The 57671-nt window shown below is 71.8% G+C and carries 50 protein-coding genes (1 of these 50 running past the window's edge); 23 read left to right on the top strand and 27 right to left on the bottom strand.

Translation table 11 applies throughout. The features are described from left to right. From IEQ44_RS12410 to IEQ44_RS12395, 4 genes are all read left to right on the top strand, one after another. On the top strand, window positions 1–596 hold the 3' portion of the coding sequence (locus IEQ44_RS12410) for an urease accessory protein UreF (RefSeq protein WP_193638780.1). 61 nt of this gene lie to the left of the window's left edge; the window shows 596 of its 657 coding nt (coding positions 62–657); its start codon lies off the left edge, out of view; its stop codon occupies window positions 594–596. Continuing rightward, window positions 589–1389: an urease accessory protein UreG gene (ureG, locus tag IEQ44_RS12405; RefSeq protein ID WP_319804655.1), complete on the top strand. Its 801-nt coding sequence runs from the start codon at window positions 589–591 to the stop codon at window positions 1387–1389. Before IEQ44_RS12410 ends, ureG begins: the two co-directional genes overlap by 8 nt. Window positions 1390–1397: 8 nt before the next feature. Next, a complete protein-coding gene (locus IEQ44_RS12400) occupies window positions 1398–2186 on the top strand; it encodes an urease accessory protein UreD (protein ID WP_319804654.1) in 789 nt (262 codons plus the stop codon). A gap of 62 nt (window positions 2187–2248) precedes the next feature. Continuing rightward, on the top strand, window positions 2249–3268 hold the full coding sequence (locus tag IEQ44_RS12395; protein ID WP_227487390.1) for a class II glutamine amidotransferase: 1020 nt from the start codon (window positions 2249–2251) through the stop codon (window positions 3266–3268). 19 nt (window positions 3269–3287) lie between these two features. On the opposite strand, the gene IEQ44_RS12390 is transcribed toward IEQ44_RS12395, so the two are convergent. Further along, window positions 3288–3605, bottom strand: a complete 318-nt coding sequence (locus IEQ44_RS12390) for a hypothetical protein (protein WP_193638778.1) — start codon at window positions 3603–3605, stop codon at window positions 3288–3290. Between the two features lie 39 nt (window positions 3606–3644). Further along, window positions 3645–5054: an HNH endonuclease signature motif containing protein gene (locus IEQ44_RS12385; RefSeq protein WP_193638777.1), complete on the bottom strand. Its 1410-nt coding sequence runs from the start codon at window positions 5052–5054 to the stop codon at window positions 3645–3647. A gap of 287 nt (window positions 5055–5341) precedes the next feature. On the opposite strand from IEQ44_RS12385, the gene IEQ44_RS12375 reads away from it, so the two are divergent. Continuing rightward, complete coding sequence (locus IEQ44_RS12375; RefSeq protein WP_193638776.1) at window positions 5342–5965, top strand: hypothetical protein; 624 nt, start codon at window positions 5342–5344, stop codon at window positions 5963–5965. Then, window positions 5962–6882 carry a hypothetical protein gene (locus IEQ44_RS12370; RefSeq protein ID WP_193638775.1) on the top strand — a complete coding sequence of 307 codons (921 nt, stop codon included), beginning with the start codon at window positions 5962–5964 and terminating at the stop codon, window positions 6880–6882. Before IEQ44_RS12375 ends, IEQ44_RS12370 begins: the two co-directional genes overlap by 4 nt. On the opposite strand, the gene IEQ44_RS12365 is transcribed toward IEQ44_RS12370, so the two are convergent. From IEQ44_RS12365 to IEQ44_RS12345, 5 genes are all read right to left on the bottom strand, one after another. After that, on the bottom strand, window positions 6840–7292 hold the full coding sequence (locus IEQ44_RS12365; protein ID WP_193638774.1) for a DUF2871 family protein: 453 nt from the start codon (window positions 7290–7292) through the stop codon (window positions 6840–6842). The genes IEQ44_RS12370 and IEQ44_RS12365 overlap by 43 nt on opposite strands. A gap of 46 nt (window positions 7293–7338) precedes the next feature. Then, the gene (locus IEQ44_RS12360; RefSeq protein ID WP_319804653.1) at window positions 7339–9444 is read right to left on the bottom strand and encodes an MMPL family transporter; all 2106 of its coding nucleotides are present in this window, start codon (window positions 9442–9444) and stop codon (window positions 7339–7341) included. Window positions 9445–9571: 127 nt separating this feature from the next. Then, window positions 9572–10207, bottom strand: a complete 636-nt coding sequence (locus IEQ44_RS12355; RefSeq protein ID WP_193638772.1) for a response regulator — start codon at window positions 10205–10207, stop codon at window positions 9572–9574. Then, window positions 10204–11361 carry a sensor histidine kinase gene (locus IEQ44_RS12350; protein ID WP_193638771.1) on the bottom strand — a complete coding sequence of 386 codons (1158 nt, stop codon included), beginning with the start codon at window positions 11359–11361 and terminating at the stop codon, window positions 10204–10206. Before IEQ44_RS12350 ends, IEQ44_RS12355 begins: the two co-directional genes overlap by 4 nt. 70 nt (window positions 11362–11431) lie before the next feature. Continuing rightward, window positions 11432–13261 (bottom strand): class I SAM-dependent methyltransferase, encoded by a 1830-nt coding sequence (locus tag IEQ44_RS12345; protein ID WP_193638770.1) that lies wholly within the window; start codon window positions 13259–13261, stop codon window positions 11432–11434. A gap of 212 nt (window positions 13262–13473) precedes the next feature. Between IEQ44_RS12345 and IEQ44_RS12340 the strand changes: the two genes are divergently transcribed. Next, the gene (locus IEQ44_RS12340; protein WP_193638769.1) at window positions 13474–15792 is read left to right on the top strand and encodes a nidogen-like domain-containing protein; all 2319 of its coding nucleotides are present in this window, start codon (window positions 13474–13476) and stop codon (window positions 15790–15792) included. 85 nt (window positions 15793–15877) lie between these two features. Here IEQ44_RS12340 and IEQ44_RS12335 read toward each other — a convergent pair whose 3' ends face one another. The 4 genes from IEQ44_RS12335 to IEQ44_RS12320 form a co-directional block, all read right to left on the bottom strand. Next, entirely contained in the window at window positions 15878–17377 is a 1500-nt protein-coding gene (locus IEQ44_RS12335) for a DUF7059 domain-containing protein (RefSeq protein WP_193638768.1), read from the bottom strand. A 20-nt stretch (window positions 17378–17397) separates the two neighbouring features. After that, window positions 17398–17931, bottom strand: coding sequence for a hypothetical protein (locus IEQ44_RS12330; protein ID WP_193638767.1), 534 nt, complete (start codon window positions 17929–17931; stop codon window positions 17398–17400). A gap of 56 nt (window positions 17932–17987) precedes the next feature. Beyond that, window positions 17988–20306, bottom strand: coding sequence for a sodium-translocating pyrophosphatase (locus tag IEQ44_RS12325; protein ID WP_193638766.1), 2319 nt, complete (start codon window positions 20304–20306; stop codon window positions 17988–17990). Window positions 20307–20458: 152 nt separating this feature from the next. Next, complete coding sequence (locus tag IEQ44_RS12320) at window positions 20459–20794, bottom strand: STAS domain-containing protein (RefSeq protein WP_193638765.1); 336 nt, start codon at window positions 20792–20794, stop codon at window positions 20459–20461. A 244-nt stretch (window positions 20795–21038) separates the two neighbouring features. On the opposite strand from IEQ44_RS12320, the gene IEQ44_RS12315 reads away from it, so the two are divergent. Together IEQ44_RS12315 and IEQ44_RS12310 are read left to right on the top strand one after the other, a co-directional pair. Then, a complete protein-coding gene (locus tag IEQ44_RS12315; RefSeq protein WP_193638834.1) occupies window positions 21039–23333 on the top strand; it encodes a DEAD/DEAH box helicase in 2295 nt (764 codons plus the stop codon). Window positions 23334–23343: 10 nt separating this feature from the next. Further along, window positions 23344–23925: a hypothetical protein gene (locus tag IEQ44_RS12310; protein ID WP_193638764.1), complete on the top strand. Its 582-nt coding sequence runs from the start codon at window positions 23344–23346 to the stop codon at window positions 23923–23925. Here the strand turns inward: IEQ44_RS12310 and IEQ44_RS12305 are convergent. Genes IEQ44_RS12305 through ssd form a run of 7 tightly spaced genes read right to left on the bottom strand, consistent with a single transcriptional unit; the run spans window position 23871 to window position 28942 of the window. Next, window positions 23871–24344 carry an Rv3654c family TadE-like protein gene (locus IEQ44_RS12305; protein WP_193638763.1) on the bottom strand — a complete coding sequence of 158 codons (474 nt, stop codon included), beginning with the start codon at window positions 24342–24344 and terminating at the stop codon, window positions 23871–23873. The two genes, IEQ44_RS12310 and IEQ44_RS12305, sit on opposite strands and share 55 nt — an antisense overlap. After that, window positions 24341–24694, bottom strand: coding sequence for a TadE family type IV pilus minor pilin (locus IEQ44_RS12300; RefSeq protein WP_193638762.1), 354 nt, complete (start codon window positions 24692–24694; stop codon window positions 24341–24343). Before IEQ44_RS12300 ends, IEQ44_RS12305 begins: the two co-directional genes overlap by 4 nt. Beyond that, window positions 24691–25083: a DUF4244 domain-containing protein gene (locus IEQ44_RS17955; RefSeq protein ID WP_319804651.1), complete on the bottom strand. Its 393-nt coding sequence runs from the start codon at window positions 25081–25083 to the stop codon at window positions 24691–24693. Before IEQ44_RS17955 ends, IEQ44_RS12300 begins: the two co-directional genes overlap by 4 nt. Beyond that, window positions 25080–25838: a type II secretion system F family protein gene (locus IEQ44_RS17950; protein WP_193638761.1), complete on the bottom strand. Its 759-nt coding sequence runs from the start codon at window positions 25836–25838 to the stop codon at window positions 25080–25082. The genes IEQ44_RS17955 and IEQ44_RS17950 overlap by 4 nt, the downstream gene beginning before the upstream one ends. 10 nt (window positions 25839–25848) lie before the next feature. Beyond that, complete coding sequence (locus IEQ44_RS17945) at window positions 25849–26604, bottom strand: type II secretion system F family protein (protein WP_193638760.1); 756 nt, start codon at window positions 26602–26604, stop codon at window positions 25849–25851. Continuing rightward, complete coding sequence (locus IEQ44_RS12280; protein WP_319804650.1) at window positions 26601–27800, bottom strand: TadA family conjugal transfer-associated ATPase; 1200 nt, start codon at window positions 27798–27800, stop codon at window positions 26601–26603. The genes IEQ44_RS17945 and IEQ44_RS12280 overlap by 4 nt, the downstream gene beginning before the upstream one ends. After that, the gene (gene ssd / locus IEQ44_RS12275) at window positions 27797–28942 is read right to left on the bottom strand and encodes a septum site-determining protein Ssd (protein ID WP_193638759.1); all 1146 of its coding nucleotides are present in this window, start codon (window positions 28940–28942) and stop codon (window positions 27797–27799) included. The genes IEQ44_RS12280 and ssd overlap by 4 nt, the downstream gene beginning before the upstream one ends. 188 nt (window positions 28943–29130) lie before the next feature. Between ssd and IEQ44_RS12270 the strand changes: the two genes are divergently transcribed. After that, window positions 29131–29925, top strand: a complete 795-nt coding sequence (locus tag IEQ44_RS12270; protein WP_193638758.1) for an HAD family hydrolase — start codon at window positions 29131–29133, stop codon at window positions 29923–29925. Window positions 29926–30184: 259 nt separating this feature from the next. On the opposite strand, the gene IEQ44_RS12265 is transcribed toward IEQ44_RS12270, so the two are convergent. After that, window positions 30185–30931, bottom strand: coding sequence for a Fic family protein (locus tag IEQ44_RS12265; protein WP_193638757.1), 747 nt, complete (start codon window positions 30929–30931; stop codon window positions 30185–30187). Window positions 30932–30959: 28 nt separating this feature from the next. Between IEQ44_RS12265 and IEQ44_RS12260 the strand changes: the two genes are divergently transcribed. The 11 genes from IEQ44_RS12260 to IEQ44_RS17940 all read left to right on the top strand — a co-directional run bounded on the left by IEQ44_RS12260 (window position 30960) and on the right by IEQ44_RS17940 (window position 43666). After that, window positions 30960–31979 carry a class I SAM-dependent methyltransferase gene (locus IEQ44_RS12260; RefSeq protein WP_193638756.1) on the top strand — a complete coding sequence of 340 codons (1020 nt, stop codon included), beginning with the start codon at window positions 30960–30962 and terminating at the stop codon, window positions 31977–31979. A 45-nt stretch (window positions 31980–32024) separates the two neighbouring features. Next, complete coding sequence (locus IEQ44_RS12255) at window positions 32025–33146, top strand: sensor histidine kinase (RefSeq protein WP_193638755.1); 1122 nt, start codon at window positions 32025–32027, stop codon at window positions 33144–33146. Then, entirely contained in the window at window positions 33143–33886 is a 744-nt protein-coding gene (locus tag IEQ44_RS12250; protein WP_193638754.1) for a LytR/AlgR family response regulator transcription factor, read from the top strand. The genes IEQ44_RS12255 and IEQ44_RS12250 overlap by 4 nt, the downstream gene beginning before the upstream one ends. Further along, on the top strand, window positions 33883–34281 hold the full coding sequence (locus IEQ44_RS12245) for a hypothetical protein (protein ID WP_193638753.1): 399 nt from the start codon (window positions 33883–33885) through the stop codon (window positions 34279–34281). The genes IEQ44_RS12250 and IEQ44_RS12245 overlap by 4 nt, the downstream gene beginning before the upstream one ends. Then, entirely contained in the window at window positions 34278–35807 is a 1530-nt protein-coding gene (locus IEQ44_RS12240; protein WP_319804649.1) for a sodium/solute symporter, read from the top strand. The genes IEQ44_RS12245 and IEQ44_RS12240 overlap by 4 nt, the downstream gene beginning before the upstream one ends. A gap of 142 nt (window positions 35808–35949) precedes the next feature. Further along, complete coding sequence (locus IEQ44_RS12235) at window positions 35950–36327, top strand: DUF485 domain-containing protein (RefSeq protein WP_319804648.1); 378 nt, start codon at window positions 35950–35952, stop codon at window positions 36325–36327. 1 nt (window position 36328) lies between these two features. After that, window positions 36329–37924, top strand: coding sequence for a monocarboxylic acid transporter (locus tag IEQ44_RS12230; protein WP_193638752.1), 1596 nt, complete (start codon window positions 36329–36331; stop codon window positions 37922–37924). A gap of 290 nt (window positions 37925–38214) precedes the next feature. Further along, entirely contained in the window at window positions 38215–39861 is a 1647-nt protein-coding gene (locus IEQ44_RS12225; RefSeq protein ID WP_193638751.1) for a peptide ABC transporter substrate-binding protein, read from the top strand. A 184-nt stretch (window positions 39862–40045) separates the two neighbouring features. Beyond that, entirely contained in the window at window positions 40046–40972 is a 927-nt protein-coding gene (locus tag IEQ44_RS12220) for an ABC transporter permease (RefSeq protein ID WP_193638750.1), read from the top strand. Continuing rightward, window positions 40965–41936 carry an ABC transporter permease gene (locus IEQ44_RS12215; RefSeq protein ID WP_193638749.1) on the top strand — a complete coding sequence of 324 codons (972 nt, stop codon included), beginning with the start codon at window positions 40965–40967 and terminating at the stop codon, window positions 41934–41936. The genes IEQ44_RS12220 and IEQ44_RS12215 overlap by 8 nt, the downstream gene beginning before the upstream one ends. Further along, complete coding sequence (locus tag IEQ44_RS17940) at window positions 41933–43666, top strand: dipeptide ABC transporter ATP-binding protein (RefSeq protein ID WP_193638748.1); 1734 nt, start codon at window positions 41933–41935, stop codon at window positions 43664–43666. Before IEQ44_RS12215 ends, IEQ44_RS17940 begins: the two co-directional genes overlap by 4 nt. A gap of 110 nt (window positions 43667–43776) precedes the next feature. Here the strand turns inward: IEQ44_RS17940 and IEQ44_RS12205 are convergent, their stop codons facing one another. Next, window positions 43777–43986 (bottom strand): hypothetical protein, encoded by a 210-nt coding sequence (locus IEQ44_RS12205; RefSeq protein WP_193638747.1) that lies wholly within the window; start codon window positions 43984–43986, stop codon window positions 43777–43779. A 120-nt stretch (window positions 43987–44106) separates the two neighbouring features. Between IEQ44_RS12205 and IEQ44_RS12200 the strand changes: the two genes are divergently transcribed. Continuing rightward, the gene (locus IEQ44_RS12200) at window positions 44107–45102 is read left to right on the top strand and encodes a TIGR03557 family F420-dependent LLM class oxidoreductase (protein ID WP_227487389.1); all 996 of its coding nucleotides are present in this window, start codon (window positions 44107–44109) and stop codon (window positions 45100–45102) included. Between the two features lie 33 nt (window positions 45103–45135). Here IEQ44_RS12200 and IEQ44_RS12195 read toward each other — a convergent pair whose 3' ends face one another. From IEQ44_RS12195 to IEQ44_RS12165, 7 genes are all read right to left on the bottom strand, one after another. Beyond that, a complete protein-coding gene (locus IEQ44_RS12195; protein WP_193638746.1) occupies window positions 45136–45864 on the bottom strand; it encodes a sirohydrochlorin chelatase in 729 nt (242 codons plus the stop codon). After that, window positions 45864–47015 carry a uroporphyrinogen-III synthase gene (locus tag IEQ44_RS12190; protein ID WP_319804647.1) on the bottom strand — a complete coding sequence of 384 codons (1152 nt, stop codon included), beginning with the start codon at window positions 47013–47015 and terminating at the stop codon, window positions 45864–45866. The genes IEQ44_RS12195 and IEQ44_RS12190 overlap by 1 nt, the downstream gene beginning before the upstream one ends. A 51-nt stretch (window positions 47016–47066) precedes the next feature. After that, window positions 47067–47486, bottom strand: coding sequence for a nitrite reductase small subunit NirD (gene nirD / locus IEQ44_RS12185; protein WP_193638744.1), 420 nt, complete (start codon window positions 47484–47486; stop codon window positions 47067–47069). Next, on the bottom strand, window positions 47483–50056 hold the full coding sequence (nirB, locus tag IEQ44_RS12180; protein ID WP_193638743.1) for a nitrite reductase large subunit NirB: 2574 nt from the start codon (window positions 50054–50056) through the stop codon (window positions 47483–47485). The genes nirD and nirB overlap by 4 nt, the downstream gene beginning before the upstream one ends. Window positions 50057–50233: 177 nt before the next feature. Then, window positions 50234–51694 (bottom strand): FAD-dependent oxidoreductase, encoded by a 1461-nt coding sequence (locus IEQ44_RS12175; protein WP_193638742.1) that lies wholly within the window; start codon window positions 51692–51694, stop codon window positions 50234–50236. Continuing rightward, complete coding sequence (locus tag IEQ44_RS12170) at window positions 51691–53814, bottom strand: molybdopterin oxidoreductase family protein (protein WP_319804646.1); 2124 nt, start codon at window positions 53812–53814, stop codon at window positions 51691–51693. The genes IEQ44_RS12175 and IEQ44_RS12170 overlap by 4 nt, the downstream gene beginning before the upstream one ends. A 2-nt stretch (window positions 53815–53816) precedes the next feature. Beyond that, window positions 53817–55331: an MFS transporter gene (locus IEQ44_RS12165; RefSeq protein WP_193638741.1), complete on the bottom strand. Its 1515-nt coding sequence runs from the start codon at window positions 55329–55331 to the stop codon at window positions 53817–53819. A gap of 229 nt (window positions 55332–55560) precedes the next feature. Between IEQ44_RS12165 and acs the strand changes: the two genes are divergently transcribed. After that, on the top strand, window positions 55561–57528 hold the full coding sequence (gene acs / locus IEQ44_RS12160; RefSeq protein ID WP_193638740.1) for an acetate--CoA ligase: 1968 nt from the start codon (window positions 55561–55563) through the stop codon (window positions 57526–57528). Window positions 57529–57671: the final 143 nt, after the last annotated feature.

Below are 57671 nucleotides of genomic sequence, written 5' to 3'. Positions count from 1 at the left end.
CCGGCCACACCCAGTCGGCCGGCCTGGAGCCGGCGCTGGCCTCGGGCCCGGTGGACGTGCCCGACTACGTCGCCCTCCGGCTGCGGACCGTGACCCGCACCGAGGCCGCGACGGCAGTGGTCGCACGGGCGGCGGCGCTCGAGGGCCGACCGCTCGACGAGGTGCAGGCCGCGTGGGCGGCGCGTACGCCCTCAGCGGCCATGCGCCGCACCTCGCGGTTGATGGGACGCGCGCTGGTGCGCCTGGCTCCCTGCCTGGTCGGGGCACGAGACCTGCCGACCCTACCGCCGGAGACCGCCCGGCCCGTGGTGGTCGGAGCGATCGCCGCCACGGTCGGCATGGACGCGGCCACCACCGCGCGAGTCGTCGCCTACGACGACGTGCAGACGGTGGTCTCGGCCGCGCTGAAGCTGATGCCGCTCGACCCGGCCCGGGCCACCGGGTGGGTCGTCGACTCCTTCGAGGCGGTGGGGGCGCTGGTCGCCGCCGTCGCCGACCTGACCTGCGCCGGGCAGATCCCGGCGCGCAACGCCCCCGTGATCGAGGACCACGCGGAGCGCCACACCCACTCGACCCGGAGGTTGTTCAGTGCCTGACCCGACCATGCAGCAGTCCGTGACGCCCGCACCCAGCCGCCCCCTGCGCCTGGGGGTCTGCGGCCCCGTCGGCACCGGCAAGAGCTCGCTCATCATGCTGCTGTGCCAGCGGCTGGCCGGCGAGTGGGAGATCGGCGTGGTCACCAACGACATCTACACCGACGAGGACGCCCGGATGATCCGCGCCGCGGGTGTGCTCGACCCCGCGCGCATCGTGGCCGTGGAGACGGGGGCATGCCCACACACGGCGATCCGCGACGACATCACCGCCAACCTGATCGCCGTCGAGGACCTGGAGGCGGCCGCCGTCGACGCGGGCACCCCGCTCGACCTGGTGCTGGTGGAGTCGGGCGGCGACAACCTGACGGCGACCTTCTCGCCGGCGCTGGTCGACACCCAGATCTTCCTCATCGACGTGGCCGGCGGCGGCGACGTGGCCCGCAAGGGTGGGCCCGGCATCGAGCGCGCCGACCTGCTGGTGGTCAACAAGACCGACCTCGCGCCGCACGTGGGGGTCGACGCAGTCCGGATGAAGGCCGACGCCGTCGCGGCGCGCGGCGGCGGCCCGGTGGTGGCGTTGTCGCGGACCGACGAGGAGTCGGTGGCGGAGCTGCTGACGTGGGTGCGTGGCCAGCTGGCGGCGCACCGCGGTGGGGTGCTGGTGCCGAGCGACCCGGGACCGATGGCGCCGCACAGCCACGCCGGTGGAGATGGGCACAGCCACGCGGAGGACGAGGCGCACGACCACGACCACGCCCACGCACACGACCAGCCCGCTGACCATGTCCACTGACCATTCCCGTGACCAGTCCCGTGACCAGTCCCGTGGCCCGTCCCTTGACCGTGTCCACTGAGATCACCCGGCTGGCGCTGGTCGCGACGTCGGACGGAGGGTGCCGCCTGACCGGAGGCGGCGGCGTCTTCCGCGCCGTGCTGCAGCGCCGGCTGGAGCGGGGGGCTCGGGTCGCCCTGGTGCCGGAGCGGGCCCTGCTCCTGAGCGGCGACCAGGTGGCGCTGACGGTGGTCGTCGACCCGGGACTGCGTCTGGAGCTGGTGGAGACGGGCGGCACGGTGGCCTACGACATGCGCGGCGGTCGGGCCGGGTGGCGCACGTCGTTCCAGGTGGGTCCGGGGGCGACGGTGGTGCACGAGACCCTGCCGTGGGTCTCGGCCGCGGGGTCGGACGTCGAGCGCAGCCTCGAGGTGGAGCTCGAGGTCGGTGCCCGCGCCCTGGTGCGGGAGACCCTCGTGCTGGGGCGCCACGGCGAGGAGCCGGGCCGGTTGCGGTCGCGTACGCACGTGCGCCGCGACGGCGCCGACGTCCTCGTGGAGGAGCTGGACGCCGCCGACCTGGCGCCCCACCGGGTGCTCGACCAGGTGGCCTCCTACGGAGACTTCCGCCCCGCCAGCGTGTCACCCGCGGTGCCGGCGCACACCCGGGCGGACGCGATCGCCACCCACCTGCCGCCCGCCGCACCCGGGGTGACCTGCCTCGAGCTGGCCAGCGGCGACACCATCTGGCGGCGGTTGGACGACCACGCCCACGCGGCGGCGGCGGGGTTGGACCGGATCTTCGCGTCGCTGCGCTGAGGGGTGGTGGGCGGCGGTGGCTCGCGGTGGGGGTTTGCGGCGCCGCTCGACGAGGGACGCTGATGCGCAGCACCCCCGGGCCCGTCGACGCGACGAAGCGACCGGCCCCCCATCGTCAGCGAAGGAAGTCCATGTGCCGAGTCCTTGCCTACATCGGGCCTGAGATCCCGTTGGAGGACCTCCTGCTGAAGCCGGAGAACAGCCTCATCAACCAGACCCTCGACCCCGAGCGTCACCCGCAGCTGCAGCTGGCGGGGTGGGGGTTCGGTCTGTGGAGCGAACACCTGCTGAAGCCGGAGGAGCCTTTCCTCTACCACCGTCCGATGGCTGCCTTCTACGACGACAACGTCGACAAGGTCGTGCCCCACCTGCGGGCCAGCACGATGCTCGCCCACGTGCGGGCCGCCGACTACAACTCGAAGGTCGTGCTGTCGGACGAGAACTGTCACCCCTTCTCCTTCAAGGGCACGCAGTGGATCATCGCGCAGAACGGCGACCTGCCCAACTGGGTGTTGCTGCAGCGCGAGCTCCTGCAGCACTGCAAGGACGAGTACCTGGAGCAGCTGGGCGGCACCACCGACACCGAGTTCCTCTACGTGCTCCTGCTCTCGCTGCTGGAGAGCGACAGCGACGAGGACGTGCAGCGCGCCTTCGAGGAGATGATGCGACTCATCGCGAAGGCGATGGAGGACCTCGACCTGCAGACGCTGACGAAGCTGAAGGTCGCACTGGTCTCGCCGAACCGGATCATCGGGGTCAACACCGGCACCGGGCATCACGGCGAGACCGACCCCGAGGGTGACTGGCGCGAGCTGCGCAAGGCGGAGCACGGCACCGATGACTTCGCGCTCGGGATGCTGCTCGAGCCGATGTACATGATGGCCGGGAAGCACTTCGAGCAGAACGAGGCGACCTACGGCTTCGAGGAGTGCTCCGTCGAGCACGCGACGTCCGTCATCTTCGCCTCGGAGCCGTTGACCAAGGAGGTCGACGACTGGTCGGAGCTGCAGTTCGGGGAGATCGTCTTCCTCGAGAAGGACGGTGACGAGATCAGTCGGACGGTCAACCAGCTGAAGATCTGACCCGGGTCCTGGCTGTACGTCAGTGCTGGGCGTCGCGGCGCTCCTGCAGCCGGGCCTCGGCCTCGGGCAGGTAGCGCAGGCACGGCGCCTCGGTGCCGGCGTGCTTGGCGGTGAGGTGGAAGATCCAGCGGTCCATCGCGGCCATGTAGCCGTTGTCCTCGCCGGGCCGACGGGTGCTCCAGGCGCGGGTGCCGGTGCCGGGGCGCGGGACCTCGCACTCGACGCACGCGATCGTGTAGGCGAACGAGTCATCGGTGGCCAAGTCGATGCGCACCTCGGCGAGGTCGCCGGCCTCCGCGCTGGCCTTCCTCTGACGGGCAGAACGACTGGCAGGCACCGGAGAACCTCGGATCGTGTCGGGGACGGGCCCCTCAGCCTAGGTGGGGCAGAGCTGCCCCACCGCATGCACGGACTCGTCGCCGTCGGTCAGGTCGCTGGTCCCGTGACGGTCGCGCCGGAAGCGTTGACCGTGGGGGCTGGTCCACTCGAAGACACCACTGGCGGGCGAGGTGAGTCGCCAGCCGGTGTGCGTCTTGAGCCGGTGATGACTGCGGCACAGGGCGGCCAGGTTGTCTGTTGCGGTCGGTCCTGGTTGTGGCCGACCTTCAGCTGCGGCGTCGTGGTCGAACGGTTCGACGTGGTCGAGGTCGCAGGACCGCGCGGGTCTGGTGCACCACGGGAACACGCACGTGCGATCCCGGAGCATCACCTGACGCCTGATCCGGTCGGTCGGTTCGTACCGGCTCGTGGAGAGCTGGGTGTTGAGGTCGATCACCGGAAGGATCCGCACGTCGGTGTGCGAGTCGTTGATCCAGGATTGGACCTGCGACAGCAGGGCCAGCTTCTGGCCGTTCTCCAGGAACCCGATCGGGTTGATCCCGGTGGTGCCGTCGGGCTGGACCTCGGCAGAGAAGTGCAGGTGCAGGTCCACGCGGCGGGCCTTGCGCTGCATCGATCCGTCCGCGGTGCCAGCCACTGTGCCAGCGCTGCCTTCGCCACCGTCGTCGCCTTCGGCCTCAGCGCCGGCGAGGTCGAGCGAGGTCTGCTGCCGCGCCAGCTCACCCAACGCCACCGACCGCCGCACGTCCAGCGACGCCGTGGAGCCACCGGCCTTGAGCGCCGCCGCACCCGCAGCAAGCGCCTGGGTCAGGTCGTGCCCGTCAGCGTTCGAGACCTCGGCCTCGATGCGCATCGATCCCGCGAACGGCCCGATCGGGGTGTGGATGTGGACGTACCGGCCGTCGTTGTCCTCATCCCGGGGTGGTTCCTGGGCCGCCAACCCGTAGAGCTCGATCGCCTGCGCGAGGATGCGCTCCATCTGGGCGCGGCCGATCTTCTCCAGGAACGGCGCCACCTGCGCGTCGATCCACGCCATCGCCTCGGGCGACAGGGCCGGGTCGCGGTGGATCGTCGCCTCGGCGACCAGCCGGGCTCGCCAGACCGGCACCTCACCAGCCTGCACGCGACGCCACACCCGCGGCAGCCGGTGGACCATCTCGATCGCGTGGCCGATCAGCTTCTTCGCCGCGTCCGTCGACACGCCCAGCGCGGCCCCCAGCTCAGCGACACACGAGGCGGCGACCTCGGGCGTACCGTCACCCGAGATCGGCTCGTCACCCAAGGGGTGGTGGAACGCCGCAGCGTTCCAGCCGTCCTCACCAGCCGGGTGCGCGATTGCCCACTCATAGGCGATCGCCAGCACGTCGGCCTCCGCACGCCACGACGCCGCTCGGCGCTGGCGAGCCAGGCCGATCAGGTCGCGGGGAGTGGTGACTTCTTCGAACACAGGTTCGAATCTAGCGAGGTCGGAGTGGGCCCGGAAGCCCCGTCTCACCCAACGGTCGGGGCTGCTCAGGCGATGAGCTCGTCGATCCGGGAGATGCGGCCACGCCAGAGGGACTCCAGCTCGGTGAGCATCACGCCCACCGACCGCACCGCTTCCACGTCGCCGCTGGCGAGGGCCTCGCGGCCGTGCCGACGCTTGGTTTGTCAAGGGGTCTCCCCACGTCATCCGGATCTGCTCCCGCTTCGGTGAGCGAGACGTGTCGGTCGCGTGCGGCAGACTCGTCTGCCATGGACGACGAAACGCCGCAGCCCGCCCCGCCGTCGCGCCTCGAGGTCGCACTCGGGATCCCTCTGCTGCCGTTCGTGCTGCTGCGCGACGTGCTCCGGGCCGGGTGGCGCGCCGTCCGCCGTGCGGTGGACGCGGTGGGACGCGCGCTCGTGCGCGTCCTGCGTACGCCCCTGCGCTGGGCGTCGGCGGCACTGCGTGCGGCGGGGCGGTTCTTCCGGCGCCCCTTCGAGTGGATCGCAGCCGGCCTGCAGGCACTCGGACGCGGGTTCGACGCGCTCCTGCGGGCGTTCGGACGCCTGCTGGCGACCCCGTGGCGGTGGCTCTCCGCGGCGGCGCGGGCCGTCGGGCGGGGGATCGACGCAGTCCTTCGGGCGACCGGCCGTGCCCTGGCCGCTCCTCTGCGCCTGGCCGAGGCGGCGTGGCGGACCGTCAGCCGCTGGCTGCACCGGCTTCTCGACGCCCCCGTGCGCTGGGCCGTCGCCACTGCCCGCGCCTTCTGGCGGATCGTCAGCGCACCCTTCCGGTGGGTCGCTGCCCGGGTGCGGACGGCGAGGCAGGCCCTGGCTGAGAGCCTGCGGCGGGTCCGGGCGGCCTTGCCGCGGCCGCGGATCGGCGCCCGATGAGCACCTCCCCCGACCCCGACAGCTCGCCGGCACCCGAGGAACCGTCGCTGCGCAGCCGGTTGGAGCTCGGTCGTCTGGTAACTGGCTCACTGCTCGAGCTCGGCATCAAGGCCTACGGCGCGGGCGCTGTGGCCGCCGTCGCCCTCAGCGACTCCGAGACCGTCGGCGGCAAGGCCCGGGACGCCGTCGCGGCGGTGCCCTCCCTCGTGGAGGAGTTCCGCACCGCCCGCTACGTCGTCGACCACCGGGAGGAGATCCAGGAGGCGGTCGACCACATCAGCGCGAACACGGTGCCGGAGTCGGAGCTCCGCGAGGCGGCCGACGAGGCCACCGGCACCCTGCGCGCGGTCGAGGAGACCTACGTCGACGTCGACGACACGTGGACCGCCCTCGGCGACGGCCGCCTCCCCTCGGCCTTCGACCACGCCCGCGACGCGTGGGAGGGCAGGCCGGACCTCGACTCGATCCGCCAGCTCGCCGAGATGGCGGAGACGGTGACCCCACTGGTGGAGCGCATCGAGGTGTTGACCCCGATCTACTACGGCGGCATCTTCGCGGTGATGGACAACTTCGCCCGTGACGAGATCGTGGGCACGGTCTTCGTGATGGCCACGGCCTTCCTCCTCGCGCTCGTCGTCGGGCGCGCGGTCGGGCTGTGGGTGCGTCGGGGTCGTCCGGGGCTGATCGCCTTCGTCGTCCAGCAGCTCGGCGTGCGGTGGTTCCGCGAGTGGTACGTCCGCAACCTGCCGCTGGCGCTGGGCCCTTCGCTCCACGCGGTCGCCCGCGAACGCATCCACCGCGACGTGTTGGCCGAGGTGGCAGCCGTGGTCGACGAGGAGACCTACCGCGCGCTCTCGCGACAGCTGGGCGCGTCCTACGAGGACGACGAGGGAGTGGCGTCGGGCCGGCGCTCCTGAGCCAGGTTGCCGAGCGAGGCGCCGAGGCCCAGGAAGAGCAGGACGAAAGCTGCAGTGAGGGTCATGTGGCCCAGGCCGGCCACACCGGCGAGCGCCGGGGAGTCAGCGGCGCTCCTGCCGAGCACCTGCAGGCTTCCCTTGACGAGCATGGCTCCGAAGGTCACGCCCAGGCCGGCCTGCCAGACGATGACGCCCCACCGGAACCGGCGGTCGGAGATGCCGAGGGCCGCGGTCAGCGCCATGAGCACCAGCAGGGTCAAGGTCCCCAGCGTCAGGGCGTGGGTGTGGGTCACGGCGAGCTGGGTGCCGCCGCTGACGCCGTTGGCCTTGGTGAACTCGCGGTAGAACAGGCCACTGGCCAGACCGAGCACGGTCCAGGTCGCGGCAGATCGGTGGAGCAGGGTGAGCACGGCTCTCCTCAGGGTCGGGAAGGGTGGCGTTCGGGAACGGGGGTCGTCAGGGGTGGGCGGGTCGCGTCGGCCACAGCGCACGCTGGCCCAGCAGGCGGATGCACGCGGGCACGAGAAGGGGGCGGACCACGAACGTGTCGAGCAGGATGCCGATCGCCATCGCCAACCCGAACTGGTAGAGCTCGCGGATCGGCTGCGTCATCAACACGGCGAAGGTTCCGGCGAGGATCACGCCTGCCGACGAGATCACGCCGCCGGTCCGGACGATCGACGTGCGCAACGCGGGCACAGGAGCACTCGTGGCCAGCTCCTGGCGGTAGCGCGTCATCATGAAGATCGTGTAGTCCACCCCCAGGGCGACGAGGAAGACCAGCACGTAGACCGCCACGCGGTTGCCGATGCCGAGGTCCCCGCCCACGGTGAGGGTGACGAAGGACGTGAGCCCCATCGTGGCGGCGTACGACAGCACCAGGGTGAGGGCGAGGTAGAGCGGCGCGAGCAGTGAGCGCAGCACCCACCCGAGGATCAGCGAGACGGCGAGCAGCATCAGCAACCCGACGACGACGAGGTCACGGTTCAGCGCCGTCCGCGTGTCGGCCGCCACCGCCGTCTCACCGCCCACGAGCACGTCGACGCGGCCTGCCCCACCGTCGCGGGCAGCGGACCCGGCGACGTCGGTGAGACGCGGCAGGAGGCCCATGGCCTCCGGGCCGTAGGGGTTCGCCTCGAGCACCACGTCGACGGCCAGAGTCCGGTGGTCCGCCGAGGTCTGCACCTGCCCGACCTGTCGTACGCCCGGGGCCGACCCGAGCGCGCCCGCGACGCGTTCGACCTGCTCGTCGCTGAGCGGGCCCTCTGCCCGCACGAGCACTTGGCTGGGAGCGATGATCCCCGGGCCGAAGGACTCCGCGAGCATCTCCTGACCGATTGCCGACTCGGTCTCGAGGCGGAAACCACTGACCATGTCGAAGGACTGCTGGGCGCCGATGAGTCCCGTCGACATCAGGGCGAGCACCGCCAGCCCGCCCGCCAGCACGCGGCGCGGGGCCGTGATCACGACGTCGGCCACCCTGCTCCAAACCCGTGAGCTGACCAGGTCATGCTGACCATCAGAAGATCGGCGGGGCCAGAACGCCAGGCGGCCGCTGATCACCAGCAACGCCGGCGTCAGGGTGAAGGCGACGGCGGCCATCGACACGACCCCCACGGCCAGGTAGGGACCGAAGGCCTGCAAGGTGGGGGTGACCGCGGCCAGGAGCGCCAGCACCGCCGCGACGATCGTCGAGACACTCGCGGCCAGCGCCCCGGCGACCGATCGCATCGCCCGGAGCACCGCGACCCGGGGGTCGGGATGCTCGGCGAGCGCTTCGCGGGAGCGGGCGAAGATGATCAACGCGTAGTCGGTGCCGACCCCGAAGAGCAGGACCGTCATGATCGAGGACGTCTGCCCGCTGATCTCGATGACCCCGGCCTCCGCGAGGAGTGCACCGGCACCCTCGGCCAGGCGCAGCGCGAAGCCCACCCCGACCAGGGCGACCACGACCAGCACGGGAGACCGGTAGATCGCGAAGAGCAGCACCACGACCAGGGCGATCGTGCCGAGGAGCAGCACGATGTCGCTGCCCCCGAAGACCTCGACGGCGTCGACGACGATGCCTGCGGGCCCGGTCAGCGCCGCCTCGACGTCGCCGTCGTCGACACCGGAGGTGATGGTGCGGAGGTCCGTGACCGTGGTGCGGTAGTCGTCGTCACCGGCACTTCCCGACAAGGACACCATCACGGTCTGGGCCGTGCCATCCTCGTTGACCAGGGTTCCACCGCCGGGCACCGCCGTGGCGTCCACCACCCGGAGCACCGCCGGCAGGTCGGCCTGCTCGATCGCGCTCACGAGGCCGGACACGGCCTCGCCTGTGGCGTCCGGGGAACCGGAACGCACCACGATGATCGCGGGAGGCGCCGCGTCCGCGCCGAACTCCGCCTCGGCGAGGGCCGCTGCCCGCATCGACATCGAGTCCGCGGGAGGGTTGTCGTCGTCGCTGGTCTCGACGTCGTCCAAGGTCGGGGCCACCGACGTCAGCACGCCGATCACGAACACCCAGGCGATCACCACCCACCACGCGGTGCGGCGGCTGACATGGGACTGACCGGGCACAGATGTCTTCACATCCTCGAGTCAAGCGCCGGCGAAGGCCCCGCACATCGAACCTTCAGTTGGACCGGACTCCACCTTTCGATGGATCCGACGCCACCTCCGACATCCCCTCGGCCGGCGACCTCACCTACCGGTCGGCGGCGAGCAGCCCCTGCTCCCGGGCACGCGCCACGGCGGCCGTCCTGGACTTGACGTCCAGCTTGGCGAAGATCTGCACCAGGTGGGACTTCACCGTTGCCTCACTCAGGAAGAGCGACCTGGCGACCTCACGGTTGGACAGTCCCGTCGCCACCGCCGAGAGGACCTCGCGCTCGCGAGGGGTCAGGGTGGCGGACGGGGCGACGGCGCGGGTGCGGAGCCGTGAGGCGATGGCGGGCGAGAGGGCGATCGAGCCGGTGGCGGCCGACTTCACGGCGGCCCACAACTGCGCGGGCGGGGTGTCCTTGAGCAGGTAGCCACTGGCGCCCGCCTCGACGGCGAGCAGGATCTCGCTGTCGGTGTCGTAGTTGGTCACCACGAGCACGTACGACGGCGGCTCCAGGCCACGGATGACGCGGGTGGCGTCCACGCCGGTGCGGGTGTCGCCGGAGAAGCGCAGGTCCATGAGGACGACATCGGGGTGCCAGGCGCGACAGAGCTGAACGGCCTCGTCGATCGAGGACGCCTCCCCCACCACCTCGACCTCGCCGGGATGCTGCTCGAGCAGGGCACGCAGGCCTGCCCGCACGATCGCGTGGTCGTCGGCGATCACGAGCCGGATCACGTCGACCCTCCGTCGCCCAGGGCGAAGGAGACGGCGAGTGCGGTGTGGCCGGGCTCGGACTCCACCGCGAACTCCCCGCCCAGGTCGGTCACCCTGGTTTGGATCGTGTCCAACCCGAAGGTTGCCACCGCGGGCGATTCGAGGATGCTGACGTCCAGACCCGGTCCGTCGTCCACGACGTCGAGACGGACCCGGTCGCCGCTCCAGCTCAGCGTGACGACGGCGTGGGCCCCTCCGCCTGCGTGCTGCACGACGTTCGCCACGGCGGACTGGGCGATCCGCACCAGCGCTGCCTCCACGGGCATCGGGACCTCCGCCGGCGTCCCGTCCACCGCGAAGGTGATCTGGGCAGGGGCCCGCTCGCACACCCGCGCCAGCGCCACGGCCAGGCTCGAGTCCACAAGGTCGGCTGGCGAGAGCTCAGCCACGATGCGCCGGGCCTCGACCAGGCTGGAGGCGGCCGTGTCCCGCGCGAGGATGACGCGCTCCAGCGCCTGCTCCGGACGGGTCGCCACCTCTGCCTCGGCAGCGTGCAGGAGCAGCTGGATGCTGCTCAGCCCCTGGGCGACGGTGTCGTGGATCTCGCGGGCCACCCGTTCGCGCTCCTCGGCCTGCCCGGCTGCTCGTTCCGACTCGACGAGCTCGGCCCGGGTGACCTGCAGCTGCTCGATCAGGTCGCGCTGGGCCGTGGTCGCGTCGAAGAGCACCCTGAAGCCGAGGCCGACCAGCACCGACACCGCTGCCCCCAGGAGCGGTGCGAGCAGCTGCTCCGACGATCCGCCGCCTGCCACCCGCACCCCCACGTCGACGGCGGTGACCGCGCCGATGGCGAGCATCGCCGGCACGAACGCCAGCTCGGTCAGGAAGACGAGGAAGAGCGCCAGCGACACGTAGGCAGCATCCGCCCCGGCGAAGACCAGTCCGGCCCACAGCGCCACCAGCACCACCATGAGGGTCAGTCGCACCGCTCCACTCGCCGCCCGCGCGCGAGCGGCGTACGCGACGAGGAATAGCACCACCAGCAGGAGCGTGGCCACCGGCTCGCCATCCCCGGTGAGCGCGCGCAACCCCACCACGACGGCCAACGCCCCCACGAGCCCGTGCAGGCCGAGCCTCAACTGTGCAGCGCTCGGCTGCGGGTAGCCACACCTCACCCTCGTGAGTCTAGGAGCGGAAGGTGCCTGTCGCCGGGCGGCGGCCCTGGGACTCGTCTGGAGTCGCTGATCAGGCCTCCAGCCGCGCCAGCACCCGGTAGGCCGCCCCCGGCTCGTCGTCGCCCTTCTGCTCGACGGCCTGGGCGACCACCCCGGCCACAGCAGCGAGGGGCAGCAGGGTCGTGAGCGCGGCGATGCGGCCGGCCCGCTCGGTGACCGCCGGGCGGGGGCGCCACGGCATCCCTTGACGCGGCACGAGGTGACCGGCCAGCAGGAAGCCCGCGCTGATCACGTTGAGGGCGGGGTTCTTCTGCACGTGCTGGCGGTCCAGGACGGTGAAGCCCCGCTCGGTCAGCGCCTGCTCGAGGCGGCCCATCGAGATGAACTGCTGGTGCTGGGGCTGCAGCCACGGCATCCAGTAGCGACCCAGCTTGCGACCCAACGGATACTCCGGGTCCGGCACCTCGATGAGCAGCAGACCGCCGGGGCGCAGGGCGGTCGCGGCGGCGTCCAGCTCCTCCACGGGCTCGCGGGTGTGCTCGAGGTAGTGGTGCATGCTCACCACGTCGAACTGGTCGGCCAGCTCAGGCGCGACGTCGGGGAACATGCCGCGGTAGGAGCGGTCGATCCACCCCCGACGGGCCGCGTCATCGATCGCGGAGCCGAGGTCGAGGCCTTCGAAGGAGGTCTCGGGGAACTGCTCGCGCGCCACCAGGCAGAAGTGGGCGTGCCCGCTGCCGACGTCCAACCACCGCCGCGGGGCCGGTTCGACCGCACGCACCATCGCGGCACGACTCTCGTAGTCGTCGGACTGCGTGGCGAACATGCCCTCCATCTCCTCCTCGCCGAAACCGTCGTAGCAGTCGCGGTAGTAGAAGTCGAGGCCAGCGGGCGTCAGGCGCGGGTTCTGGAAGACGTGGCCGCAGGAGACGCACTCGTCGAGGCGGAAGGTGCCCGGCTTGTTCTGGATCAGGTCGGGCGTGGTGTGCAGCAGCCGCAGCTCGGTCGAGCCGCACCAGCGGCACTTCTCGACCGGCTCCTCGAAGAAGCGGTCGGTGCCCAGCGGCAGCTCGGCGTCGTAATAGGGCCGCGCCTCCTCGGCCAGCCGCAACGACCTCGCCTCCGGGGCGTCGGCGCGCAGCAGCGCGGAGAGGCGTACGACCTCGCTCGCCCACCGCGTCGCGGTGCGGGGCCCCAGGTCAGCCGGCGCCAGGCCGTTGGCATGACCACCGAGCGCCACCGCCGGCTGCGCCTGGAAAGCCGCCACCGCGGCGAGACCCAGCGGCCGCGAGGCCGCGACCCCCGCACCCAGCAGCGCCAGCTGGGCGCCGGCGGTGAAGAGGGCGAGCGAGCCGAACCGATCGAGCACCACCCGCTGGAAGGCCAGCTCCTCGTCGGCCGACCAGGCCACCGCCCGCTCCGACGGCGCGACCGCGAGGTCGAACGTACGCGGCGCGAACCGCTTCACCTGCGGCGCGACCTCCGCGAGCTCGGCAGGCGACACCGGACCCTGCGGCAGGTCGGCGCGGACCGCGACCTCCTCGCGCACCACGATCGCGTGACCGGCCGAGCGTCCCTTGGCCGTGGCCGCAGCCCGGAAGGTCGCCGGGTCCACCTGGCGCAACAGGTCGAGCACCCGCTCGACGGGCAGGTCCGCCGGCACCAGGTCGACCGCGTCCAGCCCCTCGGTCTCCGCCCACGCCACCGCGGCGGCGACGGTCTCGGGCCGCGGCTCGACGCCGGTGGCCGCCAGGACCCGCCACCCGGACACGTCGACGGACCCCTCAGCCGGCCCCAGACCCGCCAGGCGACCGGCGCGTATGCGCAGGCGGCGACCACTCTGCGCGAGGCCCACGAGGGTCAACGCGCTGACGACGGGAAGGGCTCTGAGCTTCGGCATGCGGTCCTGCTCCTGGTCGACGAGAAGTCTGCCGACCGTAGCGGCTCGTCGCCCCGGCGGGAACCGTTCGCGGAGACTCCCGGTCGCACCGTGAGACGCCGACCCCTGACTTGCCCAGATGGAGGCACTCGCCGACCCGGGACAAGAGGTCTATGGTGCGAGGGGACCGGGGGGTCGTGGGGGCCTCCTGGCATCTCTGACAGGAGAGAACGATGACCAGATCACCTGGGGGAGGCCGCATCCTTGCGATGTCGACCGCCTTCCTGCTGTCGCTGAGCGGCCTCGCCGCAGGCGCGGCGCACGCGGACGAGCCCTCCGCGAAACCGAACGGGGCCGGCCCCAGCTCGGCGGCGGAGAAGCGCGTGGGCACCGCCTCCGTCGTGGGGCAGGCGGCCGCTGAAGACTACGAGTGGTGCCGCACCAACGCGCTCGAGCGCAACGACGACTCCTACTCCGACGCGGTGCCGCTCCCGTTTCCGTTGACCTTCTTCGGCGCGAGCCACGAGGAGATCTACGTCAACAACAACGGCAACGTGACCTTCGGCCAGGGCCGGAGCACCTACACGCCCGAGGATCTCACCGGTCCGACCGCGCTCCCGATGATCGCCCCCTTCTTCGCCGACGTCGACACCCGCGGCGAGGGCAGTGAGGTGGTCACCTACGGCGCCTCCCCCGACGGCAGCGCGTTCTGCGTCAACTGGGTCAACGTCGGCTTCTACTCCTCGCGTGCCGACAAGCTGAACTCCTTCCAGCTGATCCTGCGGTCGACCCAGGACCAGCCCGGACGCAGCCCCGGCGACTTCGACATCACCTTCAACTACGACCAGATCCAGTGGGAGACCGGCAACGCCTCCGGTGGCACCGACGGACTCGGCGGCACCTCGGCGGCGGCGGGCTTCACCGACGGCACCGGTGAGGAGGGCACTCACGTCCAGCTGCCCGGCTCGCTGGTCAACGGCGCCCTCCTCGACGGCGGCCCCAACTCCCTGGTCGCCAACCGGCAGGGCAGCAGCGAGCCCGGTCGCTACAACTTCCAGGTGCGCAACTCCGGCCAGACGGAGCGTTTCGGCACCCTGCTGGGCAGCGTCGTCGACGGCGCCGGTGCGGGCATCGCCAACGCCTACGTCGAGGCGTGCACGTCGACCGGACGCAGCTGCGCCTACACCCGGACCGACGCCGGGGGCGGGTTCGACTTCTCCGCCCGCACCGCCGGCGTCCAGAACGTGCGCGTGATCCCGCAGGGCGACCAGCTGATCGCGGGCGGTGGCAGCGCCACGGTCGTGGTCGGCCAGACGGTCACCATGGACCCGATCGTGCTCCGGGCCCCGGTGGGGATGCCCTCCACCGTGGTGCTCGACGGCGAGACCGGCGACGGCACCGTGCCGTCGGTCTACTGGACCGACGACCTGCCGCTGCGTCTCACCGGGTGTGCCGGGGTCGCCAACCCGACCTACTCGGTCTTCGTCGAGGGGCGTCCGCTCCGCCAGGGCCTGCCCCTGGTCGAGGGTCCGGCCGGCGTCTACACGGCCACGATCGCCGCGCTCTACCCCGAGTCGGGTGCCGCTGAGATCCGCACCAACGTGCCCGCCACCTGTGGCGGGACGCCGACGGCGTTCAACGTCTACATCGACCCGAGCGGCACCGTGACCGACCAGTGGGGTCGTCCCGTCGCCGGCGCGACGGTCACCCTGCTGCGCGCGGACAACTTCGCCGACCCCTACACGGTCGTCCCGAACGGCAGCGACATCATGTCGCCCTCCAACCGCCGCAACCCCGACACCACCGACGGTGTCGGCTACTTCCGCTGGGACGTCACCGCCGGTTGGTACAAGGTGAAGGTGGACGCACCCCAGTGCGACAGCGCCACCACGGGTGCCATGGAGGTGCCGCCGGAGAAGATCGATCTGGTGATCAAGCTCAACTGCCCGACCCTCACACCCCCGACGGCCACTACGGCGCCGAAGGTGAGCGGGAGCGCGCGGGTCGGCAACACGATCATCGCGACGGCGGCCACGTTCGCCGAGCCGTTCGAGCACAGGCAGACGGTGCTGGTGCGCAACGGCACCGCGCTGACCACGGCCACCTACAAGATCAAGCCCTCCGACGTGAACGCCACCTTCTCGGCGCGCACGACGGTCCAGCGTCCCGACTACGTGGACGAGGGGCAGGGCATGACCGTCACCTTCACCCCGGTCGAGGTCACCTCGACCACCCTGAAGGCCAAGAAGGCGGTGTCGAAGACGACCCTGAAGATCCCCAAGAAGCAGCGCAAGGTCAAGGGCAAGACCGTCAAGGTCACCGTGGTCGTGACGACCAGGGGCACCGCGACCGGCAAGATCTTCATCAAGGTCGGCAAGAAGACCGTCGCCGTCAAGAAGATCAAGGGCGGCACCAAGAAGAAGGTCACCATCAAGGTGAAGGCCGCCAAGCTCAAGAAGGGGAAGAACCGGGTCAAGGCCGTCTTCTCCGGCAACAAGGGCACGAACAAGTCGTCCTCCAAGGCGATTGCCGTCCGGGTGACCCGGAGGTAGCGGCCGACGAGCACACCGCTCGCAGCACTGCCCGTCAGGCCTCGGCCTGGCGGGCAGTCTGCGTCACGCCCGGGCCAGGCCTGACTCAGGCCAGGTCGAGGAACCCCTCGGCCACCATCTCGCGCACCGCCGGCAGCACCTGCGTGCGTACGCCCTCGGGGTCCTGCCCCAGCAGGCTCGCCACCGCGTCGAGGATCTGGCCGACCTCCAGGTCACCGTCGCATGCGCCGACCATGGCCGCCTCGAGGGTGTCGACCTGACGGGCACGACGCATCCCCCGCTGCTGACGCAGCACGATCGTCTCCGGATCCTCGGCACCGGGAGCCCCCTGCGTCTCCTGGCGTACGTCGGAGCGCACGACGAGGCGTTCGGCCGACAGGTCGTCGACACCGGCGAGCGCGTCGTGGGAGGCCTCCCACTCCTCGATCGCGGGCGCGATCGGCTGCTCCACGTCGTAGGGCCAGTCGAGGAGCTCGCGGGCCTCACCTCCCCGCCGCACGTTGATCCAGCCGAAGCCGATGCCTTCGATCCCCTGGGCCTCCATCCAGCCCAGCCAGGTGTCGTAGCGCTCGGTGTAGTCCGGGCCGCCGTGCAGGCCGGCGTCCTTGAGCCAGAGCTCGACGTAGGCAGCGGGGTCCAGCACCTCGCGCTGCACGACGAAGGCCGACGTGCCGTCGGGCAGCCAGGCCGCGAGCCGCTCGTCCCAGGGCGTGCCCTCGGCGACCGCCCAGTTGGCGAGCACCTGCAGCCAACCGCCCTCGGAGAGGTGGTCGACGCCGCGGCGGACCACGTGCTCCACCACCTGGTCGCCGGGCAGGCCGGAGTCGCGGTAGACCAGCCGTTCGCCGGTCGCCGGAGAGATCACGAACGGGGGGTTGGTGGCGATCAGGTCGAACTTCTCGCCGGCCACCGGCTCGAAGAACGAGCCGTCGCGCACGTCGACGGTGTCGATGCCGTTGAGCGCCATCGTGAAGCGGGCCATCGTCAGGGCGCGGGCGTTGACGTCGGTGGCGACCACCGCATCGGCGTGCGTCGCCAGGTGGAGCGCCTGCACCCCGCAGCCGGTGCCGAGGTCCAGGGCGCGCGCCACCGGCGTACGCATCGTCAGCTGCGCCAGCGACGTCGACGCCGGACTCACGCCGAGCACGTAGTCTCCGCCCACCCGGTGGGGGCGGCCGTCCATCCCGGGCGTCAGGTCGGAGAGGACCCAGAGGTCCGCCGACGCGTCGGAGCCGTCACCGTCGTCGCTGGCGTAGGGGCGTACGTCCACCGCGGCGCGCAGCTCGCCCGCCGAGCCCTCCAGGACGCCGGCCTCGACCAGCCGGTCGACCAGGCCCGGCAACGCCGTGTCGGCGTGCGCACGGGTCACCGGACGCTGCAGCGTGAACAACCGGGTCAGGGTCTCCAACGGGCTGCCGCCGCGGGTGACCCGCTCGCCGGGCGTCGTCTCGTTGCGTCCCAGCGCCTCGTGCGCGCGGGGCCCGAGCAGGTCGGCGACGGTCGCGTAGGTGAAGCTCGCCCGCTCGAGCGCGGAGCGGAGCTGACCGGGCAGGTGGGCGTCGGCGAGGAGCGGGAGGTCAGGCATGGTGCCCATCCTCCCAGCCGTCACCCCTGGGGGCCGAACTCCTCGGCGCACGTGACGACGCCACGCTCGATCTTCTTCATCACCGGGCGCTTGATGTCGGTCTGGCCCGAGCGCATCAGCGGCACGAAGTAGCCGCGCATCTGCTCGGCGGAGAGCTTCTTCGACAGGCACTCCATCAGCTCGTCGGGCAGGGCCAGGCCCTGGTCCGCCAGCTCGGCGGTCACCAGCCCGTTGAGGTCGGTGTCGCAGGAGATGAAGTCGTCGTAGAGGTCGTTGCCCTCGGCCTCGGTCAGGTTGAGGCCCGGGAAGGAGAGCGAACGGGCTGCCGCCTCCAGGTCGGCCGGGTCACCCATCTCGCCGAGGCGCTCGGTGCCGAGGCGTCCGACGAAGGCGTCCGAGACACAGCCGGCCTTGGCCTGGCTGATGGGCTGGGACTCCGCGGAGGAGAGTCCGTCGGTCATCGCCTCCGCGTACTCCTCCTCCGAGGCTCCGCAGGCGGTCAGGGCGAGCGCGACGACCGGCGCCAGGGCCAGCGATCGGATGCGCAGCTTCACGTGGGTCTCCCTCTCCCCAGGGCGCCCTCCGCACCCCGACTGGCGACGACCCTAGGTCAGCGCAGGTGCTGCTGCAACGCCTCGGGGGCGTCGGCGTCGCTGGTCGGCATCTGGTTGCCGCGCGACTTCGACAGCACCACCACGACCACCACGATCGCCAGCGCCACGAACGCGATCCCGTAACGCAGCACCGGGTTCTCGTCGGCCCCCATGCTCACCTGCACGACGGTGGCGGCGATCAGCAGCGAGACCAGGTTCATCACCTTGAGCAGCGGGTTGATCGCCGGGCCGGCAGTGTCCTTGAACGGGTCGCCCACGGTGTCACCGATGACCGTCGCCGCGTGCGCCTCCGACCCCTTGCCGCCGTGATGGCCGTCCTCGACGAGCTTCTTGGCGTTGTCCCAGGCGCCACCGGAGTTGGCGAGGAAGACCGCCATCAGGGTGCCGGCACCGATCGCCCCGGCCAGGAATCCGGCGAGCGCCTCCACGCCCAGACCGAAGCCGACCGCGACGGGCGCCATCACGGCGAGCACGCCGGGGGTGACCAGCTCGCGCAGCGAGTCGCGGGTGACGATGTCGACGACCTTGCCGTACTCCGGACGGCCGGTGCCCTCCATGATCCCGGGGATCTCGCGGAACTGGCGCCGCACCTCCAGCACCACCGCGCCCGCAGCCCGGGCGACGGCGTTGATGGCCAGGCCCGAGAAGAGGAAGACCACCGAGGCACCCAGCAGGATGCCCACCAGGATGGCCGGGCTGAAGACGGTGAAGTCGAGCGCCTCGCTCGCCCCCGACTCCGCGAACGCGGTGGCCACCGAGGTCGCGTAGGAGCCGAAGAGTGCGGTCGCGGCCAGCACCGCCGTCGCGATCGCGATGCCCTTGGTGATCGCCTTGGTGGTGTTGCCGACCGCGTCGAGCTCGGTGAGGATCTGCGCGCCCTCCTCGCTGACGTCGCCCGACATCTCCGCGATGCCCTGGGCGTTGTCGGCGACCGGGCCGAAGGTGTCCATGGCGACGATCACGCCGACGGTGGTGAGCAGTCCGCACCCGGCCAGCGCCACCGCGAAGAGCGAGACCGTCAGGGTCGCGCCGCCCAGCAGGTAGCCACCCATGACCGCGGCGCCGATGACCAGGGTCGTGAAGACCGCGGACTCGAAGCCGACGCTGAGACCCGACAGGATCACGGTCGCGGGGCCGGTCAGCGACGTGCGGGTGACCTCCTTCACCGGTCCGTGCTCGGTGCCGGTGTAGTAGCCGGTGAGGGTGAGGATGGCGGCGGCCATGACGATGCCGATGACCACCGCGGCGGCGGCGATGAGCCGCGGGTCGCCGCTGGCGGTGCCCATGTCGGCCCCGGTGACGTTGGCGAACTCCGAGAACGACGCCGGCAGGTAGAGGTAGGACAGGACGACCGAGCCGAGGCCGCCCACCGCGGCCGAGATGTAGAACGCCCGGTTGATGGTCGTCAGGCCGTTCTGGCCGGCCTTGGCGCGGGTGAGGAAGACGCCGAGCACGGCCGTCAGCGCACCCACCGCGGGGATCAGCAGCGGGTAGACGAGGCCGGCGTCACCGAAGGCCTGCGACCCGAGGATGAGCGCGGCGACCAGCGTGACGGCGTACGACTCGAAGAGGTCGGCGGCCATGCCGGCGCAGTCGCCCACGTTGTCGCCCACGTTGTCGGCGATCGTCGCGGCGTTGCGCGGGTCGTCCTCGGGGATGTTGTGCTCGACCTTGCCGACCAGGTCGGCGCCCACGTCGGCGGCCTTGGTGAAGATGCCGCCGCCGACCCGCATGAACATCGCCAGCAGCGCGGCGCCGAAGCCGAAGCCCTCGAGCACGTGGGCGGCCTCGTCGCGGAAGATCAGCACCACCGAGCTGGCGCCCAGCAGGCCCAGGCCGACGGTCGTCATGCCGACGAAGGCGCCGGTGCGGAAGCCGACGGTCATCGCCGGCTCGCGGCCCTCGGTCTCCGCGGCGGAGGCGACGCGCACGTTGGCGCGCACGGCCAGCGACATGCCGAGGTAGCCGATGGCGGCGGAGAAGCCAGCCCCCAGCACGAAGAAGATGGATCGGCCCATCCGCACGCCGAGGTCGGCCGCCGGCAGCGCCAGCAGCACGAAGAAGGCGATGACGACGAAGACGGCCAGGGTGCGGAACTGGCGGGCCAGGTAGGCGTTGGCGCCCTCCTGCACCGCGCGGGCGATCTCCTGCATGCGCGGGGTGCCGTCGGAGGCCGCGAGCACCTGGCTGCGGAAGACGGCGGCCATCGCCAAGGCGGCCAGGGAGATGCCCAGGACGACGGCGACCAGCACCAGGTTGGTGCCGCTGAGCTCAGGAGTGGGTCCGACTGCTGCTGCCACGACGGATCGAGTCATCTGCGCCTCCGTGCGAGAGGAGTCCGGGGGTTGGTTCCGGTTGGCTCGACACTCTACGCAGATGTGACCCCGGTCACGCCAGAGGCACGGTGCCACTAGAGACACAATGCAAAAGGACGCGGCCGGGAGGGGCCGCGTCCTTTCGGTGAGGATCAGTTGGCGAGCGCCGCCGCCTGGTCGGCGTGGATGTCGAACACCTTCGACAGGCCCGTGATCCGGAAGATCTTCAGCAGTCGGTCCTGGGCGCAGACCAGGGACAGGGTGCCGTCGTGGGAGCGGACCTTCTTCAGTCCACCCACGAGCACACCCAACCCGGTCGAGTCGAGGAACTCCACGGCACTGAGGTCGACGACGAGGTCGTAGGAACCCGCAGCCACCAGATCGGTGATGGTGTCGCGCAGCTTCGGCGCGGTGTAGACGTCGATCTCACCGCCGACCGCGATCACGGTCCGGCCAGAGGTCTCGACCGTCTCCAGCGTCAAGTCCACCTTGTCACTCCTCCCGGTTAGCACCCGGCCCCATGCCGAGACACCGCCAGAGTCCTGCTCATGCGGCTCTGGGCAGGCTAACAAACGACCGGTGGCCGCGTGACGCCACGTGGGACGACACGTCGGACGCGCCCCATCGTGACACGGTGCCCAGACGACTGTCGGCGGCTCTTGTCAGACTGGACAGGTGCCGCCGACGACCCCCTCCTCACCCCGTGCCTCCGCGCACCGGCTGGGTGACGCGATGACGCGGCTGTCGGGCGTGCCGGGGCGCGACGAGCGCCTGCGGCACGTCGAGGAGCTGCCCGCCCGCGCGGCCACCACGGCGCCGTGGCCGGAGTGGGTGCACCCGTCGGTCCGGGCGGCCTTCACGGCCCGCGGGGTCGAGGAGCCCTGGCTCCACCAGGTCGTCGCGGCCGACGCCGTGCGCGCCGGGCAGCACGTCGTGCTCGCCACCGGCACCGCCTCGGGCAAGTCGTTGGCCTACCAGCTGCCCGTGCTCACCGGCATCCTGGAGTCGCGCGGCGCCCGCGACGAGCGAGGCGCCACCGCGCTCTACGTGTCGCCGACCAAGGCGCTCGCCCAGGACCAGCTCGCCGGGCTCACCGACCTGCGCACGGGCGTACGGGTCACGACCCACGACGGCGACAGCAGCCGGGAGCAACGCGACTGGGCGCGCGACCACGGGGAGTACCTGCTCACCAACCCCGACATGCTCCACCGCTCGCTCGTGCCGGCGCATCAGCGATGGGCTCGCTTCCTGGCGAAGCTGCGGTGGGTGGTGGTCGACGAGTGCCACCACTACCGCGGCGTCTTCGGGGCCCACGTCGCGCAGGTGCTGCGCCGGCTGCGGCGCGTCGCGGGGGCGTACGGCGCCTCCCCCACGTTCGTGCTCTGCTCGGCGACGGTCGCCGAGCCCGAGACGGCAGCGACTCGGCTGACCGGCCTCGACCACGTGGCCCTGACCGCCGACCACTCGCCACGCGGCCGGGTGCAGATCGGCCTGTGGGAGCCGCCGCTGACCACCTACGCCGGCGAGAACGGCGCGCCGGTGCGGCGTGCCGCCTCCTCCGAGGCGGCCGACCTGCTGGCCGACCTGGTCGTCCAGGACGTCGCGACGTTGGCGTTCGTACGCTCCCGGCGCGCCGCCGAGCAGGTCGCGGTGCGCACCCAGGAGCTGTTGGCCGACGTCGACCCCTCGCTGCCGGGGCGGGTGGCGGCCTACCGCGGCGGCTACCTGCCCGAGGAGCGCCGTGACCTCGAGGCCTCGCTGCGGGCGGGCCGGCTGACCGGTCTGGCGGCGACCAACGCACTGGAGCTGGGCATCGACGTGAGCGGTCTAGACGCCGTGCTGGTCGCGGGCTTCCCCGGCACCCGGGCGGCGTTCTGGCAACAGGTCGGGCGAGCGGGGCGCGACGGGCAGGACGCGCTCGCCGTGCTGATCGCCCGTGACGACCCGCTGGACACCTACCTGGTCGCCCACCCCGAGGCGCTGCTCGGCGCCCCGGTGGAGGCGACGGCGTTCGACCCGGACAACCCCTACGTGCTCGCTCCGCACCTGTGCGCCGCGGCGCACGAGATCCCGCTGACCGAGGCCGACCTGCCGCTCTTCGGTCCGCGGGCCCGCGAGGTCGCCGACGGGCTGGTCGCCAACGGGCTGCTGCGACGACGGCCCCGCGGTTGGTTCTGGACCGACGCGGCCCGCCCCAGTGACCACACCGACATCCGCTCCACCGGGGGCGCGGCCTTCCAGCTGGTCGAGAGCGACAGTGGTCGCGTGGTCGGCACCGTCGACGCCGCCTCGGTGCACTCGACGGCCCACCCCGGCGCCGTCTACCTGCACCGGGGGGAGACCTGGGTGGTCGACGACCTCGACCTGGAGGACCGGGTCGCGATCCTGCAGCGGCGCGACGTCGACCACTCCACGTCGGCGCGGGAGACCACCGACATCGCGATCGTGGAGACCCGCGAGCGCGTGCGGTGGGGTGACTGCACCCTGCACGTGGGCGACGTCGACGTGACCAGCCAGGTCGTCTCCTACCTGGTGCGTCGCCAACCCGGTGGCGACGTGGTCGCCGAGCACCCGCTCGACCTGCCGCCACGGTCGCTGCGCACCACCGCCGTCTGGTGGACCGTGCCCGACCACGCCTTGGCGGCTGCCGGCCTCGACGCGGTCGACCTGCCCGGCGCGGCCCACGCCGCGGAGCACTGCTCGATCGGCCTGCTGCCGCTCTTCGCCACCTGCGACCGCTGGGACATCGGTGGCGTCTCCACCGCCCGACACCCCGACACCGACCTGCTGACCGTCTTCGTGCACGACGGCCACCCGGGCGGGGCGGGCTTCGCGGAGCGGGGCTACCGGGCCGCCGTCGAGTGGCTGACCGCGACCCGGGAGACGATCGCGGCCTGCGAGTGCTTCGAGGGGTGCCCGTCGTGCATCCAGTCACCCAAGTGCGGCAACGCCAACAACCCCCTCGACAAGGCCGGGGCCCGGCGCCTGCTGGACGTGCTGCTGGCTGGCGCTCCGGCCGCTGGGTAGCGTCGGCGGCATGATCCACGAGCTCACCATCGGTGGCTTCGCCCGGTGGTTGCCCCTCGAGCTCACCCCCACCGACGAGGCCGCGTACGCCCGACGCCTCGCCGAGGCGTACGCCACGGACCCGCACGCCGCCGAGGTCGCCCCCGCCGTGGCCTCGATGGCCGGACGGCTCGCCGGCACTCGGGAAGGACGGCTGAGCGACTCCGACCCGTTCCTGATGTCGGCCTGGTTGCTGCTCGCCGACGCCACGACCCTGAGCCCGGTCGCGCACGCCACGCTGCAGTCGATGCCGCTGCCGGCCGGGCAGGAGGTGCTCGACGTGGTGCGTGACCTGCTGTCGGGGCACGAGGTGCACGGCGCGCCGACCTGGCAGGAGCTCACCACCTCGTCGGGGGCGGCCACCCTGGTGCACCACCGGCTCCGGGTCTGGCGGCAGGGCGAGTGGGTCGTGCACGAGCGCGCCGCCGTGCTCTGGACCCGGCCGGAGGAAGGCCTGCTGCTGGTGCTCGACGGCTACACCGAGGTTCCGCGCAGCTGTCACGACCTCGCTCCCGCCGTCGCCCAGCTGGCCGCCAGCGCAGAAGGTCTTTGACCCGGCATTACTGAGGGCCTCTGACCCGGCATTACTGAGGGTCTCTGACCCCGGGGCCCCGCGACCGCCTCGCCGACCAGCTCGGCCCGGAAGCCCGCCCACCTCGGCCCGCGCACCCCCGTCACCACCCTCACCTCGGTGCCCTCGACCGAGCACCGCACGCTCCGGGCCCCGTTGAGCTCGGCCACCCGCGCGGCGGCCGCGCACCCGTCACCGCCACGAGCAGCCTCCACCGCACCGGCAAGGGCCGCCAGATCGGCTGCCGACTGGGCCTGCCGGTGGGCGCTCAACAGGCCCCCGCACGCCGCGACCGCGAGCGTCACGGTCAGCAGGACTGCGACCAGCGCGAGCGTCAGCACCGACCCCGCGCCCCGCTCGCACCTGTCGCTCGACCGCCGGCCGCCCGGCCGGCTGCTCACGGTTCCTCCAGCACCGCAACCGCCTCCGCGCGCACCGGCGCACGGCCCAACCCGGCGAAGAGACCGGCCGGCGGCGGAACGCCGGCGCTGACCACCACCCGCACCTGGCCGTCACCCTGCTCCACCCGGACCCGCGCCGAGGCGGGGGCGATGCGCTCCCCCACCTCGACCGCGGCGCCCACCTCGTCGCCACGAGCGACGGCCCGGGCGGTCTCGCGGGCGGCGTCGACCGCCCGCACCTGGGCCGCCCCGACGGCGACCAACCACACCGACCCGATCGTCATCGAGACGAGCAGCGGCAGCCCTAGGGCGATCTCGGCGGTGACCGCGCCCCGTTCACCGCGCCTCATCCCACGCCCAGCAGCGAGAGCACGTGGTCGAAGAGAGTGTTGAGCAGCCGGTCACCCAGACCGCCGGTCAGCAGCGCGAAGAGCAGGGCCGCGAAGCCCGCTCCGGCGGCCGTGCCGACGGCGTACTCCGCGGTGGTGATGCCCTCCTCGCCCTTGCGACGCTGCCCGGCGCGACGGACGACGGTCGTCATGGTCTTCATCCGATACCTCCTGTGTCCTCGACCGCGGGTGCGGCCGAGGCTCCAACCTCGCGGAGCCGAGGGGGTGGGCGCCGAGGCCAGACGAGCGCTGTGGAGTGCGGCCGGGTTGTGCACGGGTCGTGGCTCGAGGACCCGCCACCTGGCGCTCCCCCCACTGGTGCGCGTCACGCCACCGGTCGCCGAGTTCACTGCCAGGCCAACTGGCCGATGAGTCCGGCGACCACCGGCACGATGCCGAGCAGCAGGAAGGCGGGCAGCAGGCACAGCCCCAGGGGCAACGCCGCGCGCACGCCCACGCCGCGCGCCAGGTCCTCCACCTCGCTGCGCCGGCGGACGGCGAGCTCGGTCGCCAGGTCGGCCACCGCGTCGGCGACCGACACCCCGGTCCGGTGCGAGCGACCGAGGCGTCGACCCAGGGCACCCAGCGCGGGGTCGAGGGCGAGGTCGGCCCAGACCTCAGCAGGGTCGACCCCCCAGGCCAGACGGGCGGTCAGTGGTCGCAACCGCTCGGCGGCCGGCCCCGGGCACGCCTGCTGCGCTGCGCGGAGCGCCACGTCGGCCGAGCCGCCCGCGCGCAGTCCGGCCGCGAGGAGCAGCACCAGGAAGGGCAGGTCGGCCGCGACCGCCCGGTCGGCGCGACGGGCCGCAGCCCGGGGTGCGCGGCGCACGGCCCACCACGCCGCCGCCGCGATCGCGGCGCCCCACCCGATCGCCGCGGGACCGGGACCCCCGACCACCACCCCGAGAGCCGCACCGGCGCCCAGGCAGAGCGACGCCTGCACGACGGGCGCGCTGGCCCGACCTTCCACCGTGGCTCGCCCCACACGCACCCCGGCATCACTCGCCCGCACCCCCACCGCCCGCCAGCGCTCGGCGGAGACGGGGTCCCCACCGCTGAGCAGCACCGTCCCGACGCACGCCAGCGCCACGACCCACACCGTCACGTCCACACCGTCACGCCCGCACCTCGACCGCGTCGGCGATCCGCTCGATCCACCACAGCCCGGTGAGCAGCAGCCCCGTGCCGACGAGGCCGCACAGGGCGCCCGGCACCCCCGAGGCGAAGAACCGCCAGGGCGCCCCGCCGCTGCCCGACCCGACGAGCAGCGCGACTGCCGGCAGCGCCACCAGCAGTCGTGCGGTGGCGCGGGCCGAGGCGAGCTCGGCGACCACCACCCGCCGGGTCGCGGAGTCGGCGCGCAGGTCGTCGGCGACGGCGCGGACGGTCTCCGCGAGGCCGAGCCCGCTGCGCGCAGAGACCTGCCAGGCGCCGGCCACCCGGCCCAACGCGGGCACCCCCGTGGCGCGCAGCGCCGCTGGCACGTCGGCCCCGAGCTCGTGGGCCTGGACCGCCGGGCCCAGCTCGGGACAGACCTCGGCGGCGCACGCCAGCGCACTGCCGGCGTCGCGCCCCGCCCGCAGCTCCTCGGCCATCACGCCGCAGGCCTCGAGGGCACGCTCGGCAGCAGCGATCCTGGCGCGGCGTCGGCCCCGGGGATGCCACCGGGGCAACGGCGCTGACTGCCCGCCCCGCACTGGCCCGCCCGGTACTCGCTCATTCAGCACTGACCCGCCCAGCACCGGCGCGGACCAAGCACCGCGACCCGCCATCGTCCGACGGCCCAGCAGGCGCAATCGATCCTCATGCCCGGCCCCCGCCACCAGCACAGCAGCGAAGAGCGCCGCCGCGACCCACCACTCCCCGCTCACCGGGCCACGCCCTCGAGTCGGGTGGCGAGCAGGTCGGCGCCGGGGCCCTCGCGCATCCGGCCGTCGGCGTCGAACTGCAGCGCCCACACCGCCTCTGCCCCGTGCTCCCCGAGCCTGGGCACGGCCACCTCGGCGAGGCGCCGCACCCCGTCGCGTCCGCGGGTGACGTGGAGCAGGACGTCGACAGCGGCGACGAACTGGGCAGCTGCGGCAGCCCGGTCGAGGCCCGCGGTCGCGGCCAGCGCCTCGATGCGGGCGGGCACCCGGGAGGCCGAGTTGGCGTGCAGCGTGCCGCACCCACCCTCGTGGCCGGTGTTCATGGCCGCGAGGAGGTCGACCACCTCGGCCCCGCGCACCTCCCCCACCACCAGCCGGTCGGGACGCATCCGCAGGGCCTGGCGCACGAGCGTACGGAGCGAGACCTCGCCCGCGCCCTCGGCGTTGGCCGGACGGGCCTCCAGGCCGACGACCATCGGGTGGTCGGGTCGGAGCTCGGCCGAGTCCTCCACCAGGACGATCCGTTCGTCCGCGGGCACGAGACCCAGCAGGGTGCCCAGCAGGGTCGTCTTGCCGCTGCCGGTGCCGCCGCTGACGAGGTGGGCGAGCCGACCCACGACCACGTCGCGCAGGAGCCGGGCGCCCGTCGGCGTCACGGCCCCCTCGCTCACCATCTCGGCCAGGGTGAGGCCCCTGGCCCGAGGGATGCGCAGCGAGATGGTGGTGCCGGGGTGGGCCACCGGGGCGAGCACGGCGTGGAAGCGGGCGCCGTCGGGCAGACGGACGTCGCAGTACGGCGTGGCGTCGTCGAGTCGTCGACCGCCCCGTGCGGCGAGGCGTTGGGCCAGGCGGCGCACCTCCTCCTCGTCGGGCAGCACCACGTCGGTGGCCTCGACCCCCTCACCCCGGTCGACCCAGACCCGACCGGGGCCGTTGACCAGGACGTCGGTGACGTCGGGGTCGGCCACCAGCCCCGCAAGAGGCCCCAGACCACGCGAGCTCCGCACGACCTCGTCGTGCACGGCGGCCACGGCCTCGGCGCTGACCGGCCGACCGAGCCGGTGCAGGCACTCCGCCACCCGGGCCGGGGTGACCTCCCCGGGGTGACGCACGAGGTCGTCGCGGACGGCGGCGACGAGCTCGGACGCCACGAGTCCGGGGACTGGCCCGGCGACCGGACCGGGCGATGCAGCGTTCACCTCGCACCTCCTGCAGCACCGCGTCCGGTCACCACGGGACCCGTGACCGACTCCAGCACCCCGGCGACGGCACGAGCCCACGCCCCCCGGCGGCCCGGCAGGGGGCCGAGGCCCAGGTCGACGGCCTCCTCGACCGCGCGGTGGTCGGGCAGTCGCGCGAGCACCGGCAGGCCGAGGGCGGTGGAGACCGCCTCCGCCGACGTGCCGCGACCTCGGAGCACGACGCCGACCCCCGCCCGGGCGCGGTGCGCGGGCGCGGCGGAGGGTGACCAGCCCCAGGTCTCGACCCGCCGAGCCGCGGCCGCGACGCCGGTCAGCCCCGGGCGCACCATCAGCAACGCTCGGTCGACCCGCGCGACGACGTCGCCGACGTCGGCACCCCGCCGGGGCAGGTCGAGAAGCACCAGGTCGTGCACCCGGCGGGCGGTCTCGGCCACCTCGCAGACCGTCGGCGCCCCGAGGTCGCCGGCGGGAGCGGTCAGCACCCCGATCCCGTCGACGCGGGCCACCGCCTCGGCCAGGGAGACCGGCCCGACGCGCCCCGGCGAGGCCACCAGGTCGGGCCAGCCGAGCCCACTGACCCGGTCAGCGCCCAGGATGCGCCCGATGCCGGCGCCGACCGGGTCGCAGTCGAGCACCAGCACCGCGTCGCCGCGACGCACGGCGGCCTGGGCCAAAGCGGCCACGAGCGTGCTGGCGCCGGCGCCGCCGGAACCACCCAGCACGGCCACCACCTGGCCGGGTGACCCCGGCGCGACCCGCTCCGCAAGGAGGTCGCGCACCCGGGCACGCCCACTCGTCACCGCCGTGACGCTCTCGGCACCCACCGCGACCGCGACCCGGTAGTCGTCGGCCTCCGGGGCACCCCGGCACAGCAGGTGGACCTCCGGGCGCCGACGCAGTCCGGCCTCTGCGACCACCGGCGCCACGGCGGTGTCGAGCAGCACGACGACAGCTCCCGGCCAGCTCGACGCAGCGGCCGGACCCCAGGGGCAGACCTCGACGCCGATGCCCGAGCCCGCCACGCACCGTTGCACCTCCGCCACCATCTCGGCGTCGTCGGTCACCAGCAGCACCGGCGCAACCGAGGGGTGGGTGTGGTCGAGGGCGTGGGCGGTCGAGTGGGGTGTCGTGCGAGCCATGACCACGACCCTGCCGCGCCGCGCCGACGGGCGCCGCCCACGTGCGTACGGCCTGTGGAGAACCCGCTTCGAGCGCCCGGAACGACCCTTCTGGGGACCCCTGGTGGCGACGTGAGCCGCGCCACACCGACCCCCGGCCTTCTCCCGCGTTCCTGTCCCGAGCCCCGTTCCCGTGCCACGATGAGGACATGTCCCGCCCTGCTGCGGCGTTCTTCGACCTCGACAAGACGATCATCGCCGCATCGAGCACGCTCGCCTTCTCGCGCCACTTCGCCGACGGCGGGCTCATCACCAAGCGCGCGATGCTGCGCTCGGCCTACGCCCAGTTCGTCTTCGCGGTCGGCGGCGCGGACCACGACCAGATGGACCGGCTGCGCGAGTTCCTCTCCGGCCTGATCACGGGGTGGGACGTGGCCACGGTCCGCGAGATCGTGGCCGACACCCTGCACAACGTGGTCGACCCGCTGGTCTACGACGAGGCGGTCTCCCTGATCGAGGAGCACCGTGACGCCGGACGCGACGTCATCATCGTCTCGGCCTCGGGCCTCGACGTGGTGGGGCCGATCGGCCAGATGCTCGGCGCCGACGGCGTGGTCGCCACCGAGCTCGAGGTCTCCGAGGACGGTCGCTACACGGGCCAGATCACGCGTTACGTCTACGCCGAGGAGAAGGCCCGGGCCATCCACGACCTGGCTGACGAGATGGGCTACGACCTCGCCGCCAGCTACGCCTACAGCGACTCGGTCACCGACGTGCCGATGCTCGAGGTGGTGGGTCACGCGTTCGCGGTGAACCCCGACAAGGAGCTCAGGCGCATCGCGGAGGAGCGTGACTGGCCGGTGCTCGTCTTCACCCGCCCCGTGGGTCTCAACAGCCGCTCGAAGGTCACCGGGCAGACGCTCGCGGCGCTCGCGGTCGGCAGCGCGGTGGCGGTCGGTGGCTACGTCTGGGCGAACGCCCGACGCCGGCCCCGCGACGTGTGACGCCGACGGCATTGCGCCATTGACTGACGCGAAAGTCAACCCTTGAAGAAGCCCGTCAACAGGCGTAGACAGGAGTCATCAACTCCACATGATCTGCACGTGAGTTCGGTACCCACGCGGCGACCTTCCCTTCGACAGGGCGATGGTCAGGCGGCTTGACCGCCGGCCACAACAAGAGACAGCACGCTTGTTATCCGGATGTCACGTGTCAGTGAACGGCACTCCGTCCTCCACGGCGGGGTGCCGTTCGCATGCGCCTTCAGTCGCGGTCGCGGCGAGGCTTCTTGACCGGGCGCAGTGGGCTCAGCTCCATGCCCTTGGCGTACGCCTCCGCGGCGTAGAGCGCCCAGGCGTGCAGGCCGCGCTGCTGCCCGCTGGCGTAGCCGGAGAGGTTCGACTCGTACTGCGCGCGCAACGCCAGGTGACCGGCCTCGGGCACCATGAGCGACTTCGGGTCGACGCCGCGGGCCACCAGCACGAGACGTTCGGCCGCGCGCGCCACGATGCCGTTGTGGGAGCTGAAGGGGGCAGCGGTGGCGATCTCGGCATGCACCACGGCGGCGAGCAGCAGCGCCGGCACCTCGGTGGACGCGAGCACGAGCTGCCCCAGGGACTGGAGGCGTTGCGCCGACTCGGCGTCGCGGGGTCGGCCGAGCTGCTCGGGCGGCAGCGCGGTGGCCGCGGCGACGGCGTGGAGCCGGGCGAACACCTGGGCCGGGGAGCGCTTCAGCTGCGGGGTCAGCGCGAGCACCTCGGTGGAGAGGCGCAGGGAGTCCTGGGCGATCTCGTCGCCGACCCCGGCGTCGAGGTCCGCCAGGGTGGAGGTCGACCCTTCCAGCACGGCGGAGGCGTGGGCCCCGACCGCCAGCGCCTCGGCGGTGGTGGCCGGGTCGGTCTGACGCAGGCCGCGGTCGCGCAACATGACGTCGATGCCGTCGCGCGTGGCCGCGTACGCCGAGGCGACGCCTTCGAGCTGCGCCAGCCAGGCGAGGGGATCGGTGCTCACGCGCCCTCACGCTAGTAGCCTTGGAGCAATGGCCAGCGAACGACCCCCACACGAGCCGCGCCGCACCCACGACGTGGCCGCGGCGCACGTGCACGGACGCCCGGGGCACCCCGCCGAGATCGTGCCGTGGATCGTGCCGGGCCAGGGTCGCACCGTGCTCGAGCTGGGCGCCGGCATCGGCAAGCTGACCGAGCTGCTCGTGGCGGCGGGCCACGCGGTGCACGCCGTCGACCACGACCCCGCGATGCTCTCCCTGCTGAGCAAGCGACTGCCGTCCGTGCCCGTCACCGAGGGCACCGTCGAGGACCTCGACCTGCGGCACCGGTCGGTCGACGCCGTGGTCTGCTCGACGGCCTTCACCTCCTTCGACCTCGACACCGCGCTGCCGGTGATCGCCAAGGCGCTCAAGACCGGCGGGCACCTGAGCGTGGTCTGGCACGAGCGCGACACCCGGATCCCGTGGGTGCGCCGGCTCGGCGCCTTCCTCGAGGGCCCGCTGGGCGCCCGCGACAACGAACCCCGCACCGCCTCGATCACCGAGAGCCTCCTGCAGTCGCCCCTCTTCAGCTTCGTCGAGGAGGAGACCTGGACAGTGTGGCAGGAGATCGACCGGCGCACAGTGGCCGACCTGGTGCTCTCCCGGTCGTGGGTCGCGGAGCTCTCCGCGGAGGACCGCGCGACCGCGGTCGCCGAGGTCAAGGCGTTCTACGACGACTACGGCCGCGGGATGGACGGCATGCAGCTGCCCCACCGCGTGCACGCCGTGCGCACCCAGGTCGTGCACCAGCCGGGCCTCTTCGACGACGGCACCGACGCGCTGCGGATCGCCACCGGCGGCGCCGAGCAGGCCGACGCCACGACGGGCGAGGCCGCCGAGCCGAAGGACCGGTCGGCCACGGCTTGCGACGCCCCCGCCGAGGGCGAGGACACCGGCGAGGCCCAGGAGCCGACGGCGTCACCCGACGCACCGCCGAAGTTCCGCTTCGACGCCGACCTCTTCACCTCCGACGGCACCGACACCGACATGTTGTTGATCGACTTCCGCTGAGCCGCGGCGCAGCGATGTGACAGCGCTCACCGCTACGGTGTCGCCATGAGCTGGTTGCGCCTGCCACGACGCCCTCCCCTGGGCTCGGAGGCCGACCGCGCCACCTTCCAGACGCTGCACACCATCTCGCAGGCCTCCCCCGCCCTGCGCGAGGGGCTGACCGAGGCGAGCGCGCAGGAGGCGGCGACCCACCTGCGTACGCTCCTGGGCACCCCCGCCGTGGCCCTCGCCGACGCCGGCGGGCTCCTCGCCTGGGACGGCCTGGGTCGTCACCACGCCGACCAGGTCGCCTCACTGGTGGCCCGCACGGTCGAGGAGGGCGACACCGACGCCAGCGACCCGACCGGGTTGGAGTGCGACAACCCGGGGTGCCCGGTGCGCCACGCGCTGGCCACCCCGTTGGCCGTCGAGGGGCGTACGGTCGGGGTGCTGCTCGCCATGGCACCCGAGGCCAGCGCCGGGTTGCTGCTGGCGGTGCACGAGGTCGGCCGTTGGGTCAGCGGCCAGCTGGAGCTGGCCGAGCTGGACGCCGAGCGACACCGGGCGGTGGAGGCCGAGGTGCGCGCCCTGCGGGCGCAGATCAGCCCGCACTTCATCTACAACTCACTCGGCGCGATCGCCAGCTTCGTGCGCACCGACCCCGACCGGGCCCGCGAGCTGCTGCTGGAGTTCGCCGACTTCACCCGCTACTCCTTCCGCAGCCACGGTGAGTTCACGACGCTCGCCGAGGAGCTGCGCTCGATCGAGCGCTACCTGGTGCTGGAGCAGGCGCGCTTCGGCGACCGGCTCCAGGTGACGCTGCGGGTCGCGCCGGAGGTGTTGCCGGTGACGGTGCCGTTCCTGTGCATCCAGCCCCTCGCGGAGAACGCGGTGCGCCACGGGCTGGAGGCCGCCGAGGGCGTCGGTCACCTCTCCATCACCGCGAGCGACCTGGGGCAGGAGTGCCTGATCGAGGTCGAGGACAACGGGGTCGGCGAAGACCCCGAGAAGGTGCGTCGGGCGTTGGCCGGCGACCAGGCCCTCGACTCGGTGGGGCTGGGCAACGTCGACGCCCGCCTGCGCAACGCCTTCGGCGACGACCACGGACTCGTCGTGGAGACTGCCCCCGGCGCCGGCACGAAGGTCATCGTGCGGGTGCCCAAGTTCGCCCCTGGAGTGCACTCATGAACCGTCCGACCACCGCCCCGGCGCTGCGGGTCCTCGTCGTCGACGACGAGCGTCCGGCCCTCGACGAGCTCGCCTTCCTGCTCGGCCGCGACCCCCGGGTGGCGTCCGTGCTGACCTGCGACTCGGCCACCGAGGCGTTGCGCCTGCTGCGCGAGACCGACGTCGACGCCGCCTTCCTCGACATCTCGATGCCGGGGCTCACCGGCCTGGAGATGGCCCAGGTGCTGGCCCGCTTCCGCCAGCCACCGGCGATCGTCTTCGTGACCGCCCACGAGCAGCACGCCGTCGACGCCTTCGAGCTGGCGGCGGTCGACTACGTGCTCAAGCCGGTGCGCGAGGAGCGGCTGGCCGAGGCGGTGCGCCGGGTCGTGGAGAGTGGGACGACCACGCCGCCCGCCCCCGTCGACGAGCAGATCCCCGTCGAGCTGGGTGGGGTGACCCGCTTCGTCAACCGCAGCGACGTCACCCACGTCGAGGCCCAGGGCGACTACGTACGCCTGCACACCCGCGGCGTCTCCCACCTGCTGCGCGTGCCGTTGTCGCAGCTGGAGTCGGAGTGGGCCGAGGCGGGGTTCATCCGGATCCACCGTTCGCTGCTGGTGCAGCTGGGCCAGATCCAGGAGGTGCGCATGGACCAGGGCCGCTGCACGGTCCTGGTGCCCGGGGCCCAGCTGACCGCCAGCCGCCGGCACACCAAGGCCCTGCGCGAGCTGCTGCTGAAGAGGCGCACCCAGCCGTGAACCGCACCCCCGAGGGCCGCGTCCGGGTCACCGGGCCACCGCGCCGCACCGCCCGGACCCGGCGACCGGGCCGCGGCGACATCGACCAGGGCACCCGGGTCGGCACAATCCTGGTCACCAGCCTGGTCGACGTGCAGCGGCGACTGGCCCTGCGGGTGCTGACGATCCTGGGGCTCTGCCTGGGGTCGTTGCCGCTGGTCTTCAAGCTCTCGCCGGCGCTGGCCGACGTGCGGGTCGCCGGGATCCCGCTGGCCTACCTGCTGCTGTGGGTGCTGGTGCACCCACTGCTGATCGGGCTGGGGTGGTTCTACGTGCGTGGCGCCGAGGCCAACGAGGCGGCCTTCACGGCGCTGGTCGAGCACGAGGACCCTGACCCCTCCGGGAGAGCACAGTGATCGAGTCGTGGTCAGCCCTCGTCGGGGTCGTCGTCGTGGTCGTGGCGACCCTGGCGATCGGCACCTGGGGGCTGCGGTTCTCCCGCACGACCAGTGACTTCATGGTGGCCTCCCGCACGGTCCGGCCCGCCATGAACGCCTCCGCCGTGAGCGGGGAGTACCTCTCGGCGGCCTCCTTCCTCGGCGTCGCGGGACTGGTGCTGGCCTTCGGCGCCGAGATGCTCTGGTACCCGGTCGGCTGGACCGCCGGCTACCTCGTCCTGCTGGTGCTCGTCGCCGCCCCGCTGCGCCGCTCGGGTGCCTACACGCTGCCCGACTTCGCCGAGGCGCGGCTGGACTCGCGGCGCGTCCGCGCCGCCTGCTCCCTGCTCGTGGTGGCCATCGGCTGGCTCTACCTGCTGCCGCAGTTCCACGGGGCCGGGCTGATCCTGCAGTCCATCGTCGGCGGACCCGCCTGGGTGGGGACGGCCGTGGTGGCCGCGGTCGTGGTGGCCGGGGTCGCCGGCGGCGGCATGCGCTCGATCACCTTCGTGCAGGCCTTCCAGTACTGGCTCAAGCTCACCGCCCTGCTCATCCCCATCGCGGTGCTCCTGGTGGTCTGGGTCGGCGACGGCGCCACCAACCCCGCCGACCTGGGCCCGGTCGGCGACACGGCCACCGACGCGAGTGCCTGGTCGCAGCCGCTCGGCGCCGGCACGCAGGGCCTCTACGTCACCTACTCACTGATCGTGGCGACCTTCCTCGGCACGATGGGGCTGCCCCACGTGGTGGTGCGCTTCTACACCAACCCTGACGGCCGGGCAGCCCGGCGCACCACGCTGGTCGTGCTGGTGCTGCTGGCGGCCTTCTACGTGCTGCCCCCGATCTACGGAGGGCTGGGTCGGGTCTACGCCGACCGGCTGCCGGACCCCGGGCGCACCGACACCTTGGTGCTCGAGCTGCCCCGGGTGATGCTTCCGGGCTGGGGCGGCGAGGTGTTGACCGGCCTGCTGGCCGCGGGCGCGTTCGCGGCCTTCCTCTCCACCGCCTCGGGGCTCACCACGGCGCTGGCCGGCGTGCTCGGCCAGGACGTGCGGGCGCGCGGGCTGGGCCGGTGGCGGTTCGGCGGCGTCGCCGCCTTCCGGGTGGGCGCGGTGCTGGCGGTGCTGCCGCCGGCCCTGGTGGCGCTCGTGGGGGTAGAGGTCTCGGTGGCGAGGATGGTCGGGCTGGCGTTCGCGGTGGCGGCCTCGACCTTCTGCCCCTTGCTGGTGCTGGGCATCTGGTGGCCGCGCCTGACCGCGCCGGGGGCGCTGGCCGGCCTGGCGGTCGGCGGCGTCGGCTCCGGCGCCGCGGTGCTGTGGACCCTCGCGATGCCGGCGGACACGTCCTGGTGGTCGGTGCTGCTCGGCTCCCCGGCCGCGTGGAGCGTGCCCGCGGCCTTCGCGACGATGGTCGCGGTGAGCCGGGTCGGCCGTCCGCCGCGCACGGCGCTGCGCTCGTTCGTACGCCTGCACACGCCGGAGGCCGTGCGGCTCGACCGGGGGTGACCGCTCGGCGTTCGGAGGCGACCGCTGGGCGACGCGTGGTTCCCGTTGACCGCGCTGCGGCGCCGCACCCCTGACGTACGCCGTGCGACCTGCGCCACGGTGATGGCAGTCACATCTGTCCACCCTCATCAGGGAGAACCCCGTGAGTCCACACGACCAAGCCGCCCGGCACGATCCCATCTACGACCACCTGGCCGCCAAGGACGAGTTCACCCGGCTGCGCAGCCTCTACCGGCGCTTCATCGTGCCCGCCACCGTGGTCTTCCTCGCGTGGTACGGGCTCTACGTGGTGATGTCGATGTTCGCCGGCGAGTTCATGAACCGCGTGCTCTTCGCCAACATCAACGTGGCCCTGGTCTTCGGCCTGCTGCAGTTCGTGAGCACCTTCGGCATCGCCTGGCTCTACAGCCGCTACTCGACCACCCACCTCGACCCGCTGGCCGCCCAGCTCAACGAGGAGTACGACGCCGACCGCGCCAGCCGGTCCGACAACGCCACCCACCGGAAGCACGAGGCCTGACATGGACGGCAACCAGATCCTCACCTCCGGCCTCTTCCTGGCGGTCGTGCTGCTCACGGTCTACGTGACGCTGCGCGCCAGCAAGCAGACCTCCGGAACCGACGACTACTACGCCGGCGGCCGCGGCTTCTCCGGCCTGCAGAACGGCCTGGCGATCGGCGGCGACTACATGTCGGCCGCATCCTTCCTGGGCATCACCGGAGCCATCGCGCTCTACGGCTACGACGGCTTCCTCTACTCGATCGGGTTCCTCGTCGCCTGGCTGGTGGCCCTGCTGCTCGTCGCGGAGGTGCTCCGCAACTCCGGTCGCTACACGATGGCCGACCAGCTGGCGTACCGGATGCGGCAGCGGCCCGTCCGCACCGCGGCGGCCACCTCCACGGTCGTCGTCTCGATCTTCTACCTGCTGGCCCAGATGGTCGGCGCCGGCGCCCTGGTGGCGCTCCTGCTCGGCATCGACTCGGGCGCGGTGAAGAACCTGACGATCATGGTCGTCGGCGCCCTGATGATCTTCTACGTCACCGTCGGCGGCATGAAGGGCACCACCTACGTCCAGATGATCAAGGCCGTGCTGCTGATGACCGGCTCCGCACTGGTCGTGGTCCTGGTGCTCATCCAGTTCAACTTCAACATCTCCGACCTGCTCGGCTCGGCGGCCACCAACTCCGGTGCCGGCCAGTCCTTCCTCGAGCCCGGGCTCCGCTACGGCGGCTCGATCACCAGCAAGATCGACTTCATCTCGCTGGGCATCGCGCTGGTCCTCGGCACCGCGGGCCTGCCGCACATCCTCATCCGCTTCTACACGACGCCCACCTCGCGTGACGCCCGTAAGTCGGTGCTCTGGGCGATCGGCCTCATCGGCACCTTCTACCTCTTCACCCTGGTCCTGGGCTTCGGTGCCGCGGCACTGCTCAGCAAGAGCGACTACGACGTGGCCGGCAACCTGGCCGCACCGAAGCTGGCCGAGGAGGTCGGTGGTGGCATCGGCTCCACCAGCGGAGCGGTGATGCTGGCCCTGATCGCGGCGGTGGCCTTCGCGACGATCCTCGCCGTGGTCGCCGGACTGACACTGACCTCGTCGATGTCGGTGGCCCACGACGTCTGGAACCCGATCTTCCGCAACGGCGAGGCCACGGAGAAGGAGGAGATGAAGGTCTCCCGCATCGCGGCGGGCGCCATCGGCCTGGTCTCGATCCTGCTGGCGATCCCGGCGCAGAGCCTCAACATCGCCTTCCTGGTGGCCCTGGCCTTCGCGGTGGCGGCCTCGGCCAACCTGCCGTCGATCCTGATGAACCTGTTCTGGCGCGGCTTCAACACCCGCGGTGCGGTGTGGAGCATCTACGGCGGCCTGATCTCCGCGGTCGGCCTGGTCATCTTCTCCCCGGTGATGTCGGGCGCGGAGACCTCGCTGCTGCCGAACGTGGACTTCGCCTGGTTCCCGCTGCAGAACCCCGGCATCGTCTCGATCCCGATGGGCTTCCTGCTCGGCGTCATCGGCTCGCTCACCTCGAAGGAGCCGGCCTCGGCCGAGCGCTACACCGAGCTCGAGGTCCGCGCGCTCACCGGCGCCGGTGCGGAGGGAGCCCTCAAGCACTGAGGCCCCCGAAGCCCCAGTTCCGCAACTGTCGGGTTGATGGTGCGACACGCCGTGTCGAACGCCATCAACCCGACAGTCGCGTGTGGTGGGTGTGTCGCCCCCACGGGGAGTGCGTCCGATCTCACGGTGATTCCCCAGCCCGGGGGTTGACATCGGGCCGTCGCGTCCGGGCTCACCTAGGACACAACTTGGTTACGAGTGCCCCCCAGACCCTGTTCGGCCGGCTCGGGGCGGTGGTACTCATGGTGAGGCGCGCGCCAGCGCGCCTCAGACAAACAGGAGGAACCCCCATGCGATTCTCTCGGCGTACTCGCCTTGCGAGTGTGGCCATGGTCGCGGTCGGCAGCCTGACCCTGGCTGCCTGCGGTGGTGGAAGCAACGACGGCAACGGTGGTGGCGCCGACGGCGACGCCATCATCACCGTCTACGGCACCAACCCGCAGAACCCGCTGATCCCGACGGCCACCAACGAAGTGGGCGGCGGTGACCCGCTGAACAACCTGTTCGCCGGTCTGGTCTCGTACAACACGGACGGTTCCATCGAGAACGAGGTCGCGGAGTCGATCGAGGGCAACGAGGACTCGACCGTCTGGACCGTGAAGATCAAGGACTGGAAGTTCACCGACGGCACCGACGTGACCGCCGAGTCCTTCGTGCGTGCCTGGAACTACGGCGCCAACGCCGAGAACAAGCAGCTCAACAACTACTTCTTCTACCCGATCAAGGGCACCGACGACATCGGCAACACCATCAAGGGTGCCGACGAGATCTCGGGCCTCAAGGTCATCGACGACAAGACCTTCGAGATCACGCTGAAGAAGCCGGAGTCCGACTTCCCGCTGCGCCTCGGTTACTCCGCCTACTTCCCGGTGCCCGACGTGGCCTTCGGCGACGACGGCAAGATCACCAAGGAGTACGGCGAGAAGCCGATCGGCAACGGCCCCTACATGCTGACCGACTCCGGCTGGGAGCGGAACAAGCAGATCGCCATGGAGCCGAACCCGGACTACGAGGGCAACAAGAAGCCGCAGAACGGTGGACTGGTCTTCAAGTTCTACGCCGGTGGTGGCGCTGACGCGGCCTACCAGGACGTCGTCTCCGACAACCTCGACGTGCTCGACCAGGTCCCGCCGAGCGCGGTGACCACCTTCGAGGACGACGACGCGGTCCAGGCCTTCAACGAGCCCGGTTCGTCCTTCGCCTCCGTGACCATCCCCGAGAGCCTCCCCGGCTTCTCCGGCGAGGAGGGCAAGCTCCGCCGCGCCGCCATCTCGCGCGCCATCAACCGCGCCGAGGTCACCGAGAAGATCTACAACAACATCCGTACGCCTGCGTCCGACTTCACCTCCCCGGTGCTGGACGGCTGGACCGAGGACGTCCCGGGCAACGAGGTGCTGGAGTACGACGAGGCCGAGGCCAAGTCCCTGTGGGCCGAGGCCAACGCCATCGCCCCGTGGAGCGGCAAGTTCGAGGTGGCCTACAACAACGACGGCGCTGGCAACAAGGAGTTCGTCGAGGCGATCACCAACCAGATCAAGAACGCCCTCGACATCGACGCCGCCCCGAAGGCCTACCCGACCTTCGACGAGCTCCGCAAGGAGGTCACCGACCGCTCGATCGGCACCGCGTTCCGCACGGGGTGGCAGGCTGACTACCCGTCGATGCTCAACTACCTGGGCCCGCTCTACGGCACGGGTGCCGGCTCCAACGACGGTGACTACTCCAACAAGGAGTTCGACCGCCTGGTGACCGAGGCTGCCTCCGAGCAGGGTGACGAGCGCTACGAGCTCATCACCGAGGCGCAGTCGATCCTCTTCGAGGACCTGCCCGCCATCCCGCTGTGGTACTCCAACGCCACCGCGGTGACCTCGACGGACCTCGAGGGCTTCGAGTTCAACTGGCAGATGAAGCCTGAGTACTACAAGCTCACCAAGTGACGTAGTCTCGCTGGAATGACGGACGGAGGTGGCCCACACCGGGCCACCTCCGTTCGCGTGACAGGGCCTGACCGGCCCGCCCCTCCCTCCCCCACGACGTGACGAGCCAACGGCCGACCAGTGGCCATCCCACGGTGCCAGACCTCCCGACTCGCACGCTTTCCCACTTCCCAGGAGGCCACTCGTGTGGTGGTACGTCGGCAAACGATTGCTGCAGACCATTCCCGTGTTCCTCGGCGCGACGCTGATCCTCTTCTCGCTGCTCAAGCTGCGCCCGGGTGACCCGATCCTCAACCTCGCCGGCAACAAGCCGGTCTCCGACGAGGTCCGCGACGCGTTGGCGGCGCAGTACAACCTCGACGACCCGCTCTTCGTGCAGTGGGTGCTCTTCGTCAAGAACGCCCTGACCCTCGACTTCGGCGAGACCTTCTCCGGTCAACCGGTCATCGAGCTCATCGCCGAGGCCTTCCCCGTGACCGTGACGCTCGCGGTGATGGCCCTGCTGATCGACGCCGTCCTCGGCATCGTGCTCGGCACGGTCGCCGGCCTGCGTCGCAACGGCTGGTTCGACTCGACGGCCCTGGTCATCTCGCTCCTGCTGCTCGCCATCCCGATCTTCGTGCTCGGCTTCGTGATGCAGCTCGTCTTCGCGGTGAAGCTGCGCTGGACCTCGCCCACGGTGGGTGGCGACTGGACGGTGACCGACCTGATCCTCCCGGCCATCGTGCTCGCGATCGCCAACTTCGCCTACACGATCCGCCTCACCCGCACCTCGGTCGCGGAGAACCTCGGCGCCGACCACGTGCGTACGGCCCGGGCCAAGGGCCTCGCCGAGGGCAAGGTCGTACGCCGCCACGTGCTGCGCAACTCGCTGGTCCCCGTCATCACCTACCTGGGCATCAACCTCGGGTCGCTGATGGCCGGCGCGATCATCACCGAGACCATCTTCAACATCCCGGGCGTCGGCAACGCCGCCTACCTGGCCATCGCCAAGGGAGAGACCTCGACCGTCGTGGCCATCGTGACCTTCATGGTCATGGTTTACGTCCTGACGAGCCTGGTCGTCGACCTCGTCTACGCCCTTCTCGACCCGAGGATCCGTTATGCCTGAGACCCGCCCTGGGCAGCACCGATTCATCGCCCCCCTCACCGACACCCCGCTGCGCGCGATCGACGCCGTCGATGTCGACGCCGTGCCGGAGAACCAGTGGAAGGAGGCCTGGAAGCGGCTGCGCACCTCGCCGATCTTCTGGCTGGCCTCGGTGATCCTGCTCTTCATCGGCACGATGATCGCCTTCCCGACGCTCTTCACCTCCGCCGACCCGCAGTACGCCACTCTGAGCGAGAGCTTCGGCGAGTCGCGCGAAGGTCATCCGTTCGGCTTCACCCGGCAGGGCGCCGACGTGTGGGCGCGCACCGTCTACGGCGCGCGCACCTCGGTCACGGTCGGCGTGCTGACCACGATCATCACGGCGATCCTGGGCATGGTCACCGGCGCCGTCGCCGGCTTCTACGGCGGCTGGGTCGACTCGCTGGTCTCCCGCTTCAGCGACATCTTCTTCTCGATCCCGCTGCTGCTGGGCTGCATCGTCACCATCTCGGTGCTCAACAACACCTTCCCCGACCGTGGGTTCTGGGGCTCGGTGATGGTGGTCGTGGCCGCCCTCGCGTTCTTCGCGTGGCCGCAGATCACCCGCCAGATGCGTGGCGCGGTGCTCGAGATCAAGAACCTCGAGTTCGTCGACGCCGCCACCGCGATCGGGGCGACCAAGATGCAGAACCTGCGTCGCCACATCGTGCCCAACGCCCTGGCGCCCGTCATCGTCACCACGACCATCACCCTCGGTGTCTTCATCGTCGCCGAGTCGTCGCTCTCCTTCCTGGGCCTCGGCCTGCCGAGCAACGTGGTCTCGTGGGGCAACGACATCGCGGCCGCGCAGAACCAGATCCGCTCGGGCCAGCACCTCCAGGTCATGTTCGTGCCGGCCGGCGCCCTGGCGCTCACCGTGCTCGGCTTCATCCTGCTCGGTGAAGCGGTCCGCGAGGCTCTCGACCCGAAGGCGAGGAAGAAGTGACTTCGACCCCCAGCACTCCCCAGGCGCAGGCTCCCCTCCTCGAGGTCAAGGACCTCCAGGTCGCCTTCCGCGCCGGCAAGGAGCACCTCACCGCGGTCGACCAGGCCAACCTGACCATCTACCCGGGCCAGACCATCGCCATCGTCGGCGAGTCGGGCTCCGGCAAGTCGACGCTGGCCCACGCGGTCATCGGCCTGCTGCCCTCCAACGGCACCGTCACCGGTGGCCAGGTCCTCTTCGAGGGCAAAGAGATCTGCTCGAGCAAGCACAACCGCGTCGCTCCGATGCGTGGCTCCCAGATCGGGCTGGTGCCCCAGGACCCGATGTCGAACCTCAACCCGCTGTGGAAGGTCGGCACCCAGATCAAGGAGTCGCTGGTCGCCAACGGCATCGCCACCGGCAAGGCCGCTGACCAGCGCGTCGTCGAGCTGCTGGAGGAGGCGGGGCTGCCCGACGCCGAGCGACGGGCCCGCCAGTATCCGCACGAGTTCTCCGGTGGCATGCGGCAGCGCGCCCTGATCGCCATGGGTCTGGCTGCCCGGCCCAAGCTCCTGATCGCCGACGAGCCCACCTCGGCCCTCGACGTCACGGTGCAGAAGCAGATCCTCGACCACCTCGACGAGCTGACCGAGGAGCTGGGCGTCGCCGTCATGCTCATCACCCACGACCTGGGGCTGGCCGCGGAGCGCGCCGACCACCTGGTCGTGATGTATCGCGGGCGCGTCGTCGAGTCCGGGCCTGCGCTGGAGATCCTGCAGAACCCGGAGCACCCCTACACCCAGCGCCTGGTCTCGAAGGCGCCGTCGCTGGCCTCCCAGCGGCTGGAGTCCGTCAAGGCCCGCGCCCACGTGCGCGAGCTGGCCCAGGAAGTGGCAGCCGGCGTCGCCGTCGAGGTCACCCAGGGCGCCGCTGGACTGGGCACCGGCAGCCCCGACATCGTGGTGGCGGAGAACCTGACGAAGGTCTTCAAGCTGCGCGGCAAGAAGCCGTGGGAGTCGACCGACTTCACGGCCGTCGACGACGTCTCCTTCACCCTCAAGCGAGGCACCACCACCGCGATCGTGGGCGAGTCGGGGTCGGGCAAGTCGACGGTGGCGCGCATGGTGCTCGACCTGCTGAAGCCGACGTCGGGGCGGGTGCTCTTCGACGGCGTCGAGGTCAAGTCGCTCACCGGGAAGCGTCAGCAACTGGAGCTGCGTCGCCAGATGCAGCCGGTCTTCCAGAACCCCTACGCCTCCCTCGACCCCCTCTACTCGATCTACCAGTCGATCGAGGAGCCGCTGCGCACCCACAAGGTGGGCAGCCAGAAGGAGCGCGAGGCGAAGGTCCGCGACCTGCTCGACAAGGTCTCGCTGCCCACGACGGTGATGGCGCGCTACCCCGGTGAGCTCTCGGGTGGTCAGCGCCAGCGTGTGGCGATCGCCCGGGCCCTGGCCCTCGACCCCGAGGTGGTCATCTGCGACGAGGCGGTCTCCGCCCTCGACGTGCTGGTGCAGGCCCAGATCCTGGAGCTGCTCAACGACCTCCAGGCCGAGCTGGGTCTGAGCTACCTCTTCATCACCCACGACCTGGCGGTCGTGCGGCAGATCGCCGACAACGTCCTGGTGATGCAGGACGGACGCGTGGTGGAACAGGCGCCCGTGGGCGACGTCTTCGACAACCCGCGCGAGGAGTACACCCGTCGCCTGCTCGAGGCCATCCCCGGTGGCTCCATCCAGCTGGGCGCCTGAACGGACGCACCGCACAGCAAGAGGGGCTCGTCCCGCCGTGAGGCGGGGCGAGCCCCTCTCCGCATGTGAACCGCGGCGCGTGTGGGCCGTGGCGTGTGGGTGAACCGGCGTCAGGCGGCGTCGGGCACGTGCGGCTGCGGCGCCGCAGGACGTACGGGGTGCAGCGGCACGACCGGCGAGAGCGGCGGCACAGGGCGCAGGTGGGGCGCGGCCGCGGCCGCCCGGGAGGCAGCGGCGGTGAGGTGGAGGGCAGCCAGCGACGAGGCAAGGCTGACGGAAGTGGCGAGGTGTCGTGCCGACGTACGTCCCGCGCGGTGCATCGTGTCTCCTCCAACTCGACGGGGCGCCTCCCCGTCCCGGACGTGATCTACCCCCGCTCCCCGGCGCCAAACCCACCTCCTTTGCGCGGCGAGGCAGGGGCTCGGCGAAGGGGGGGAGGCATGGGCGCCAGCCCGCGCGGGTACGAGGCCCCCATGCGCATCGGGTACACACTCATGACCGAGCAGGCCTCTCCCCCGGACCTCGTCCGCCACGCCGGCATCGCCGAGGAGGCGGGCTTCGACTTCGAGGTGATGAGCGACCACTACTTCCCCTGGCTCGACGAGCAGGGGCACTCCGGCTACGCCTGGTCGATGCTGGGCGCGGTCACGCAGGTGACGAGCCGCGTCGAGCTGATGACGTACGTGACGTGCCCGACGTTCCGCTACCACCCCGCGGTCGTCGCGCAGAAGGCTGCGACCGTCCAGCTCCTCTCCGGGGGCCGCTTCACCCTGGGCGTCGGCTCCGGCGAGAACCTCAACGAGCACGTCGTCGGGCGCGGGTGGCCAAGCGTCGACGTGCGCCACGAGATGCTGGTCGAGGCGCTGGAGATCATCAACGACCTCTTCGACGGCGGCTACGTCACCCGCGAGGGCAAGCACTTCCGCGTCGACTCGGCCAAGCTGTGGGACCTGCCCGAGACCCGCGTGCCGATCGCCGCGGCGGTCTCCGGCCCGCAGTCGGTGCGGCAGCTGGCTCCCCTGGCCGACCACATGGTCACCACAGCTCCCGACAACGACCTCGTCAGCCGCTGGTCGACCGCCGGCGGTCGGGGCAACCGCAAGATCGGCCAGATGCCGATCTGCTTCGACACCGACCGCGACGCCGCGGTGGAGCGGGCCCACGAGCAGTTCCGCTGGTTCGGCGGCGGTTGGAAGGTCAACTCCGAGCTGCCCGGCACGGCGGGCTTCGCCGGGGCGAGCCAGTTCGTACGCCCTGACGACGTCGCCGAGGCCATCGTGTGCGGCGACGACGTGGGCGCCGTCGTCGACACGGTTGCCGAGTGGCGTCGGGCCGGCTTCACCGACCTCGCCCTGATCCAGGTCGGCGGCGGACACCAGGAGCAGTTCCTGGAGTGGGCCGCAGGCGACCTGCTGCCTGCCCTGCGCGACGCGTGACCCCTCCCTGATCGCCTGAGCGGCGTCCAGGTGTCAGCCGGTGACACCTGGGTGCCGCACAGAGACGGCGGCAGCGGTCGCCCGTCGGGCCACCAGGTCCGCCAGCAACGGGTGCGGTCCGAGCACCTCGGCCACGACGGCTGCCTCCGCGCACTCCTCGCGCACCTTCGTGGCGAAGAAGCCCTCGGCCAGCAGGTAGGGCGAGACCGCGTCGCCGGGGCGTACGACCTCGGCCGGCCGCGGCAGGTCACCGGCCAGCGCCGCCAGTCGCACCGGGCCATCCCACTCGTCGGCGAGGTGGTCGCGGGCCAGCTCCAGGTCGGCGACCGCGGCCGGGTCGCGGCTGCCGGCCGCCACCAGCAGCACGGGCTGGCCGGCCTGGGCGCCCGCAGCGACCATTCGCGCGACCTGGGTGCGCGCCAGGAGCGGGTCCGGTCCCAGCGAGGGCGCCAGCGCCACCGGCACCCGGGCCCGGCGCAGCGCCTCGGGCAGGTCGGTGCGCATGTGAAAGCCGGTGGAGAGCAGCAGCGGCACGACCACCGCTGGTGCGGTGAGCTCGTCCATCACGTCGACGAGCAGGGGGTCGCAGAGTTCCACGTACGCCGCGCGGGACGGCGCGCCCAGCAGGTCACCGGCCAGGGTGGTCAGCTGGCGCGCCACCTCGTTGCCCGGCGCGTGCCGGGTGCCGTGGGCCGCCGTCACCAGCGTCACCCCGGCGCCCAGGGTGGTGGTGCTGGTGTCGAGACCGACGGCGGCGTCCATCACGCCACCGCCAGCCGGTAGCCGCGCTTGATCACGGTCTGCACCGCGCGGGTGCCCAGCGCGGAGCGCAGTCTGGCCACCGCCATCTCCACCGCGTGCTCCGATCCCGCGCCGCCGCTGGGCAGCTGCGCCAGCAGCTCGGCCCGGCTCACCACCTGGCCCGGGTTGGTGACCAGCGCATCCAACACGGCCAACGGCGCGCCGGAGAGGCGTACCTCCACCCCGTCGAGCAGCACGGCGTCACCGTGCAGCAACAGGGTCGACCCCGTGGCCAGCGAGAGCGCGAGGCCCTGCTGGCGCAGCGGCAGCTCGGTCTCCAGCAGCCGCACCATCGCCGCGAGGCGCGAGCGCTCGGGGTAGACCGTCGGCACGCCCCACCGCTCGAAGGCGGCTGCGGCGACGGGACCGACGCAGCAGGCCAGCACGTCGGACTGGAAGGCGCTCACCACGTCGTCGCGTCGCCCGACCGAGACGGCCGCCTCCATCAGGGCGGCCACCGCGGGCGCGGCGGTGAAGGTGACGGCGTCCAGGGAGACGTCGGCGATCCGGTCGATGAGCGCGAAGAGCCGCGTCGGGTCCTCGGCCTGCTCGACGCGGTAGATCGCCACCGTCTCCACGTCGGCCCCTTGGCGGCGCAGCGCGTGGGCCACCATCGAGAGGTCCTGGCCGTGCTCCTGCACCACGATCCGGCGACCGGTCAGGTCACGACCACGCAGGTGCGCGAGCACGTCGTCGAAGCACTCCGAGTCGGGCGCCCAGAGCTCGCGCAGACCGTTGCGGCGCAGCACGCCGACGCTCTTCGGGCCGCGCGCGAGGATCTCGGCACCCGACAGCGCCTCCATGAGCGGCGCGTACAGGCCCCACTCCTCGGCGGCGGTGAACCAGGCCTTCATGCCGACACCCGTCGTGGCCAGGAAGAGGTCGACGGGCCCCGCGAGGACCCGCTCGGTCGCCGCGCGCAGGGCGTCCGCGTCGACGAGGTTCGGCTCCAGCGAGAGCGCCGGACCCCAGACCACCTCGGCGCCGCGGCGTTCGAGCAGCGAGATCTGCTCCTCGACCTTGCGCGCGGCGGTGACGCCGACGCGGAAGCCGGCCAGCGGCCCGGCGCGCTCCGCTGTCGGCGCCGGATCGATCTCCTGGGGGGTGGTCACGTCCGTCTCCATGTGCCTGGTCCGTGCATGGTCACTGGGGTGTCCATGGTGTCACTCCGGTCCACCTGCAGGAGGGACGACCTCCTCGCCCACCCACACGACGCCGTCGACGACGTGCACGTCGAAGACCGGCAACCGCACCGTCTCGTCGTCGAGGCACTGTCCGTTGCGCAGGTCGAAGGCCTGCTTGTGCATCGGGGAGGCGACGAAGGGCACGTCGCCCCGCGAGCCGACGATCCCCCGCGACATCACCGAGGCGTGCGACCACGGGTCGTAGTTGCAGGTGGCGTGGACGTCTCCGTCGAAGGTCCGGAAGATCGCGACTGCCCGGCCACCGACGAGGGCGGTCACGCCGCCCTCCACCGGGACCTGGTCGAAGCGGCAGGCGGCGGTGTGGGTCACGGACAGGTCGGCACTCGTCGCCGTACGCCCGTCCACGGCGCAGGCGCCCAGGGCACTCGTCGCACTCATCGCACACCGCCCGCGCCCGTGCCGGCACCCACCGGGATGCTGGCCCCCAGCAGGACCGGTCCGTCGGTGGCCGTCGGCACGATCTGGTCGCGCTGCGTGCCAAAGGTGATGTGGGGGTCCGGCACGTCGGGCGCATTGACGAAGGTGCGGAAGCGCTCCAGCTTCTCCGGGTCCTCCAGCGTCGCGCGCCACTCGTCGAAGTACGTCCCCACGTGGCGCTCCATGGCGGCCTCCAGCTCGCTGCCCAGACCGAGGACGTCGTCGACGACGACCTCGCGCACCCGCTCCAGCCCGCCGTCGAGGGAGTCGATCCAGGTCGACGTGCGCTGCAACCGGTCGGCGGTGCGCACGTAGTACATGAGGAACCGGTCGAGGTAGGCCACGAGCGTGCGGTCGTCCAGGTCGGAGGCGAGCAGCTGTGCGTGCGCGGGCACGGCGCCGCCGTTGCCACCGACGTACAGGTTCCAGCCCTTCTCGGTGGCGATCACGCCGAAGTCCTTGCCGCGGGCCTCCGCGCACTCGCGGGCGCAGCCAGAGACTCCACCCTTGAGCTTGTGGGGCGAGCGCAGGCCGCGGTAGCGCAGCTCCAGTGCGATCGCCATCGACGTCGAGTCCTGCACCCCGAAGCGGCACCAGGTCGACCCGACGCACGACTTCACGGTGCGCAGCGACTTGCCGTAGGCGTGGCCGGACTCGAATCCCGCCTCGACCAGTCGACCCCAGATGGCGGGCAGGTCCTCCATCCGAGCACCGAAGAGATCGATGCGCTGACCGCCGGTGATCTTCGTGTAGAGCCCGAAGTCGCGGGCCACCTCGCCGATCACAATGAGGCCCTGCGGGGTGACCTCGCCGCCCGGGATGCGCGGCACCACGGAGTAGGAGCCGTTCTTCTGGATGTTGGCGAGGTAGCGGTCGTTGGTGTCCTGCAGGGTGACCGCGTCGGCGTCGAGCACGTGGTGGTTGAGCAGGCTCGCCAGGATCGAGGCGATGGCGGGCTTGCAGATCTCGCAGCCGCGGCCGCGACCGTGGGCGGCCACCACGTCGTCGAAGCGGGTGTGGCCGTGCACGGCGACGAGGTCGAACAGCTCGGCGCGCGTCATCGAGAAGTGCTCGCACAGCGACTTGTCGACGACCTTGCCGACGCTGGCGAAGTGGTCCTCGACGATCTTCTTGACCAACGGCTTGCAGGAGCCACAGGTGGCGCCCGCCCGGGAGCAGGCGGTGACGCAGGCGGCGTCGGCGCAGGGGTCGTCGTCGCGGGCGACCCGGTCGGTGATCTCGGCCTTGGTCACGTTGTTGCAGGAACAGATGACCGCCTCGTCGGGCAGCCCCACCTCGGCGCCGCCCCCGGTCGGCACCGGCAGGATCAGCTCCTCGGGGTTGGCCGGCAGCGGCAGGCCCGAGGAGACCATGGGCCGCAGGATGCCGTAGGCCGAGGCGTCACCGACCAGGATGCCCCCGAGCAGGGTGGTGCCGCACTCGCTGATGACCAGCTTCTTGTAGACGCCGGTGACCGCGTCGGAGTAGGTCAGCTCCAGGCTGTCGGGCGTGGCGGCGAAGGCGTCGCCGAAGGAGGCCACGTCGACGCCCATCAGCTTGAGCTTGGTGGACATGTCGGCGCCGGTGAAGGCTCCGGGGCCGTCGAGCAACGCGTCGACGACGACCTCGGCCATCGTGTAGCCCGGGGCGACGAGGCCGTACATCCGTCCGTCGGGCGCCGCGCACTCACCGATCGCATAGACGTGGTCATCGGAGCTGCGGCACTGCTCGTCGACCAGCACCCCGCCACGCTCGGCCAGCGCCAGGCCGGCCTCGCGGGCCAGCTGGTCGCGCGGCCGGATGCCGGCGGAGAAGACGACGACCTCGGCCGGCACCGGCTCCTCGCGCCCGGCCAGCTCGAGCCCGGCGGCTCGGCCGTCGGCCTCGACGACCGCCTTCGTCATCGCGCCGGTGTGGATGGTGAGGCCGAGCTTCTCGATGTGGCGGCGCAGCATCGAGCCGCCCGCGTCGTCCACCTGCACGGCCATCAGGCGCGGCGCCATCTCGACCACGTGGGTCTCCAGGCCGAGCTGGGCCAGCGCGTTGGCGGCCTCGAGCCCGAGCAGGCCGCCGCCGATGACGGCGCCGACCTTGGCGGTGGCGGCCGCGTCGCGAATCGCCTCCAGGTCGTCGATCGTGCGGTAGACGAAGCAGCCGGGCAGGTCGTGGCCGGGCACCGGGGGCACGAACGGCGCGGCGCCGGTGGCGAGCACGCAGGTGTCGTATTCCAGCACCTCGCCGTCGGCCAGGGTGACGGTGCGCGTCGCGGCGTCCAGCCCCGTGACCTCGACGCCGGTGAGCAGCCGCACCCGCGGGTCGTCGTACGCGCCCTCCGGCAGCAGCGACAGCGCGTCGGCGCCGACCTCGAAGAACGACGTGAGCGCGACTCGGTCGTAGGCGGGCAGGCGCTCCTCGCCGATGACGGTGATGTCGTGGGTCTCGGTGAGACCCCGCTCGATCGCGGCCTGGACGAAACGGTGCCCGACCATGCCGTGGCCGACGACCACGAGGTGCTTGCGCAAGTGCGTCATGGCATTTCCTTCCCTTGACTGAGAAGAACGCTAGGGAGGCGATGTTGTCGCTGAGGTGACCTTCTGTTTCGCTTCGCGCACATTCACCCAACAACCTCACAACCCGCGGTGACCGCCACGGGGCCAGCACTACGGAAGTTCAAGCGCTTCGGGCGCCGTCCGAGCGGCAGCACCGACTCACCGGGCACCAACATCCGCAGTGGTGGCTCGCTGCTCCAGCAGCTGGCACACCGCCTCCCTGCACCCGCCGCACCCCGTGGTCGCCCGCGTCGTCTCCACGACCTGCGCCAGCGAGGAGCAGGCGCGGATCTCCCCGGCGGTGACACCGGCGCAGGAGCAGATCTCGGTCGAGTCGTGCAGCTGCGTGGGGGCGGTCGTACGCGGAGGCATCAGCAGTGCGCCCGGCTCGTCGGGCCCCAACCGGGTGCCGCGGTCGAAGTGCTGGGTGATGAGACCGACGTGGCTGAGGTCGCCCACCAGGGTGGCGCCCACGATCACGCCGTGACGCACCACGAGCTTGCGGTAGGAGCCGGCCAGTGGGTTGGAGATCTCGACGATCTCGGTGTGCTCGTCGGCGGCGGCCTCCTCCGGCTCGCCCATCACGGCGACGTCGAGGTCGGTGGCACGTAGGCGGGCGACGCTGCGCGAGCCGCGGTAGTCGCGGGTGTCGCCGCTGAGCATCTCGGCCAGCACCGTCGCCTGCTCCCACGCCGGGGAGACGAACCCGGTGGTGCGCGAGACGCCCTCGGCGTCGACGTACTCGGCGCAGTCGCCGATGGCGTGCACGTGCGGGTCGTCGACCGAGGCGAGGCGCGAGTCGACGACGATGCCGCGGCGCACGGTCAGGCCCGCGTCACGCGCCAGCGCCATCGCCGGGCGACCACCAGCGGTGAGGATCACCAGGTCGGTCGACAACGTGAAGCCGTTGTCGAGCACCAGCCCCTCGTCGGTGAGCCTCACCGCGCGGGCGCCGGTGTAGACGCTCGTGCCGAGTCGGCGCAGGTCGCGCGCCAGCGCCCGTCCGCCCGGGGCGGAGAGCTGGCGGCTCATCAGGTGCTCGCTGCCCTCGACGATCTCGGTGGCCAGCCCGCGCCCAGCCAGGGCACGAGCCACCTGGAGGCCCAGGAGCCCGCCACCGACCACCACCGCGCGCTGCGCGTCGGGCAGCACGGCGAGCAGGTCACGGCAGTCGGCCATCGTCCGGAAGGCGTGGACCTTGGGGTGCAGGTTGCCCTTTGCGTCGACGACGCCGCGGATCGGCGGCAGCTTCGGGATCAGGCCGGTCGCCAGCACCAGGTCGGTCCAGGCGACCTCCTGCTCCTCGTCGAGGTCATCGACGGTGCGTACGACGCGGGCCTCGCGGTCGATGCCGACGACGCGGACGCCGAGGCGCAGGTCGACACCGTGCTCGGCGAACCACTCCCGGTCACGCAGCGTCAGCGTCCCGGGGGCGTGGGTCCCCTCGAGGACGGCGGAGAGCAGGATCCGGTTGTAGGGAGCGTGGTGCTCCTTGCCGAGCACGGTGACCTGGGGGCCGAGGCCGCGGGCGACCAGGCCCTCGACCAGGCGTGCGGCCGCCATGCCGGCGCCCACCACGACGATGCGACGCTCCTCCGCGGACGCCTCGTGGGCCGTCATCGGTGACCTCCGACCCGCAGCGCCGCCGCGCAGACCTTGAACTCGGGCATCCGGCTGCTCGGGTCGAGGGCGTCGTTGGTGAGCCGGTTGACGCCGGCCCAGTGGAAGGGCACGAAGACGGTGTCCTCGCGGATGGTGGGGACGACCTTCGCGGGGGCCCGCATCTCGCCACGCCGGGTGGAGAGCGTCACCAACGACCCGTCGTCGACGCCCAGCCGGGCGGCGACCAACGGGTGCATCTCCACGAACGGGCCGGCGTCGGGCAAGTCCTTGATCCGGCGGGTCTGGGCCCCGGACTGGTACTGCGCCAGCACGCGTCCGGTCGTCAGGTGCAGCGGGTAGTCGGCGTCCGGCACCTCGGCGGGACCGCGGTACTCCACGGTGAGGCAGCGGGCGCGTCCGTCCTGGGTCGCGAACGACTCCTCGAAGAGGTAGGGCGTCCCGGGGTGTGGCACCGCGTCGTCGGGCGTCGCCGAGCAGGGCCAGAAGACGCCGTGCTCGTCGCGGATCCGGTCGTAGGTGATGCCCGAGTAGTCGGCCAGGCCACCGGCCGAGGCGCGGCCGAGCTCGGCGAAGACGGTCTCGGGATCGGTGGGGAGCTCGACGGTGGAGCCCAGTCGCTCCCCCAGGCCGGCAATCACGTCGAGGTCGCTGCGTACGCCCGCCGGAGGCGTGACCGCGCGTTGGCGCAGGATGACCCGGCCCTCGAGGTTGGTCATGGTGCCGGTCTCCTCCGCCCACTGGGTCACCGGCAGCACCACGTCGGCCATCGCGGCGGTCTCGCTCAGCACCATGTCGGCGACCACCAGCAGGTCGAGCGAGGCCAGCCGGTCGGTGACGTGGGTGGCGCGGGGCGCGGAGACGACGATGTTGGAGCCGAAGACCAGCAGCGCACGCGGCCCGCCAGGCGTCCCGAGCGCGTCGAGCAGCTCGTAGGCCGAGCGTCCCTTGCCGGGGATCGTGTCGGGGTCGACGCCCCACACCCCGGCGACGTGGGCGCGGGCCGCGGGGTCGTCGATGGAGCGGTAGCCGGGCAGCTGGTCGGCCTTCTGCCCGTGCTCGCGACCGCCCTGACCGTTGCCCTGCCCGGTGAGGCAGCCCCAGCCGGCCCCCCGCCGACCCGGCAGGCCGAGCGCGAGCGCGACGTTGATCCACGCGAGGACGGTGTCGGTGCCCTGCGCGTGCTGCTCGGCGCCGCGGGCGGTGAGGACCATCGACCTCGGGTGGGCGGCCAACAGGTCCGCCAGCGCCCGTACGTCGGTGGCGGGCACCCCGGTGACCCGCTCGACGCGTTCGGGCCACCACGCGGCGACCGAGCGGCGTACGTCCTCGAAGCCGCTGGCGCGCTCGGCGACGTAGGCCTCGTCGACGGCGCCGGTGGCAACCAGGTGGTGCAGCACCCCGAGCGCCAGCGCCATGTCGGTGCCGGGCACGGGCTGCAGGACGAGGTCGGCGCGCTCGGCCGTGGGCGTACGCCGGGGGTCGACGACGACGAGCTTCCCGCCGCCCGCGCGGAGCCGGTCGAGATGGCGGGCCGCCGGGGGCATGGTCTCGGCCATGTTGGAGCCGACCAGCACGACGACCTCGGCGGTCTCGATGTCGACCAACGGGAAGGGCAGGCCACGGTCGACGCCGAACGCCTTGTTGGCGGCGGCCGCCGCGGACGACATGCACCACCGGCCGTTGTAGTCGATCTGGCTGGTGCGCAGGACGGCGCGGGCGAACTTGCCCAGGGCGTAGGCCTTCTCGTTGGTGAGACCACCACCGCCGAAGATGCCGATCGAGTCCGCCCCTGACTCGGCCTGCAGGGCAGCGATCCGGGCGGCGACCAGGTCGAGCGCCTCGTCCCACTCCGCCGCCCGGAACTCCCCGGTCTCCGCGTCACGGATGAGCGGCGTGGTGAGCCGCTCACGGTGGCCGCGCAGACCGGTCGCGGTGCGGCCCTTGCGACACATCGCCCCCTCGTTGACCGGGAACTCGGGCCACTCCGCGACGTTGAGCGTCCGTCCGACGCGCTCCAGCCGCATGCCGCACTGCAGCGAGCAGTAGGGACAGTGGGTGGTGGTCGACCGCGACCCGGCCGTCGCCGACGGCCGGGTCGCAGCAGGTGAGCTGGTCACGCTCAGACCCCCGCCGGGGCCAGGCTCGGGAAGCGGGCCACGAGCACGGAGCGGCGCAGGTAGACCGCCCAGGTGACACCCGCGCAGACCAGGTAGAAGGCCGAGAAGACCAAGAAGGCGCTGCGCACGGCGGCGACCGGGTCGGCCACCCACGGAGCCCCGAAGGTCATCGGGATCAGGAAGCCACCGATGGCGCCGACCGCGCCGATGATGCCGATGGCGGCGGAGGCCGACTTCGTGGCCTTGCCGATCGCGGCGGTGCGACCGGCCTCGGTGCCGTCGCAGGCCTCGAGCGCCTTGGTGCGCCAGATCGTGGGGATCATCCGGTAGGTCGAGCCGTTGCCGATGCCGGTGGCGGCGAAGACGAAGAGGAAGAAGGCCAGGAAGGCCGGGAACCACGCCTGGTTGTCGAGCGCGATCGCGGGGTCGGCGGTGGGGTTGGGCGTCAGCTGCGTCAGGGTCCAGAGGACGCCGAGCGTGCCCGCGACCATCGCGAAGAAGACGTACAGCGTGACCCGGGCGCCACCAAACCGGTCAGCCAACCAGCCACCGAACGGCCGGGTCAGCGAGCCGACCAGCGCGCCGAGGAAGGCGTAGTAGGCGAAGTTGATGCCGGTGCCGGTCGGAGCCGGGGTGGGCACGAAGAAGTTGAGCTTGATCAGCAGCGGCATCGCGGCGGAGTAACCGATGAAGGAGCCGAAGGTGCCGATGTAGAGGAAGGCCATGATCCAGGTGTGGCGCTGCTTGAGCACCGACAGCTGCTCGCGCGGCTTGGCCTCGGCGGTCGCGAGGTTGTCCATGAACCGGAAGGCCAGGGCCGCGGCCACCAGGCTGAGCGCCACGTAGACCCAGCCAGCACGCTCGAGGTGGATGCCGCCGTCACTGGCCTTGACCAGGCCGAAGACACCGGCGCCGCCCACGACGACGGGCAGGCCGAACTGGATCAGCGCGACGCCGAGGTTGCCGCCGGCGGCGTTGAGGCCGAGAGCGGCGCCCTTCTTGGCGGCCGGGTAGAAGAAGTTGATGTTGGCCATCGAGGAGGCGAAGTTGCCGCCACCGAAGCCGGCGGTCGCCGCGATCAGGCAGAAGACCCAGTAGGGCGTGGTCGGGTTCTGCACCGCCCAGACAAAGAGGCCCGACGGGATGAGCAGCAGCAACGCGCTGACGACCGTCCAGTTGCGCCCACCGAAGATCGGCACCGCCAGCGTGTAGGGCACCCGCAGCAGCGACCCGACCAGGTTGGGCAGCGCGATGAGCACGAAGAGCTCCTGCGCGGTGAAGTCGAAGCCGGAGGCGACCAGGTAGGCCGAGGAGACCGACCAGATCAGCCAGACCGAGAAGCCCAGGTGCTCGGCGAAGATCGAGACCCACAGGTTGCGGCGGGCGACCGGTCGACCGGTCTCCTCCCAGAAGGCCTCCTCCTCGGGCCTCCAGTCCTCGATCCACCGGCCGGTGCGTCGGGTTCTCGGCTCGGGGTGGCCCGTGGGGCGCGCGGGCGGTGCGTCGACTGCGGTCATGTCGCCTCCTCCTGTGGTGTGGTGACCACAGTCGTCCGCGGAGGTTTCACGGGTTCTCACCCGGCTGCGACACAGGTGTGAACTTGTCCTCACAACCTCACTGGCGGGTCGCTGCGACCGTTCATCGCACCAACCGACCCGCTCGGCAGGAACCCTCCTTCCGGCCACCGTGTGACGCGCAATACCTTTGCGGTGACCGCCATCACAGACTTCGCCTGAAGGAACGCCCATGTCGGACGAGACCCTCTCCAACCTGCTCCACGAGAACCGCCGCTTCGAGCCGACCCCCGAGTTCGCTGCGCAGGCCAACGTGACCGCCGAGGCGTACGACCGTGCCGCCGGAGACCGTGAGGCCTTCTGGGCCGAGGCCGCCGAGCGTCTCGACTGGGGCAAGAAGTGGGACCAGGTGCTCGACTGGAGCAACCCGCCCTTCGCCAAGTGGTTCGTCGGCGGCGAGATCAACGCCTCCGTCAACTGCGTCGACCGCCACGTCGAGGCCGGGCGCGGCGACAAGGTCGCCCTGCACTGGGTCGGCGAGCCCGCCGACGACACGCGCGACATCACCTACGCCCAGCTCAAGGACGAGGTCTCCCAGGCCGCCAACGCGCTCACCGAGCTCGGGGTGAGGAAGGGCGACCGCGTCGCCATCTACATGCCGATGATCCCCGAGACCGTGGTGACGATGCTGGCCTGCGCCCGCCTGGGTGCGCCGCACACCGTCGTCTTCGGCGGCTTCTCCTCCGACGCGCTCGCCTCCCGGATCACCGACTGCGGCGCCGAGGTCGTGGTGACCTCCGACGGCGGCTACCGCCGCGGCGCCCCCTCGGCGCTCAAGCCCGCGGTCGACGAGGCGGTCGACAAGGTCAACGCGGCAGGCGAGGTGACCGTACGCAACGTGCTGGTCGTGCAGCGTACGGGCCAGGACGTCGAGTGGCACGAGGGCCGCGACGTCTGGTGGCACGACGCCGTCGGCGGCGCGTCGACCGAGCACACCGCAGAGATGCACGACGCCGAGCACCCGCTCTACGTCATGTACACCTCCGGCACCACCGGCAAGCCCAAGGGCATCCTGCACACCACGGGTGGCTACCTGGTCGGCACGTCCTACACACACTGGGCGGTCTTCGACCTCAAGCCGGAGACCGACGTCTACTGGTGCACCGCCGACGTCGGCTGGGTGACCGGCCACTCCTACATGGTCTACGGGCCGCTGGCCAACGGCGCGACGCAGGTGATCTACGAGGGCACGCCCGACTCCCCGCACAAGGGACGTTGGTGGGAGATCATCGAGAAGTACGGCGTGACGATCTTCTACACCGCACCCACCGCGATCCGGACCTTCATGAAGCAGGGCGCCGACATCCCGGCGAAGTTCGACCTGTCGTCGATCCGCCTGCTCGGGTCGGTCGGTGAGCCGATCAACCCCGAGGCCTACATGTGGTATCGGGAGCACATCGGTGCCAACAAGGCCCCGGTGGTCGACACCTGGTGGCAGACCGAGACCGGTCAGATCCTCATCTCGCCGCTGCCCGGCGTGACCGCCGGAAAGCCGGGGTCGGCGATGACGCCGCTGCCCGGCATCGAGGCCGACGTCGTCGACGACGAGGCCCACTCGGTGCCCAACGGCTCGGGCGGCTACCTCGTGCTCAAGGAGCCCTGGCCGGCGATGCTGCGCACCCTGTGGGGCGACGACCAGCGCTTCGTCGACACCTACTGGTCGCGCTGGAAGGGCCTCTACTTCGCCGGTGACGGCGCGAAGAAGGACGAGGACGGCGACCTGTGGGTGCTCGGCCGCGTCGACGACGTGATGAACGTGTCGGGCCACCGCCTCTCCACCACCGAGATCGAGTCGGCCCTCGTCTCCCACCCGAAGGTGGCCGAGGCTGCCGTCGTGGGTGCCGCCGACGACATGACCGGCCAGGCCGTCTGCGCCTTCGTGATCCTGCGCGACGACGCCGGGGACGGCGGGGCGGACATCTCCGAGGAGCTGCGCAAGCACGTGGCCCACGAGATCGGCCCGATCGCGAAGCCGCGGCAGGTGATGGTGGTGCCCGAGCTGCCCAAGACGCGCTCCGGCAAGATCATGCGCCGCCTGCTCAAGGACGTGGCCGAGGGGCGCGACGTCGGCGACGTGACCACGCTGGCCGACTCCTCGGTGATGGACCTCATCAAGGCCCGCGAGGCCAGTAAGAAGTGACCCGTGCGGGGCGAGCGTCCCACGCCGCTCGCCCCCGCACGCACCAACCGAAATGGTCGTGAATCACGGCCCTTCCCAGTTCAGCATGGTTCGGGTCTGATCGAGGGACGGCGTCGGTAGGGACGTGAGCCGTCGGCAGCGAG

Origin of the sequence: Nocardioides malaquae, assembly GCF_015070385.1 — a bacterium.
Classification (GTDB): Bacteria; Actinomycetota; Actinomycetes; order Propionibacteriales; family Nocardioidaceae; genus Nocardioides; species Nocardioides malaquae.
Note: the sequence above shows the minus strand (reverse complement) of the source record. Positions and strands in the feature narration are given on the sequence as shown.

Excerpts from the sequence above, each read along its gene's own strand:
- IEQ44_RS12375 (WP_193638776.1), top strand. The coding sequence starts at position 5,342 with ATGGACGACGAAACGCCGCAGCCCGCCCCGCCGTCGCGCCTCGAGGTC.
- IEQ44_RS12340 (WP_193638769.1), top strand. The coding sequence starts at position 13,474 with ATGACCAGATCACCTGGGGGAGGCCGCATCCTTGCGATGTCGACCGCC.
- IEQ44_RS12230 (WP_193638752.1), top strand. The coding sequence starts at position 36,329 with ATGGACGGCAACCAGATCCTCACCTCCGGCCTCTTCCTGGCGGTCGTG.
- ssd (WP_193638759.1), bottom strand. The coding sequence starts at position 28,942 with ATGGCTCGCACGACACCCCACTCGACCGCCCACGCCCTCGACCACACC.
- IEQ44_RS12370 (WP_193638775.1), top strand. The coding sequence starts at position 5,962 with ATGAGCACCTCCCCCGACCCCGACAGCTCGCCGGCACCCGAGGAACCG.
- IEQ44_RS12175 (WP_193638742.1), bottom strand. The coding sequence starts at position 51,694 with ATGACGGCCCACGAGGCGTCCGCGGAGGAGCGTCGCATCGTCGTGGTG.
- IEQ44_RS12395 (WP_227487390.1), top strand. The coding sequence starts at position 2,249 with ATGCGCAGCACCCCCGGGCCCGTCGACGCGACGAAGCGACCGGCCCCC.
- IEQ44_RS12315 (WP_193638834.1), top strand. The coding sequence starts at position 21,039 with ATGACGCGGCTGTCGGGCGTGCCGGGGCGCGACGAGCGCCTGCGGCAC.
- IEQ44_RS12345 (WP_193638770.1), bottom strand. The coding sequence starts at position 13,261 with ATGCCGAAGCTCAGAGCCCTTCCCGTCGTCAGCGCGTTGACCCTCGTG.
- acs (WP_193638740.1), top strand. The coding sequence starts at position 55,561 with ATGTCGGACGAGACCCTCTCCAACCTGCTCCACGAGAACCGCCGCTTC.
- IEQ44_RS12325 (WP_193638766.1), bottom strand. The coding sequence starts at position 20,306 with ATGACTCGATCCGTCGTGGCAGCAGCAGTCGGACCCACTCCTGAGCTC.
- IEQ44_RS12165 (WP_193638741.1), bottom strand. The coding sequence starts at position 55,331 with ATGACCGCAGTCGACGCACCGCCCGCGCGCCCCACGGGCCACCCCGAG.
- IEQ44_RS12270 (WP_193638758.1), top strand. The coding sequence starts at position 29,131 with ATGTCCCGCCCTGCTGCGGCGTTCTTCGACCTCGACAAGACGATCATC.
- IEQ44_RS12195 (WP_193638746.1), bottom strand. The coding sequence starts at position 45,864 with ATGGACGCCGCCGTCGGTCTCGACACCAGCACCACCACCCTGGGCGCC.
- IEQ44_RS12205 (WP_193638747.1), bottom strand. The coding sequence starts at position 43,986 with ATGCACCGCGCGGGACGTACGTCGGCACGACACCTCGCCACTTCCGTC.
- IEQ44_RS12335 (WP_193638768.1), bottom strand. The coding sequence starts at position 17,377 with ATGCCTGACCTCCCGCTCCTCGCCGACGCCCACCTGCCCGGTCAGCTC.
- IEQ44_RS12255 (WP_193638755.1), top strand. The coding sequence starts at position 32,025 with ATGAGCTGGTTGCGCCTGCCACGACGCCCTCCCCTGGGCTCGGAGGCC.
- IEQ44_RS12310 (WP_193638764.1), top strand. The coding sequence starts at position 23,344 with ATGATCCACGAGCTCACCATCGGTGGCTTCGCCCGGTGGTTGCCCCTC.
- IEQ44_RS12225 (WP_193638751.1), top strand. The coding sequence starts at position 38,215 with ATGCGATTCTCTCGGCGTACTCGCCTTGCGAGTGTGGCCATGGTCGCG.
- IEQ44_RS12260 (WP_193638756.1), top strand. The coding sequence starts at position 30,960 with ATGGCCAGCGAACGACCCCCACACGAGCCGCGCCGCACCCACGACGTG.
- IEQ44_RS12200 (WP_227487389.1), top strand. The coding sequence starts at position 44,107 with ATGGGCGCCAGCCCGCGCGGGTACGAGGCCCCCATGCGCATCGGGTAC.
- IEQ44_RS12300 (WP_193638762.1), bottom strand. The coding sequence starts at position 24,694 with ATGAGGCGCGGTGAACGGGGCGCGGTCACCGCCGAGATCGCCCTAGGG.
- nirD (WP_193638744.1), bottom strand. The coding sequence starts at position 47,486 with ATGAGTGCGACGAGTGCCCTGGGCGCCTGCGCCGTGGACGGGCGTACG.
- IEQ44_RS12215 (WP_193638749.1), top strand. The coding sequence starts at position 40,965 with ATGCCTGAGACCCGCCCTGGGCAGCACCGATTCATCGCCCCCCTCACC.
- nirB (WP_193638743.1), bottom strand. The coding sequence starts at position 50,056 with ATGACGCACTTGCGCAAGCACCTCGTGGTCGTCGGCCACGGCATGGTC.
- IEQ44_RS12250 (WP_193638754.1), top strand. The coding sequence starts at position 33,143 with ATGAACCGTCCGACCACCGCCCCGGCGCTGCGGGTCCTCGTCGTCGAC.